Raw genomic sequence first — 57,671 nt, forward strand, 5'->3', positions numbered from 1 at the left:
CGGATCTCGCGGGTCATGGCGCGGAAATCATCATCCCAGCTGCCCCAGTCCCGCAGCATCGCCTGTTTCACCGCAAAGGAGGTGGTCAGCGGCCCCGGCGTCAGCAAGTAGGGCTCCCCCAGCCGGGGCGGTTCAAGCGGCTCCGTCGCAACACTCATCTGCAATCTCCAAAAAGGATACCGCAGCCATCATTGCCCCCCGCAATTCCATATGTACAATTGTAAAAAACAATCCTTTCATAGGCAAAGCCTATGATCTTTGCAGGACAACCAAATGCGCAACGCCTGTCCGGCGCGGCGGGTGGAACGCCGCCGGGCGCGTAACGGAAAACGCCGCGCCGCCGGCCGCGGCAGACCTGCGGTCCGCTCTTGGTTCTGCCCTGTACTGGCGGCACCAGGATTTTATTTACCATAATGCCGATTATGCATTGCGAGACGCATTCATCGCTGCGTGCGCAAGCAACCGCGTCCCAGACGGGATCCGCTCCGATCAATAATTGACAAAATTAGTAAATTATCATACCCGCCGCGCTCGAAGGAGTTGCGGATGTTTTTTGACCTCGACAAATTGCGCGCTTTTGGCCCCCGGACCTGCCTTAGGGCGGCAGACGGAACAAAGCTGTCCTACGCCGGACTGGCCGATGCCGCAGCGCAGTTTGCTGCCCTGTTGCCGCAGGACCGGCAGCTGATTGCAGTTGAGGCCGCCGCAGATCCCGAGGCCATCACCGCCTATCTCGGCGTCCTAGCTGCAGGCCACGCCGTGATGCCGCTGCCCGCCGGGGAGGAGGCGACCGCCGCAAGGCTCGAGGAACGCTTCCGCCCCGCCGCCAGTTTCCGCCGCATTGCCGGCGTCTGGCAGCTCTTGGCCCATGCGCATGAGCCCGCAGCAATCCACACGGAGCTTGCACTGCTGCTGCAAACCTCCGGCAGCACCGGCCATGGCCGCGGTGTGCGGCTGTCGGGCACCGCCGTGGACGCCAATGCCCGCGCCATCGCGGACTACCTGGAGATCCGGCCCGAAGACCGCGCCGCGCTGATCCTGCCGCTGCATTACTCATATGGCCTGTCGGTGCTGCACTCGCATCTGGCCGCCGGCGCCAGTCTCTGGCTTGCGCCCGGCTCGGTGCTGGATGCCGGTTTCGCCGCCGCGCTGGAGGCTTCCGGCGCCACCAGCCTGGCCGGGGTGCCGCATCACTTCCGCCTGCTGGAGAGCGCGGGCCTGTCTCACGCGCTGCCGGAAAGCCTCAAGACCCTCACCGTCGCAGGCGGTGCCATGGAACCCGGGCAGGTCAGCGCCTGGACCAGCCGGATGCAGGCCCGCGCCGGGCGCTTCTTTGTCATGTACGGCCAGACCGAGGCCACTGCCCGGATCAGCTACTTGCCGCCGGAGCTGGCTTTGGCGAACCCAGGGTCGGCGGGCCGCGCCATTCCCGGCGGTCGCCTGCTGCTGCGCGATGCCGGCGGCAAGGAAATCACCACGCCCGAGGGTGAAGGCGAGCTGGTCTACCAGGGTCCGAACGTGATGATGGGCTATGCTGAAACCAGCGCCGATCTGGCCAAGGGCCCGGAGCTCAGCGAACTGGCGACCGGCGACCTGGCCCGGCGCGACGCAAACGGGCTCTATCACATCACCGGGCGGCTGTCGCGCATGTCCAAGATCGCGGGCCTGCGCATTGGCCACGACGCCATCGAACGCGCCTTGGCCGCCCAGGGGTATGAGGCCGCGGTCTGGGGCGATGACACCCGCATCTCAATTGCCGTTTGCGGGCCGGAGGATGGCATTGCCGCGCTGGCCGCCAAGCTGACTGGCGTCAGTCAGCAGCATTTCACTGTGCTGCCGCGCCAGTCCCTGCCGCGCCGCGCCAATGGCAAGATCGACTATCCGGCGCTCAAGGCGCAAACCGCGAAACCCGCGCCCGCCAAGGGCGTCTTGGCCGCCTTCCAGGCCGCCTTTGCGCCGCAGACCGTGGGCCGCAACGACAGCTTTGCCTCGCTCGGCGGCGACTCGCTGCGCCATGTGGAGCTGTCGCTGGCACTGGACGAGGCCCTGGGCGGCGCCCCCGCGGGCTGGGAAGAGATGCCGGTCAAGGACCTGGAGCAGGCCGCCCCGGCGCCCGCCGCCAGCCTGCCCTTTGACCTGGCCGCCCGGGTGGTTGCCATCCTGGCGGTGGTGGTCGCGCATCAGACCTTCTGGCCGGTCTTCGGCGGTGCCGCGGCGATGGTGATCCTGATGGGGATGAGCGTCGCAGGCTTCCGCTGGGACGCTCTGAAATCCGGGGACATGCGCAGTTTCTTCAAGCCCGTTGCTGCGGTGCTGATCCCCTATTACCTGATCCTGGCCGGCTATGCCGTGGCATGGGAGCAAGTGCCCTGGGTTTCACTCTTCCTGGCGGGCAACTTTGCCCTGACCGTTCCCGAAACCCATCTGATGCTGCCTTATCTCTACTGGTTCATCGAAGCCTATCTGCAGATAACCCTGCTGGTGGCGCTGCCGTTTGCCCTGCCGCCGGTGCGGCGCTGGCTGGTGCAGCAGGGCGCCTACCGCGCGGGCCTGTGCTTCCTGGCGTTTGCCGTTGCCATCCGCCTGGTGGCACCGGAAGTCTGGCAGATCGGCGGGCGGGGGCAGTTCACCGTGCCTTGGGTGTTCTACCTGTTTGCCCTCGGCTGGTGCATCACTGCCGCGGGTACGCTGGGGCAGCGGCTGCTGGTGCTGGCGGCGGCCTGCGTGATCATGCCCGCCGCCGCCTATCTCGGCGGCAACTGGTACGGCGGCTGGATCAAATACATGTGGCTCTTGGCGCTGATTGCCGGGCTGCTGTTTGCCACGCGCCTGCCGGTGCCGCGATTTGCCGCCCGCCCGGTGATGCGGCTGGCGCAGGCGGCCTTCCCGATCTACCTGCTGCACCGGTTTGTGCCGGAGCTGCTGATGCCGATGATCGGACTGGAGGGCCGCAGCCCGCTGAACGATGCGCTGGCGATCTTCGGCGGCATCGCCCTGGGCCTTGCTGCGGCCGCCCTGCAGCGCCAGCTGGTGCAGGCCTGGTCCAGCGCCCGCTCGCGCCGGCAAATGGCGATGACGCATGCTTAAGCATTAACAAGAAAAAGCGGAGGGCAGTGACCGTCCGCGGGCGGAAGCGAAGCGCCCGCCCAGGGGGGCGGACGGGCGCTGCCCGGCGTTCCGCCGGGCGGTACATACCTACCAGCCTTAAGCCAATGCCGCCACCGCCCGGCCAATCCGGGTCAGCGCCTCGCGCAGCTCCGCCTCAGACGTGGCATAGGAAATCCGGAAGTACGGCGAGATGCCAAAGGCGCGGCCCGGCACCACCGCCACATGGTGCTGGTCCAGCAGATAGGCGCAGAAATCCGCATCCGTCTCCAGCACCCTGCCTTCCGGCGTGCGCTTGCCCAGCACCCCTGCGCAGTTGGCAAAGGTATAGAACGCCCCCTCCGGCACCGGGCACGTGATCCCCTCCATGCCATTGAGCGCCTCCACCACCAGATCGCGCCGCGCCTGAAAACTGGCCCGGCGCTCTGCCAGCACCTCCTGCGGACCATTCAGCGCCGCCGCCGCGGCTGCCTGCGAAATCGACGAGGGATGCGAGGTCGATTGCGACTGCACCACTTTCATCGCGTCGATCAGCGCCTTCGGCCCGCCCGCATAACCCAGCCGCCAGCCGGTCATCGCATAGGCCTTGGAGACGCCATTGACCGTCAGCACCCGCTCCTTCAGCCGCGGCTCCACCTGCGCCGGGGTGGCAAACTCGAACCCGCCATAGGTGATGTGCTCATACATATCGTCCGCCATCAGCCAGACATCCGGGTGCCGCAGCAGCACTTCCAGCAGCGGTTGGTAATCCGCGGCGCTGTAGCCGGCGCCTGCCGGGTTCGAGGGCGAATTCAGCAGCAGCCAGCGGGTGCGCGGAGTGATCGCTTTCTCCAGCTTCTCCGCGGTCAGCCGGAAGCCGGTGCCGTCCCCGCAGGGCACCAGCACCGGCTCGCCGCCGGCAATGCGGATGATATCGGAATAGGAGGTCCAGTAGGGCGTGGGCACGATCACCTCATCGCCGGGGTTGAGGCTGGCCATGAAGGCATCGAACAGGATTTCCTTGGCGCCGGTGCCCGCGATGATCTCGTCCAGCGCATAGTCCAGCCCGTTGTCGCGCTTGAACTTGGCCTGCACCGCCTGCCGCAGCGCCAGCGTGCCGCCAAGCGGAGTGTACTTGGTCTCCCCCGCCCGCATCGCTGCCGCGGCGGCCTCCTTGATGTGCTCCGGCGTGTCGAAATCCGGCTCGCCTGCGCCCAGGATGATCACCGGCGCCCCCTGGCGCTTCATCTCCGCCGCCTTGGCGCCGATGGTGAGGATTTCGGAGACCTCAAGCGGGTCAAGACGGCGGGCGCGGCGGAATTCGGCCATGGCGGTGGCTCCCTGCTGGTTTGCTTCGCCAGCCAGCATGGAGCGAAAGCCATTCTCCGGAAAACCAGCCCTTTGCGACCCAACCTATTCCGGTTTGGCATCTATCGCCGAGGGCGGCGCCCGTCCGCGGGCGGAAGCGAAGTGCCCGCCGCCGTTTTGCCGGAGGCAAACCTTCGGTTTGACGGGGCGGACGGGCGCTGCCCGGCCTGTCGGCCGGGCGAAACACTTCAATCCGGCCTGGTCCGCAATTGCTTGCGCATCCAGCTTTCCAGCTTCTGCACCGCCTCCGGCACCGGCCCGTGCGGGCGCACCAGGTAATAGCGCTTGCGCGACTCCAGCGCGGGACCCGGGATCCGCAAGAGATCCCCCGCCGCAATCTCCCGCGCCACCATGTCATAGGGTACAATCGCCGCGCCCAGCCCCGCCGCTGCCGCCGCGATCACCATCGAGTGCTGGTCGAAATAGCGCCCGTCCTGCCGCGGCATGCCGGCCAGCCCGGCGCGTTCGAACCACTCCGCCCAGGCCCCCGCCCGGCTCTCCAGATGCAACAGCGGCGTCTGCGCCAGATTGGCGGCCAGCTCCAGCTGATGGGCGGCATAGAACCCCGGCGCGCAGACCGGCACCATCTCCTCCCCGAACAGCGGCGCCATATGGGTGCCGGGCCAGTTATCCAACCCGTAGTGCACCGCCAGGTCGAAATTCTCGCGGGCAAAATCAAACGGCTCCAGCCGGGTGGAGAAGCTCAGCTCCACCTCCGGGTGGCGGGTAAAGAAATCCGGCAGCCGCGGGATCAGCCAGAGGTTGGCAAAGGCCGGCAGCACCGCGATCCGCAGGGCCGAGCGCCCGGCCCCGGCGGCGGCGGCCTTTTGCAAGGTCGCCCGCAGTCCCGCCAGGTCCAGCTCCAGATCCGCCGCCAGCCCCTGCCCCGCGGGCGTCAGAACCACACCACGCCCAGCCCGCTGGAACAGGTCGAAGCCAAGGTCCGCCTCCAGCTCCTTCACCTTCTTGCTGACCGCGCTTTGGGTCAGCCCCAGCTCCTCGCCCGCGGCGGTAAAACTCTGGTGCCGCGCAGCGCTTTCGAAACAGCGCAGATGTGTCAGGCTTGGCAGGCGCATCTCAATCCTCCTCCAGCTGCGACAGCAGCCATTCGCGGAACTTGATCAGCGGATATTCCTCCGCGTGGTCCGCGGGCCACACCAGGAAATATTCGCCCAGGCTCACCGCAGCCCCCTCCATCGCCAGCGCCAGCCGGCCTTGGGCAATCTCATTCTCGGCCAGGAAATCCGGCAGCAAGGCCACCCCCAGCCCATGCACCGCCCCCTGCGTCATCGCTGATGACTGGTCAAACAGCATCCCCCGAAGCTTGGCCGCCGGCACATCATGCAGGTGAAACCACTGCTCCCAGCAGTCGGGATGGGTCTCCAGATGCAGCAGCGGATAGTCCAGCAGCGCCGCCGGGCTGGAAACCGGCCCGTCCATCAGCCCCGGCGCGCAGACCGGCAGCACATGTTTCGGCATCAAAGGCAGATACTCCACCCCCGGCCAGTCCCGCGTGCCGTAGTGGATCGCCGCCTGCGCGGTGCCCGCGTCAAAGCTGAACGGCAGATTGTGGGTGTGCAGGTTCACCGTGATACCAGGATGGGAGGCAGCGAATTCCTTCAGCCGCGGCGCCAGCCAATGCAGGCCAAAGGACGGCAGGATCGACAGGGTGAAGCTGCCCCCGTCCGGATTGGCCCTGAGTTTGACAGAGGCCTGCGCCAGCCGGGTCAGGATCATCCTCGCCTCCTTGGCAAAGCCCGTCCCCGCCGGCGTCAGCTGCATCCGCATCTGGTCGCGGGCAATCAGGTCCACCCCCATCTGCTCCTCCAGCTGCTTCAGCTGGCGGCTGATGGCGCTTTGCGTCAGCGACAGATCCTCCGCCGCGGCCGAGGCGCTCCCGAGCCGGTCCACCGCCTCCAGCGCCAGCAGCGACGGGATTGAGGGTAAAAAACGGCGCGGCGCAATCATATGATGATAACTCATGGGTGCAGGATTTACTTTCATTAGCAATCCGGCCCGCAAGGTGCAATTTCTATATCAGACCTACGCCCGGCGGGACTTTGCGGGAAACCAGCCTAAAGTTTTCCTCATGCCCTGCCCTCGCACCGAAAGGACGCTGATATGCCCCATTCCGACATCCTCGCCGCTGCCGGCCTGACCCAAGCCGAGCTGACCGGCGGCAGCCTGACTGTCACCACGCCGGTGGACGGCAGCGAAATTGCCCGGCTCAAGACCCACAGCACCGCCGAGGCCGAAGCGCAGATCGCCGCCGCCAAGTCCGCCTTCAAATCCTGGCGCCTGGTCCCGGCCCCGCGCCGCGGCGAGCTGGTGCGGCTATTGGGCGACGAGCTGCGCAAGGAAAAGGAAAACCTGGGCCGCCTCGTCACCCTGGAATGCGGCAAGATCTATCAGGAGGGGTTGGGCGAAGTGCAGGAGATGATCGACATCTGCGACTTTGCCGTGGGTCTCTCGCGCCAGCTTTATGGCCTCACCATCGCGTCTGAGCGCCCCGGCCACGCGATGCGCGAAACCTGGCACCCGATGGGCACCTGCGGCATCATCACCGCCTTCAACTTCCCCGTCGCGCCCTGGTGCTGGAACGCGGCGCTGGCGCTGGTCTGCGGCGACCCGGTGATCTGGAAACCGTCCGAGAAAACCCCGCTCACCGCGCTGGCGGTGCAGAAGATCTGCGAGCGCGCCATGGCGGCCTTTGGCGGGGACGCCCCCGAGGGCCTGATCCAGGTGCTGATCGGAGAGCGTGATCTGGGCGAGGTGCTGACCGCCTCCAAGGACGTTGCCATCATCTCCGCCACCGGCTCGGTGCCGATGGGCAAGGCGGTTGCGGCCGATATGTCCAAACGCCTGGGCCGCACCATTCTGGAGCTTGGCGGCAACAACGCGATGATCGTGGCCCCCTCCGCCGATCTGGAGATGGCCCTGCGCGCCATCGTGTTCTCCGCTGTCGGCACCGCCGGCCAGCGCTGCACCTCCCTGCGCCGCCTGATCGTGCACGAGGATATCTACGACCGGCTGATTCCGCGCCTGATCAAGGCTTATGAGGGCCTGCCCATCGGCGACCCGCTGGCCGAGGGCACCCTGGTCGGCCCGCTGATCGACCGCCACGCCATGGATTCGATGCTGCGGGCGCTGGAGCGCGCCCAGGGCGAAGGCGGCACCGTGCATGGCGGCGGCCGCGCCCTGACGGACAGCTTCGCCAACGCGGCCTATGTGCATCCCGCAATCGTCGAGATGCCCGCCCAGACGGAGATCATGCACACCGAAACCTTCGCGCCGATCCTCTATGTGGTGAAATACTCCGACCTGGATCAAGCCATTGAAATGCAGAACGAAGTGCCGCAAGGCCTGTCCTCCTGCATCTTCTCCACCGACGTGCGTGAAACCGAATATTTCCTCTCGGCAGCGGGCTCCGACTGCGGTATTGCCAACGTGAACATCGGCCCCTCCGGCGCTGAAATCGGCGGCGCGTTCGGGGGCGAGAAGGAGACGGGCGGCGGCCGCGAAAGCGGCTCTGACGCCTGGAAAGGGTACATGCGCCGGCAGACCAACACCGTGAACTACTCACGCGAGCTGCCGCTTGCTCAGGGGATCAAGTTTGACATCTGATCTGGCGTCCAGCCTCTGGCACCAAACCTGCCAGGAAAACCCCGCCTTCCCGGACCTCACCGGGGAGGCCGAGGCCGATCTGGTGGTGATCGGCGGCGGCTACACCGGCTGCGCGGCGGCTTTGAAGGCCGCGGAACTGGGCGCCTCGGTCCGCCTGATCGAGGCGGAGGTGATCGGCTGCGGCGGCTCCGGCCGCAACGTGGGGCTGGCAAATGCGGGCCTCTGGCTGCCGCCCGAAGACATCAACGCTGAGCTGGGGCCGGAGACCGGTAGCCGCCTCTCCTCCCTGCTGGCCGGCGCGCCCGGGATGGTGTTCTCGCTGATCGAAAAACACGCCATCCAATGCGAGCCGGAGCGCAGCGGCACCCTGCATTGCGCCCATGCGCCCGGCGGCCTGAAAGACCTGCAGCGCCGCCATGCCCAGCTCACCGCCATCGGCGCGCCGGTGGAGCTGCTGTCGCGCGAGGAAGCCATTCAGCGCACCGGTTCCGAAGCCGTGCACGGCGCCCTGTTCGATCCGCGCGCCGGGACCATCCAGCCGCTGGCCTACGTGCGCGGCCTCGCCCGTGCGGCCGCAAGCGCAGGCGCGCAGCTGCACAGCGGCACGCCGGCCACCGGCATCACCCGCAGCGGCGGCAGCTGGCAGGTCACTACCCCCAAGGGCAGCCTCCGCGCCAGGCATCTGATCATGGCCACCAACGCCTATGCCCGCGAAATCACCGGCTATGACGCGCCGCAAGTGATCCCGGTGCATTACTTCCAGGCCGCCACCGATCCGCTGCCCGCACCCCTGCTGGAGAAGATCCTGCCGGGCAAGGAAGGCTGCTGGGACACCGCGCTGGTGATGTCGTCCTGGCGGCTGGATCAGGCCGGGCGGCTGGTGATCGGCGGCATGGGCGCGCTCAACCATATCGGCAGCGCGCTGCACCGCAGCTGGCTGCCCCGTAAACTGGCCGCGCTATACCCCGAATTGCAGGACGCGAGGCTCCACAGCCACTGGCACGGCCGCATCGCCATGACCACCGAGCACCTGCCCAAGATTCTGGACCTGGACGGCGGTTTGGCCTGCTTCGGCTATTCCGGTCGCGGTATCGGCCCCGGCACCCTGTTCGGCACGGCCATGGCAGAGGCGTTGCTGAGCGGCGACCAATCCCGCCTGCCGGTGCCGCCGGTGCGCGATCACGCGATCCCCTTCGCGTCCTTGCGCAGCGCCTATTACGAGACCGGCGCCACGCTCACCCATCTGATCAGCGACAGATGAAAAAGGCGGGCCGCCCTGGCCCGCCCTGTTTCTTTAGCAGCCGGCAATCGCGGCACCGATCTCCTGCAGCAGCGCCGGGTAGAACTGCGGCCCCGGCTCCAGCTTGGCACCCAGCGGGTCCAGCACCGCGGTACCCGCACCGGTGCCGTCCAGCACCGTGGCAACCAGCCCCGGGTTGAATTGCGGTTCGGAGAACACGCAGGTCACCTTCAGATCCGCCACCACGTCACGCACCTCCGCAACCCGCGCCGGGCTGGGTTTGGCGGCGTCGCTGATCGAAATCGCACCTGCCGCGTTCAAGCCAAATCCGTGCTCGAAATACTGGTAGGCATCGTGGAACACGATGAACTGCTTGGCCCGGAACGGTTCCAGCTGGGCCGAGATGCTGGCCACAGCCTCTGCAATCTCCTGCTTGCCGGCTTCGGCATTGGCCTTGTAGGCGGCAGCATTGTCCGGGTCATGCTCTGCCAGTTCTTCGGCGATCACATCCAGCCAGGCCTGGGCATTGGCCGGCAGCAGCCAGGCATGCGGATCGGCGCCCTCGTGGCGGTGCCCATCCGCATCCGCGTGGTCCTCATGATCCGCGTGACCCTCATGACCTTCGGCGTGCTCTTCATGACCGTGGTCTGCGTGATCATCATGGCCGGCATGCGCATCCGCTTCGGCATGCTCCTCGTGACCATGGTCATCGTGGCCCTCATGCTCCTCATGCGCATGCGCCTCGAACCGTGCACCTTCGCGGAACGGCAGCACTGTTGTGCCCCCGGCTGCCAGCAGCTCAATCCGGTGCGCGCTGCCGGCCAGTTCCTCCAGCGGCCCCTCCAGCCAAGGGGTCAGCGGCGCGCCCAGCCAGAACACCACATCCGCCTGATCCAGCGCCTGCGCCTCAGAGGGGCGCATCGCATAGCCATGCGGCGAGGCCCCCGGCGGCACCACCAGGGCCGGCTCGCCCAGGCCCTGCATCACCCGCGCCACCAGCCCATGCACCGGCGCGATATCCGCCGCCACACGCGGCACCTCCGCGACGGCCGTCCCTGCGCCCGCCAGCAAAGCCGCCGCCGCTGCTCCACTCTTCCACATGCCAGCTCTCCGCATTTTTCGCCCCATGTAATCTTATAACATCACGCGGCTTGATAAACGTCATAACATAACATATCAAGAGGCAAATCCGCCGCCGCGCAGAAGGACCCCCGCATATGGATTCCATCGGTTTTGAGCCGCATGACCACAGCAGCTGCATTCACGACGGCATTGCGGCAGTGGACGCCCATTGCCGGGCGGAGGGGCTGCAATTCACCCCCGTGCGCCGCCGGGTGCTGGAGATCCTGCTGCAGGAACACCGCGCATTGGGGGCCTATGAAATCCTCGACCGCCTGCGCGAAGAAGGCCTCGGCTCGCAGCCGCCCGTTGCCTACAGGGCCTTGGATTTCCTGGTGAAAAACGGCTTCGCCCACAAGATCGAGCGGCTCAATGCCTTCATCGCCTGTTCCCACCCGGGCGAGACCCACGCGCCGGTCTTCCTGATCTGCCGCGCCTGCGATGCGGTGGCCGAGGCACAGCGCGAACCCACCCAGGGCCAGTTGGGCCAGGCCGCGCGCGAGGCCGGCTTTATGATCGAACGCGCGGTGATCGAGGCTGAGGGCCTGTGCCCCAAGTGCCAGAAAGCCGCCGCCGCATGAGTCTGATTGCCCTCGAAAACCTGTCGGTTCAGCACGGCGGCAATACGGTCCTGTCCGGCGTCAGCCTGGCGATCGAACCGGGTGAGATCGTCACCGTGGTCGGCCCCAACGGGTCCGGCAAGTCCACCCTCCTGCGCAGCGTCATCGGCGCCCAGAAGCCGTCGCGCGGCACCATCCGGCGCGCGACCGGGCTGCGCATCGGCTATGTGCCGCAAAAGCTGCATATTGACCCAACCCTGCCGCTGACCGTGCGCCGCTTCCTCAGCCTGCCGGAACGGGTGTCCGATGCCCGCGCCGCAGAGGCGCTGGAACAGGCCGGCGCCGGTGATCTGGCGGCGCGGCAGATGTCCGGCCTGTCCGGCGGCCAGTTCCAGCGGGTGCTGCTGGCGCGCGCGCTGCTCAGCAATCCGCAGCTGCTGATCCTGGATGAGGCCACCCAAGGCCTGGACCAGCCCGGCTCCGCCGCCTTTTACCAGCGGATCGAGAAGGTCCGCCAGGACCTCGGCTGCGCAGTGCTGATGGTCAGCCACGAGCTGCATGTGGTGATGGCGGCCTCGGACCGGGTGATTTGCCTCAACGGCCACGTCTGCTGCGAAGGCGCGCCGGAGCATGTCGCCACCGCGCCGGAATACCGCGCTTTGTTCGGCACAGGCACCCAGGGCGCCCTGGCGCTTTACCGGCATGAGCATAATCACAGCCACGATCACGACTGCGCCCACAACCATCATCACGAGGCGGCGGAATGACCCTGCTTGACGACTTCCTGATCCGCGCCGCGCTGGCGGGCATCGGCGTGGCGCTGGCCGCCGCGCCCTTGGGCTGTTTCGTGGTCTGGCGCCGGATGGCCTATTTCGGAGACGCCACCGCCCATGCCTCGATCCTTGGCGTGGCGCTGGCGCTCAGCTTTGATGTCTCGGTGTTTGCCGGGGTGCTGGCCACGGCGCTGGCGATGGCCACCACCGTCTCGGCGCTGGCCGGGCGCGGCTATGCGATGGACACGCTGCTGGGGGTGCTGGCGCATTCCTCGCTCGCCTTCGGCCTGGTCGCCGTCTCCTTTTTGCAAGGGGTGCGGATTGACCTGATGGCCTATCTGTTCGGCGATATCCTGGCGGTGGGCCGCGCCGATCTGGCAGTGATCTGGGGCGGCGCGGTGCTGGTGCTGGCACTCCTGTGGTGGCGCTGGTCGGCACTGCTGACCGCGACGCTGAACCCGGACCTGGCCCATGCCGCCGGCATCGATCCGCGGCGCGAGCAGATGGTGCTGACCATCGCGCTGGCGCTGGTGGTTGCGGTGGCCATCAAGGTGGTGGGGGTGCTGCTGATTGCGGCGATGCTGCTGATCCCGGCCGCCGCCGCCCGTCCCTTTGCCGCCACGCCGGAGCGGATGGCCGCCATTGCCGCCCTGCTGGGCATGCTGGCTGCCACCGGCGGGTTGCAGCTGGCCTTTGCGCTGGACACACCCGCCGGACCCAGCATTGTCTGCCTGGCCGCAGCGCTGTTTGCCGCCTCCAGCCTGACAGGGCTGCTGCTGCAGCACCGCCGCGGCTGACGCCCGCAACTGCTGCCTGCCTGTCGCGCGCCCTGATCCGGCCGGCCTGCCGGCCAGGACGCGGCGGGATCAGCTGCCGGTCTGCTGCAGATCCGGGCTGCCCGCCCATTTGCTGATCGCCTCGGTCAGCGCCTTCTTGTTAATCGGCTTACTCAGGAAGTCGTCCATCCCTGCCTGCAGGCATTTTTCCCGGTGGGTCTGCAGCGCATTGGCCGTCAGCGCCACGATCGGGCATTTGCCGCTGCCGGTCTCCGCCTCGATCCGGCGCATTTCGGCGGTGGCCTCGATCCCGTCCATTTCCGGCATCATCATGTCCATCAGCACAATGTCTGGCCGTTCGGCCCGGAAGCGGGCCACCGCCTCCACGCCATTGCCGGCAATGCTGATCACCAGCGGCGCGTCCTTCAGCATCTTGGTCACCACCATCTGGTTGGTGCGGTTGTCCTCCGCCAGCAGCACCTTCAGCCGCCGCCCCTGCGGATGCAGCTCCGCTGCCGGCCCCGCTGCTTCCGCCGGTCTTTGCTGCGGCCTGCTCAGCAGCCGGCTCATCACCTGGCGCAGCTGCACCGCCCGCACCGGCTTGAGCGCAAATTCGCAGGCGCCGATGGCCTCGCAGTCGCTGCGGCTCAGCGCGTTTTCGACCGAGGACAGGATGACCAGCGGCACGGTTTCAAAGCCCGGCATGGCCCTGATCCTGGCCGCCAGCTCCTGCCCGTCCATGGCAGGCATCTGGTAGTCCAGCAGGATGACATCAAACCGCCGCCCGTCCAGTTGCGCATCCGACAGGATTTCCAGCCCCTCATGCGCCGAGGCCGCCTGCGTGCAGGCCACGCCCCAGGTGCTCAGCCGCTCCGACAGGATCACCCGGTTCAGCTCCAGGTCATCGACCAGCAGCACGCTGAGCCCGGCAAAGCTGCGCCCGCCGCTGCCCTGCGCCGGCGCGGTCCTGGCACGGGCCTGCAGCGGGATCCGGATGGTGAACACAGATCCTTGGCCCGGGGTCGACTGCACCTCCACCGAACCGCCCATCAGCGCCAGCAGCCGCGCCGAGATCGCCAGCCCCAGGCCGGTGCCTTCGAAATTGCGGCTGGCCGCATTGTCGGCCTGCTCAAAGGCGCGGAAGATCCGGCTGATCCGGTCCCGCTCGATGCCGATCCCGGTATCGGTGACCTGCAGTTTTACCAGATGGCTGCCGTCCGGCTGCTGGCGGCCGGTCACTTCGATATAGACATAGCCTTCGCGGGTGAACTTGACGGCATTGCCCGCAACGTTGGTGATCACCTGGCGGATCCGCCCGGCATCACCTTCGAACAGTTCCGGCAGGCCGGGGTCATAGCGCATGGTGACCTCCACCCCCTTCTCTGCCGCCTTGGGCGACAGCAGGGTCACCACATCCTCGACCGCCGTCTGCAGGTTGAACGGCGCGCGGCGGATCTCCAGCTTGCCGGCCTCGATCTTGGAGAAATTGAGGATGTCGTTGATGATCGTCAGAAGCGCCGAGCCGGACTTGCCGATGGTCTCCGCGTACATCCGCTGGTCGTCGTCCAGCTCGGTTTCCTGCAGCAGCTCCGCCATGCCGATCACCCCGTTCATCGGGGTGCGGATCTCGTGGCTCATGTTGGCGAGGAATTCCGACTTGGCACGGTTGGCGATATCCGCGGCCTCGCGCGCCTGCTCCATCGCAAACTCGCGCTCGTCGCGCTCGGCAAAGGTTTCCTCCAGAACCCCGACCGAGAAATCCAGCGCCCGGAATTCCCGCGAGGCATACCAGGGCAGCGGCCGCAGCGGGCTGCGCAGCCCGGCAATCGCATCCGACATCCGCTTGTGGATCAACTGCAAGGGGCGCAGCGCCAGCACATGCACCAGCAGCAGCACCAGCAAAGACAGCGCCAGCACCGGCACCACCGTCCAGATGATGATCTGCCGCACCTTGGCCGCCACCAGCGCTTCGCCGTCGCGGGTCGACCATTTCACCAGCATGGTGCCAAAGGAGGCCCCCTCCAGCTCGATCGGCCGCTCATAGATCACCTGGCTGTCCTCCAGCGGCGCACCAGGGGCCTGGGCCGCGGCCAGCAGCTTGCCCGCCGGGCTGCGGATCTGGATCGACACGATCTGCGGATTGCGGGCGACCGCCTCGTAGAGGCCGGTTTCCAGCACCGGCACATCCTCCACAATGATCGCTTCCAGCATCAGCCCGCTCAGCAGCGATACCGTCAGGTCCGCCTGCTCGGCAAGGTGCTGCTCCAGCCGCTGCACCTCCTGGTGCTGTGCCAGATTGCCAACCGCAAAGCCAACCGCCGAAGCGGCCAGCAGCAGCGACAGCACGATCTGAAAGAGGATGCTTGTACGTTTCATAGCTTCAATGCAGCGCCTTTAGAATGCCAGGCTGCGCTCCATCGCCCGGCGGATGATGTCATAATCCTGATCGGTCCCCAGCAGGAACCCGTTCTTTGAAATCCGGCGCACAATCTCTTCGTTTTCCGAAGCCAGCATCACATTGCGCATCGCCTCCAGCACGTCTTCCGGCATCTCCGGCGACGCCAGCCAGGGCTTGGTCACATTGTCAAACGAGGCCAGCACCCGGATCGGCACCCCCTTGGCGACCAGCTTTTTATAAGTGCTCTCCTTCAGGGCGCCGGCGGAATACCTGCCTGCACCCACCGCCTCGCCGACCAGGTCATGGCGGCCGAGATAGGAGAATTCATGCAGGTCGGTGCTGCTGATGCCGGCCTCCAGCAGGTATTCCTGCGCCAGGTAGCGGCCGATGGTCGACAGTTCGTCGCCGAAGGCAAAGCTGAGGCCGGCCAGATCCTCCACCGACTGCACGCTGCTGTCCTTGTGCACCACGATCACGCCCTTGAACCGCTTGCCGCCGTTCTTGGATTCCATCGCGATGATCCGGATCTCCGGGTTTTCCTTCATCACATGCACATAGGACGCCGGGCCGAAACGGGCAAAATCCACCTCGCCGCTGGCCAGCTGGCGGATCCCCTCGCCGTATTCCTTGGCGATCTTCATGCGGATCGACACCGGCTCGCCCAGCTCTTCGCTCATCCGTCCGGACAGGAAGGACAGGAACGGCTGGTACTTTTTGACCGTTGAAGTAGGTTTATCCGCCGCATAGGTGCCGAAGACCAGCTCAATCCCGGCCAGGACCGGCCCCGGAAACCAAGCCGCAAGGCCTGCTGAAAGGACGGCCGCCGGTGCCGCCGTCCGCAGGCGTGTCAGGAAAAGCTTAATGATACCAATAGTCCACTCAAACACGTTCACGATTCTAGCCTCCTGACTGACATCGGCTGGCACAGCGGGCGGGCCTTTCCCCCTCGTTACATGCCACATGGTTAAGAATACAATGTTAACGCACCTGCAATTCTCTAAAAAATTTTGCGGTTCTTTTATTCTTCGTCCACTATATTAACGGTTCAGTAAGATTTTCCTAATCTTTTAGGCAAATTCGCCACAATTCAGAATGCCCGCACGAACTGGCTCAACAGGAAACGCCGTGAAGAATACCAGCTTGCCGCCCGAAACCTCCGGGGCCCACCGCCGCTCAGCGCAAATTACTGTGCTAACGACACTTTTCTCAGCACTCCCGGCCGCTGCCCTGGCCATCCCCTCGCCGGAGCTGGTGATTGGCTCGGTGTCTTCGCTGTCGCAGGTGCTGGCGGTTGGAATTGCCATGATTTCCGGTCTCGGCGCTGTCATTGCAGCAAAGCTTGGTTTTACCCCCAAACCGGGCAGCTCCCCGCGGCGATACCCGGTCAAGCTGATTTCGGTGCTGGTTCTGGCGGCCATGGCGCTGGCGGCTGGCAACTACTGGCAGTATTCCTCGCATGCGCAGGCCGAGCTGGCAAGGCTGCAGGCCACATTGACCCGGCCGGCGCAGTTTGACGGCACCACCATCAAGGATGCCACCCTCAAGGAGACCAGCTTCTCCAAGCAGGAGAACCATCCGCTGGCGATGAGCACGGCGGACGCGGCGGCGGCGCTGGAGGATGGCTCCACCATCTTCTACGACATCCGCGAAACCGGCGAGAACGCCATGGGCACCCTGCCCGGCGCCACCCATATCCGCTTCCCGGACTTCCTGGAGACCCGCCCGGTGCAGCCGGGGCAGAAGGTCGTGCTGTTCTGCCACAATGGTAACCGCAGCTCGGAAACCTGCGCCAAGCTGGCGGCGATGGGCATCGACTGCAGCTTCATCGCCGGCGGCATCGAGAAATGGATCGTCGAGGGGCGCGAGTTTTCCGACAAGGATGTGAAGACCCTCTCCGACCTGCGTGCGATCCCGGAATACCCGGGCAGGGACGTGCTGCTCAGCACCGACGACTTCAAGACCCTGCTGACCACCGAGGACCTGCAGATCGTCGACACCCGCTACCCCGGCGATTTCGAAGCGGGCCACTTGCCCGGCGCCATCAACATCCCGATCCGCAAGATGACCACCGCCGACCTGATGGACCGCATCGCGGAGCTGGACCCGAACAAACCCACCATCGCCGCCTGCTATGACCGCCGCAGCTGCTTCATGAGCCAGGTGCTGGGTCTGGAGCTGTCGCAGCAGGGCATCGATTTCCTGGGCCGCTACACCCTGCCGTGGGAGTATTTCGTCGCGCCCAAGCCGAAACCGCATGTGCAGGAGTGGCTGGCAGACCAGCAGACCGGCCTGTGGGACCAGGCGATCTCGGCCCTGGCAGCCGCCTTGCTGTGGGTGCATGAGCGCAGCCATATCCTGCTGGGCCTGCTGGCGCTGTCCATCGCGACCCGCCTCCTGGTGCTGCCGGTGGCGCTGAAATCAGAACGCGACCAGATCATCACCAATGAAACCGCGGATGAGATGAAGGCGCTGAAAGAAAAACTGGCCCATGACCCGGTGCGCAAGGCACGCGCGGTGCAAGCGTTCTACGCCGACAAGGGCCTGACCCCGATGAAGAACCTCACCGCGCTATTGTTCCTGCCGGTGATGATGCTGGGCGTCTCCGCGGCTCAAGAAGCCAGCGCCTCGCTGCAAACCCCGTTCCTGTGGATGGCTGACCTCGGCGCCGCTGACCCGCTGTTCATCCTGCCGGTGCTGTTCTGCGCGCTCGCTGCCGTCTACCTGCTGTGGGCCGTGGCCAAGACCCCGCGCCAGAAAACGCTGTGGATGGTGCTCGGCATGCCTGCGCTCTTTGCGATGGTGTTCACCCTGACAGCCGCCGCAAACGCCTATCTCTGCTTCAGCCTGACGCTGCTACTGGTGCAGCGCGCCTACGTCACCGGCATGCACCGCAAGCTGGGCGAAGCACTGTCCCTGCGCGCCCACAAGCGCCGCCTCGCCAAACTGCCGCGCGGCGTGATCCCGATGGGCTACACCGAGGAGCTGGAGCACGCCGGAAACAAGGCGCTGCGCCTGTCGATCCTGCGCAACGCAGGCCTGCCGGTGCCCGGCGGCGTGATCGTGCGCTCCGATGCGATCCACGATTACCGCGAAATGTCCGAGGCCAGGAAAGACGCCTTTGCAGCACAGGTCTTTGCCCTTGCAGGCGGCAAACCGGTTGCCGTGCGCTCCTCCGCCAGCAACGAGGACGGCCACGACCAGAGCTTTGCCGGCGTCTTTGAATCGGTGCTGGACGTGACCGCAGAGACCATGCGCGCCGCGCTGGACGAGGTGGTGGAAAGCTTCTCCTCAGAACGCGCCGCCAGCTACTCCAGCGAGGGCGACAGCACCGACCAAGGCAATATCGTGGTGCAGGAGATGGTGCAGGCGGAATACGCAGGCGTCCTGTTCACCCAGGACCCGATGGCGCCCGGCATGGCGATGATCGAATGGGTCGAAGGCTGCGGCGAGGATCTGGTGTCCGGCCGCGTCACCCCGACGTCCTTGCGCTTTGGCCGCTACACCGGCCTGCCCGCGGCGCAAGACCAGGACCAGACCCTGGACATGGCGCCGCTGCTGGCCCTCGGGCGTCAGATCGAGCAGACCTTCGGCTGCCCGCAGGACGTCGAATGGGCCTATGCAAACGGCCAGTTCCAGATCGTGCAAAGCCGCGACATCACCACGCTGTCCTTGGGCACCGAGCGGGAACAGACCCGCCTGGCAGAATGGCGCGACCTGCTGGACCGCTACGCGGACGCAGACCCGGATCAGGCCATTCTGGAACAGGACGAAATGTCCGAGGTCCTGCCCCGCCCCACCCCGCTCTCCTTCTCGCTGATGAGCGAGCTGTGGGCACCGGGCGGCAGCGTTGACCTGGCCTGCCGCGAATTGGGCGTGCCCTACGGCCTGCCCGAGGGGCGCGACGGCCATCTGGTCAACCTGTTCGGCAAGACCTACGTCGATGTGGCGCTGAAACAGGGCATGACCCTGAAACTCACCGCCGCCAAGGCCAAGCAGCTGCGGAAGCAGGCGCATCCGATGATCACCCGCTTCCGCGGCCAGGTGATGCCGGAGCTGCGCAACAAGCTGGCGATCTGGAAGGCGGTGGATTACGCCGCCCTGCCCCAGGACAAGCTCCTGGAGGCGATCTCCACCCTCAAGGACATGTTCATCCGCGAGGTCTATCTGGAGGCCGAGAAGATCAACATCCTGGCGGGCTTCACCATGGGCGAGGCTGGCGCTGCTGCGGCCGGCGACCCGGCGCTGCGCGCCCACCTGATGCACGCGGAACTGCCCAACGCGCCTTCCGGCCTGCTGGCCTCCTGCACCGGCAAGGACGCCCAGGCCCGCGCCATGCAGCTGATGGGCCACCGCTCGATCTTCGACTACGAGCTCAGCTCGCCCCGCTATGCCGAGGCACCGGCACTGCTGAACTCCCTGCTCGACAGTTCGGTGGAGCCGATCGGCCAGGTGCCGGTCCCGGCCAACCTGCCGGATGAGCTGGACGATACCATCGGCATCGCCATCGCCTATCAGGACCTCAAGGAACAGGCCAAGCACGAGGCGCTGCGCGTCGTCGCCGAACTGCGCCGCGCCCTCATGGCACTTGGCCAGACCAGCGGGCTGGAGGATCTGGTGTTCAGCCTGACCTTCGAGGAGGTCCTCTCCGGCGACTGGTCCGCACCAGCCCGGCTGCGCGATCTGGCCGAGGCGCGCGCCGCCAAGGAAGCCCTGCGCAAGAAATCCGCGCCCACCGATGTCAGCCTCACCCTGCGCGACTGCGAGCTCTTGTCGCTCGGCGCCCAGGCCCAGACGGGCGACGGCACCATGGGCGGCACCTGCGTCGCGGGCAGCGGCAGCGCCACCGCCCGGGTGTTCTGGATGGAGGACGACAGCTGCATCGACCCCGCCGCCTTCGCAGACTTCCAGGACGGCGACATCCTGGTCTGCCGCATGGTCAACCCAGCCTGGCTGCCGTGGGTCCAGCGCTCCGGCGCGGTGCTGTCCGAGGTCGGCGGCTGGCTCAGCCACATGGCCATCGTCGCCCGCGAAAAGGACGTGCTGATGCTGGTCGCCTGCAAGGGCCTCGACAGCCTGAGCCACGGCGAGCGGATCACGGTCAGCGAAGACGGCAGCATCCTGCCGCTGGAGGAGAAAGGCCTCAAGGTGGTGTCCGCCTGATCACGGCAAGTAAACTGAATGCAGAACACCCGCCGCCCGGTGCAGCGGGTGTTTTTGTGCTGAACATCAGGGCCGCGCCCGACCCTGGGTGGGTGCGAATGCGCCCTCCCGGGGGGAGGGTCGGGCGCGGGCCGGGCCTTTAGCCCGTGCCAAAGGGTTTAACTCCAGCTCTTGTGCTCATGGCAAAGATTGCCATATCCTGTTGCGGCGAAAGGAGCCCGCCCATGGCCACCATGAACGTATCCCTGCCGGACCAGATGAAGGACTGGGTCGAGGAACAGGCCCGCACCGGCACCTATGCCAATTCCAGCGACTATGTCCGCGACCTGATCCGCCGCGACCAGGCCCGTGCCACCGCCATTGCCGAGCTGCAGACCGCCATCGACGCAGGCCTGGCCAGCGGCCCGGCAGAGGCGCTGACGGCGCAGGACTTCAAGGCCGCCATGCGCCGCAATGGCTGAGGCACGCTGGCGGATCCGCCCCGCCGCCCGCGCCGATCTCGCCGCCATCTGGCGGTATGGCCTGGAAACCTGGGGCGAGGCGCAGGCGGACGCCTATGCCGACAGCCTGTTTGCCCTGTTCGGCCTGCTGGCGGACTTCCCGGAACTGGCCCGAGAACGCCCGGAATTCACCCCGCCCGTCCGCATCCACCCGTCGAGCGCGCATCTGGTGATCTACCGGCTGGAGCAGGGCCGCCCCGGCATCATCCGCATCCTGCACGCCCGCCAGGACCTGATGGCCTTCCTGTCCGAGTAGGGTGGGCAATCTGCCCGCCATTCCCGGGCCGCGTCAAAACACCCGTTCCACCCTTGCCATTTTCCGCACATCTGCTCTGATGCGGCACATGGACCCGCATCTCGACCCCCGGAAAACCGCCCGGCTGATCCAGCACCTCAAGGACCAGATGGACACCCTGCCGCCCAAGCTGAAAGCGGCGGCGAAATACGTGATCGACAACCCCGGCGACTTCGGCCTCGATACCGTGCGCACCTCGGCCGAGAGGACCGGCATCAGCGCCAACGGCTTTGTCCGCCTTGCCCAGCACCTAGGCTATGACACGTTCGAGGCCTTCCGCGCCCCCTTCCGCGCCGCCCTCACCACCACGCATGAGGCCGACCTCGGCCAGGACTGGCTGGAGCGCATGGGCACCGAAGGCCCCGCCGGCGCGCTGCAAGCCGCTGCCGCCCGCAACCAGCTCAACATCACTTCCCGCTCGCTGCGGCTGATGACGGCCGAACGGACGCAGGCCATCGTGGACACGCTGCTGTCCGCGCGCCGCAGCTATGTCACCGCCACCCGCTCCTCTTACGCGCTGGCCTATTACTTCCACTACGTCGGCCGGATGGCGCTGCCGGGGCTGGAGCTGGTGCCCCGCCACATGGGCGCCGCGCTGGACGATCTTCTGGACATCGGCCCCGGGGACTGCCTGATCGCCGTCACCTTCGCCCCCTACTCCGCCGGCACCATCCAGGCGCTGCGGCTGGCGGGCGAACGCGGCGCATCGGTGATCCTGATTTCCGACAGCGAGGTCATTGCGCCCGGCATCCGCACCGATCACGTGCTGGCGGTGGCCGCCAACTCGCTGCACCCGTTCGGCGCCATCGGCGGCGCAATGGCGGTGCTGGAATGCCTGCTCACCCATCTGATCGACGCCGGCGGCGAGGACGCCCGGCGGCGGATCGAGGCCTATGACGCCCTGCGCCAGGACAGCGGCGCCTATTGGAGCGGCCCGAAACTGCCGCGGGTGGGGGGCTGACCCCCCTGCCCCGCGCCCTCAGACATCCCCGTCAATGAACGGGTTCTGCGCCTCATATTCATCCCGTGTGACCCGCTTGTGATCGCCCTCCAGCCGCACCGCCGCCATCGCCCGGTCGGCATAGATCTCCGACCGCAGCGGCCAGTCCAGCGCCGCGTCAAACAGCCCCGGCATCAGGTCATAGGCAGTGTTTTCCCCGTCCGTGTCCCGCATCCACAGATGCGACCCGCAGGTGCTGCAAAAGGCCCGCTCGGCAAAAGCGGTGGAGTGATAGCGGGTCACCGGCCCCTCAACCGTCACCGCCTCCGCAGCCGCCCCGAAACACAGGAACAGACCGCCGGTCCAGCGCTGGCACATGCGGCAATGGCAGGCGCCGGACCGCGGGTCATGCGCTCCCTCAACTTGGATCTTCACCGCGCCGCACAGGCAGCGGCCTTCCAGAACGTCACTCATCACAGACCTCCTTGCCAATACGCCAAGGCTACAGCAATTCAGGTCTCAAAGGGAGGTTTCGCCCGGGTTAGAGCCGCAAATCCGCCTCTTCCGGCGCCAGCACGTATTTCAGGTCATAGACCAGCGCGCCCTCTGACCCCAAGGCGCGGACCGCTTCTGCCCCCATCTCCCGGAACTCCGAATGCGCGACCGCCAGCACAACCCCGGCATAGGCCCCCTGCCCCGGCTCCGGCACCAGCGAAATCCCGTATTCCTCCTGCGCCTCTGCCGCATCGGCATGGGGATCGAACACATCCACCGCCGCGCCGTATTCCTCAAGGCTGCGCACCACGTCTATCACCCGCGTGTTGCGCAGGTCCGGGCAGTTCTCCTTGAACGTCAGCCCCATCACCAGCACCCGCGCGCCGGCCACCGGCAGGCCGCGCTTCAGCATTGCCTTGACCATCTCGCCGGCCACATAGGCACCCATGCCGTCATTCAGCCGCCGCCCGGCCAGCAGGATCTCCGGATGATAGCCCAGCTGCTCCGCCTTGTGGGTCAGGTAATAGGGGTCCACCCCGATGCAGTGCCCGCCCACCAGACCGGGGCGGAACGGCAGGAAATTCCACTTGGTGCCGGCGGCTTCCAGAACCGCCTGGGTGTCGATCCCCATCCTGTTGAAGATCTTGGCCAGCTCATTCACCAGCGCGATATTGATATCCCGCTGGCTGTTCTCGATCACCTTGGCCGCCTCCGCCACCCGGATGCTCGCGGCCTTGTGGGTGCCCGCCGAGACCACCTCGCGGTACAGCGCATCCACCCGCTCCGCCACCTCGGGCGTCGAGCCGGAGGTGACCTTGACGATATCCTTCAGCCTGCGCGCCTTGTCGCCGGGGTTGATCCGTTCCGGACTGTAGCCGGCAAAGAAGTCCCGGTTGAACGTCAGACCCGAGCGCGCCTCCAGAACCGGCACGCAGTCTTCCTCGGTGGCGCCGGGATAGACGGTGGATTCATAGATCACCAGATCGCCCGGCTTCAGCACCCCGCCGACGATGGCCGAGGCCGACAGCAAGGGGCTCAGGTCCGGCGTGTGATTGGCATCCACCGGGGTCGGCACGGTGACAATGTAAATCGAACACTCCGCAATCTCTGCCGGGTCCGAGGTGAACTTCAGGAACTCCGCCGCCGCCAGGTCCTGCGGCTCCAGCTCGCGGGTGCGGTCCTCGCCCCGGCGCAGCTCGGCGATGCGGCCCGGATCGATGTCAAACCCGATGACCTCCCGGTGCTGCCCGAACGCCGCCGCCAGCGGCAGCCCCACATAGCCAAGGCCAATGACACAGATCCTGTCCTGCACACCGCTCATTCCGGGCTGCTCCTTGTTTCCGCGGGGCTTTCCGGCCAGGCCCCCTGCCCGCCCACATAAGCCCCTGCCGCCCAGGGGTTCAACCGCAGCGGCGCAGTTTCGGCCTCACGCCTCCACAACAATGGCGGAGACTTCGCCATCCACATCGCGGCACGCCGCCAGCAGCCGCGGCATCAGATGAGACATGACGTAATTCGCATGGAACCGGCTTGGCGCCTTCAGCACCAGACGGCCGCCTGCCCTGCCGGACCGCTCCAGCCCCTGCACCCAGGACGCATAATTCGCCGGGTCCTCCGCATGCAGCACTGCCTTGGCCAGGCTCCACTCGCTGCCGTCCGAGACATCCGGTGCAGGCGGCGCCGCCCCGGGCCGCAAGGGCACCACATTGGGTGCAGGCTCGTCCGCGCCTTGCATCCGGTGCTCAAAGTCCGGCCCCACCGCCGCCCAGCGTTCCTGGGTATCCGCCAGCAGCCGCTCCAGGTCGATGCCGTATTCGGTAACCCGCCCGCGCGCGCCCTGGCGTTTCACCACCAGCCAGCCCATGCCGCGCAGCTTGGCCATCTCGCGCTTGACCGTGCGCTCGTCCACATCCCACAGCCGGGCGATTTCGCGCTGCCCGACGGCCAGCTCATCCCGCTGCCAGTTGTAGCGCGCGGTCATCAATGTCATGAAACGCAGCACCAGCTTCTGCGCCGTCTTGCCCTGGCCAAGCGCATAAGCCCCCATCGCCGTGAGGATATCGTATTTCAGCGCGGAGGCGTTGCGCCCCGCAGGCCGTTTGGCAAGCATTGCTGCCCCCGTTTCTCCCTCCCCTGCCTGTCCAGGCCGGGATATGCTGCCTCATATCTTCCCGGGCTGTTTTCCGGGAATTGCGCTGGCCGGTTTCGCTCCGAACTCAACGCTATTCGTTTGTTGTACCCGATTTGCGTCCGGAATTCCGATTCTGTCAAGCGCTGAGGGAAATTGAATTCAACCCCAATCCCTTTTTCGAAAGAAAAATTGGTATCTATGGTATGGGGGGACATGCAGGGTGTCCCCTATTCCGCCAGAAATGTCCCCCAATCTGCTGTGTCCGGGCCCGGGGTGTCCCCCTAAATCTGGCGTTCGGACACCGGAAAAACCCAATGAAACGAATCGCTTGGCGCTGGCCTGCCGAATCGCTCCCGTCCTTATTTCACAGGGCCTTCCGCAGATGTGTCCCCGCGGGGACAGGACGCTGATCCACACCATATTAGCTTTTGCGTTTTTTGCAAATTCGGCGTAAATGAATATTGAGGCTGAATTAGCGTCCGCAGGAAATGGACGCTGCCAAATAAGAACAACGTGCAGATCGAGGAGCAGTGATGTTTACGCACGAAGACCTGTCCAAAATGCAGGCCCAATCTCTCAAGATGCAAAGCTGGATTCGCCAGCAGACCTTCTCCCCCGAAATGGAAAAGACCCTGCGCCGGTTCTCCTCCTGGGAAGTGGCGGAGCTGATCTTCCGCGTCAACCAGTCGACCCTGCGGGGACGGCTGGCGGCTGACCCCTCGCTGCCGCAGGGCCATGTCGAGGAGGAAGGCCGCCAGCGCTGGTATTCGCTGGAGGAGATCAACGAGCTGCGCCGCCGCATCAAGATCAATCGCAAGTCCCTGCTGCCCAAGCGCCCCGCGGGGAAACGCGCCCTGCGGGTGGCAATCTCCAACTTCAAGGGCGGTGCCGGCAAATCCACCGTTGCCCTGCATTTCGCCCATGCCGCGGCGCTGGACGGCTACCGGGTGCTTTGCGTCGACTTCGACCCGCAGGCCACCCTCTCCCACTCCATGGGCCTCAGCGACGTCACCGAGGATTACACCGTCTGGGGCATCATGGCCCGCGACCTGGTGCGCGAGACCGAGCGGATGAACGCGTCCCTGCAGGGCGCCGAGTCCGGCACCGCCCTGCCCCAGCGCCAGCTGCCCGACGCGATCACCGGCATGGGGCTGCAGGACCTGCGGATCAGCGATTTCGTCAAGCCGACCAGCTGGCCGACCATCGACATCATCCCCTCCTGCGCCAACGCGGCGTTCGTGGAATTCGCCTCCGCCCAGTACCGGCACCTGAACCCGGAATGGTCGTTCTTCGCCGCGGTCTCCCGCTACCTCGACCAGCTTCCTTCCGAAGACTACGACCTGATGATCTTCGACTGCCCGCCCGCCATCGGCTACCAGTCGATGAACGCGGTGTTTGCTGCCGACATGCTTTATATCCCCTCCGGCCCCGGCTATTGGGAGTATGACTCCACCACCTCCTTCATCGGCCAGCTGTCCGAGGCGCTTGAGGATCTCTCCGCATTTAACGGCGTTGTCCCCGCGGGGACATTTGCACTGCCCAAGGTATTCCAGGACGTCCGCTTCCTCCTCACCCGTTACGAATCCGGTAACGATTTGCACCGTGCGATGCGTTCGGCATTCATGAAGGTGTTTGAGGGTAGAATGACCGAGCACCCGATCGAGATGACCCGCGCGGTCGAACAGTCGGGGCGGTTCCTGAGTTCCATCTACGAAATCGACTACCGGGATATGACACGCGAAACCTGGCGGCGCGCACGGGGGTCGTTTGACCAGGCCTATGACGAATTCAAGGCCTACGCGCTGGAAGCCTGGGAGAAACTGGAGGATGAGGCATGAGCAAGCGCAGAGTCTTCGACATCGACTTCACGCCCGACACCGGCAATGTCCCCGCGGGGACAGCACCGGAAAAGCCGGCCGGGAAACCGGCTGAGACCCGCCGCGGCCCGATGGCCACCGCGATTTCCGAGAACGCCGATGCATTGCGCAACCGGGCGGAGGTCGAGCAGAAAATCCGCGACGAAAACGACCGGCTGGCGCGGGAATTCGTGCGGCTGAAGAAGCTGGGCCTGGTGGTCGACCGGATCCCGCTCGGCAAGATCCGCATGGACAAGCTGATCCGCGACCGCAGCGACAAGCGCGACCCGGAGCTGGACGAGCTGAAGGAATCGATCAAGTCGGTGGGCCTGTCCAACCCGATCCGGGTGGAGGAACGCGGCGACGGCACCTATGAGCTGATCCAGGGCTACCGCCGGATGCGGGCCTATTTCTCGCTGCTCAGCGAAACCGGCGACGAGAGCTATGCGCATATCCCCGCGGGTTTGGTGGCCAAGGGCGACAGCCTGCAGGACCTCTACCGCCGGATGGTGGACGAGAACCTGGTGCGCCGTGACATCTCCTTTGCCGAGATGGCCCAGCTGGCGCTGCGCTATGCTGAGGACACCCAGACCGGGGCCGAGACCATCGAGGATGCGGTGAATGATCTCTATGCCTCCGCCGGGCGGCAAAAGCGGATCTATATCCGCCATTTCGCCCAGGTGCTGAGGGCGGTGGGCGACGCGCTGAAATTCCCGGAAGCGATCCCGCGGGCGCTGGGTCTGGACCTGAAGAAACGGCTGGAAGCGGATGCGATGAACGCCCAGGTGCTGCGCGATGCGCTGGCGCGGGTGCGGCCGGAAACCGAAGAGGCCGAGCTGGAGGTGCTGCGCAGCTTTGCCGAAGGCAAGCGCAAGAACGCGCCACGCTCCGCCGCCACGCCGCGTCCCGGTGTGGCCAAGACCACATTGCGCTGCACTGTCCCCGCGGGGACAGTCCGCTGCCAGGCGCGTGACGGCAAGATCGAGATGGCGATGGAACGCGACTTTTCGGAGATCGACCGGCACAAGCTGGAGGACGCCATCTCCGCCTTTTTTGCGGCCTTGGAAGACCAGGACTGACCTGCTGTCCCCGCGGGGACAGTCCGCTGCCAGGCGCGTGACGGCAAGATCGAGATGGCGATGGAACGCGACTTTTCGGAGATCGACCGGCACAAGCTGGAGGACGCCATCTCCGCCTTTTTTGCGGCCTTGGAAGACCAGGACTGACCTGCTGTCCCCGCGGGGACAGTTGCTAAAAACAGCGATGGCCCGGCAGAAATGCCGGGCTTTTTTATGTCTGATCCGCGTGTTTGAGCCTGTTTTGCGGCGCTGTCCCCGCGGGGACACCTCGGCGGCTTCCAGTGATGGCGGGCGTAATCTGCAAGCGAGAAGGCTGGGCGGCCCCGATGCGGCGAGTGATCTGCCGGCCGTGGCACGCCGCTGCTTGACCTGTCCCCGCGGGGACAGCGCGGCGAAACACATCGGGCAGATGCTGATTGCGGGTTCCCTGCAGCAAGCAATCTCCGCACCGTCGGATGGCTTTCGGGCCGCAGTGCCGGCACGCACCAGCCGCCGATTTCCCGTCTTGTCCCCGCGGGGACAGATGCGTGGTTGCCGCTGGCAAACCGCAATTTTGCGTTGGCAGCAGAGGTGTCCCCGCGGGGACAGAACCTGAAAACGGCTGCTCATTTAGCCCGCGGACAGCACTTGCAAGTGCATATCCCGGTCAAAAGCATCGGTGTCCCCGTGGGGGCAACCGGGTCAAACGCACGACGGCAGCGGGCAGAATTCCTGCCTGTCCCCGCGGGGACAGAACTCCGGCCATTGGCTCCGGAAGGGCGCAATCACCAGTGCAGCACTTGCCGCCAGTTCTGTAGGGTGGGCAATCTGCCCACCGCACAACGCCTGCAACCCGGCGTGTCCCCGCGGGGACAAGTGGACAGAACGGGCAGGGCAGGGGCGAAAATTTTGACTGTCCCCGCGGGGACAGGGAGCGGCCACCGGCTGCGATGGGCGGAACCGTGGCCTCCCGCTGCGCTTGGGCGGCGATTCCGCAGCGGAAAATTTGACTGCCAAGCAGCGCCCCGAAAGCCAATGTGTCCCCGCGGGGACAACCGCTTGAAACCGGCCGGGGATGTTCAAAACATCTGTCTGTCCCCGCGGGGACAGAATGCAAAAACACCTGCAAGAGTGGTGCGGTTTGAAGCAAAAGACCCGGCGCGGGGCCGGGTCCTGGTTCGATCTATAAAGCTGTCCCCGCGGGGACAGCAGGAGCTTATCCGGGGATCAGGAGGCGGTCAGTTCAGCACCTTGAACTCGATCCGCCTGTTCTTGGCCCGGTTTTGCGCGGTGTTGTTGGGCACCAGCGGCGTGGTCTCGCCATAGCCGACGGCCACCAGCCGCTCTGCCGGGATGCCCATCTGCTGCAGATAGCTGTTGACCGCCGCCGCGCGCTTCTCGCTCAATGCCATGTTCCAGGCCGCCTTGCCCTGGCTGTCGGTATGGCCGCCGACCTCGACAATCATGCCGGGGCAGCGGCGGATGATGTCCGACAGGCTCTCGAGGAAGCCGCGGGAGCTGGTGTCCAGCCGGGCGGTGGAGGGGGCGAAGTTGACGCTGCGGCTGCGCGACAGGATCTCGAACCGGCCGGTGCAGGCCTCGCGGCTGAAATCGCCGCTGGCCTCCAGCGCCGCAGAGGCGCCTGCGGTCACTGTCCCCGCCGGGACAGAAGCGGTGCCGGGGGCGGTGCGGTCAAACAGCAGATCCAGGCTCACCAGGCCCACGGGGGTGATGGTGACGCCCGCCGCTTCCTCCAGCTTCTCGCGGCCGGGGTTCAGCGCAAAATCCTCCAGCTTGAGAATGACCGGCTGCACGGTGGCCACGGCGACCCGGTCCTTGCCCAGCAGTGTTACCGCTACCGGCGCGGTCAGCCGGGCCTCGACCCCATGCAGCGACAGGGTGACCGGCAGCTCGATCTGCTTACGCTGCACTGCAGCGAGATCGGCGATCTGATCCGGATCGATGCGGGCGGTGATGGTGGCCTCGGGGTAGGTGAAGGTTTCAAAGAACAGGAACCGCATCCGCACGTTGCGCAGGTCGATGGAGGTGTCGACGGAATCCAGCGCGATATGGATTTTGGCGTCGCCCTGTTCGGAGATGCTGCCGGAGAAGGCGGCAAAGCGGCTCGATTCCGCAATGCTGCCTTTTTTAATCGATATAAAGCGGATGGCGGAGGATTCGGCATCCAGCTGCCAGCCGTGCTCAAACGGGCCGGAGGCCATGGCCGGGCGGAGGAGTAGCAGGAAAACTGTTAATATTGAAAGGGTTAATCGGAGCATGCGCGATCCATTCGGGTTGTCGGACGTGAATTCCCGGCCCGCGGGCAGGGATGGAAGATACCCCTCCAGTCTAACAGCAGGGTTGCTGCCGGGTGCAAGGGACGCGATAGTTTGGTAACGAAATACCCTTAATAATTGGGAAGCTGCTGCCGGTGACGGATGCCGGGGCAAGGAAGTGGAGCAGGTGCGTGCGAATTTTCGGGATGTGGATCCGGCTGGCTGTGCTGGCCGCCGCGGTGCTGGGCCTGGCCCGGGCCGCCTGGGCGGAGGAGCGGCTGGCGCTGGTGATCGGCAATTCGGCCTATGGGTCGGTGCAGCCGCTCGACAACCCGGGGCGGGACGCCCGGCTGATGGCCGAGACGCTGGAGCGGCTGGGCTTTGACGTCACCCTGGCGGTGGATGCGCGGCAGATCGAGATGAAACGCGCCATCGGCCGGTTCGGCCGCAAGCTGCGCGGGGCAGGGGAGGACGCCACGGGTCTGTTCTACTATGCCGGCCACGGGGTGCAGAGCTTTGGCAGCAACTACCTGCTGCCGGTCGATGTGGCGCTGGCGGATGCCGCGGATCTCGACCTGATGGCGGTGGAGGCGCAGTCGGTTCTGCGCCAGATGGCCTCTGCCCGCAACCGCACCAATATCGTGATCCTGGATGCCTGCCGCAACAACCCGTTTGAGGCGGTTGCCGATCTGAACGAAAGCGGCCTGGCGGAGATGAAGGCGCCGACCGGGACCTTCCTGGCCTATGCCACCGCGCCGGGCGATGTGGCGCTGGACGGGGAGGGGGAGAACAGCCCTTTCACCGAGGCGCTGGCGCGCGAAATCGTGGTGCCGGGGGCGCCGGTGGAGCAGGTGTTCAAACAGGTGCGCCGGGCGGTGCTGGAGCAGAGCGGCGGCAGCCAGACGCCCTGGGACACGTCTTCGCTGGTCAGTGACTTCACCTTTGCCGCGGCAGAGCCGGAGGCGGTGATGAGCGCCGCGGAGATCGAGGAGGCGCAGATCTGGCGCTCGGTCGAGGCATCGCGCGATGCGATGCAGATCATGCTGTTCCTGCGCGGCTATGGCGACGGCAAATATGCCGATGAGGCCCGCGCGCTGCTGGCCAGCCTGATGGAAGAGGAACTGCACGGCGGTACCGGTGCTGCGGTTGCGGCTGCTCCGGAGGAGCCTGCACCTGCAGCCGCCCCGGCGGCAGCACCGGATGCCGAGACGGCGATGTACCAGGCCGCACAGGGCGATGGCAGCAAGGCCGCCTATGAGGCCTATCTGATGGCTTACCCGGAGGGCCGGTTTGCGGAAATGGCAGCCGCTGAGATTGCGGCTCTGGCGGCCGGGACAGGCCAGGACCCGCAGGCAGGCGTGGAGACGCCCCCCGCGGCGGCTGAGCCCGCGCCGGAAGCCGTGAAGCTGGCGGAAAGCGGGCCGATCACCTATGCCAGTCCGCTGGACACCGATGCGGCGGCGATTTCCGGCCTGACTCTGGCCGAGGCAGTGACCCGGTCGCCCTCGTTTCCGCCGGTCGAAGGGCTGCCGGAGAGCTATTGGAAGGACCAGTCCTGCAGCGCCTGCCACCAATGGACGCGGGAGCGGCTGTGCACCCAAGGCAATACCTATCTGAGCCTCAACATGCAGCGCTCGCTGGGCAAGCAGCACCCCTTTGGCGGCGCGCTGAAACAGGCGCTGAAGAGCTGGGCCGCGGGCGGCTGCCAGTAGCGGTCAGCGCGCTTGCCGGAGTAGGGCAGGGGAATGCGCCCGCGCAAGCAGGCGCAGCGCAGTGCTGCACACGGCGGTTTTCCCGGTGAGTGGCAGCTATTGGCCTTGGGGCGCGGGGGGCCGCTTGCGGGCTGTTTGCGCCGGAGCATTTCAGAGGGCGGATTGGCGGGGCTGAATGGCCTGAGGCAGGGAGGTTACTGCTGTCCGGGTGTTTGTGCCTATACTGATGGCATACGTACTTTGACTGGTAGGCCTCCCATGAGTTTTCTTTGTAAAAAGTCTCGCCGTTTCAGCGCTGTTTTCGGATCCTTGTGCCTGTCCTGCGCCCTAGCCCTTCCCGTGCAGGCGGCACGGGACAGGTTCGATCCGTCGGAGCCTTGCGAAACCGTCCTGGTTTACGAGGATGTGGTCGACAAGGTTCTCGTAGGGGCCTGGGTCTCAGGCTACTTGGCCAAGGCCGAGGGGCGGCTCAGGGTCATGGGGCCGGATGAATTGGGGAATATTCTCAAGGTGCTGCAGAATTTGTGCAGCAGCAATCCGGGCGCGCGGTTCAGTGCCCTGGCTGAGCAGATCGCGCAAAAGGCGGCGGCAACTCCGCGGTCACAGGCATCAGTGGCGGGGCGGCAGCTGCTCCGGCGCTTTTTCGAAGCCGGAGCCGATCATGCGGCGCTGACCGCCAGCCTGAAACCGGCTCCCGGCGATGTGCGCGCGGTTTATTCCGAGCCGCTGGCGAGCCGGCTGATTGCCTCATACGAACAGCTGTTCCAGCCCGGGGCGGCGATCCGGCCGAAACCGGAGCATGAGGACCTGATCACCATTTTCACCACCACGGGTGAACTGCGGTCCGGAGCATCTGTGCTGGGCGAGTTTCCCGGCGGCTACAAAAAGGTATTGCCGCATTTCATTGCTGATGTGCCTATCGGGCGGTTCAAGTTCGTCAAGCCAGGGGAGTCCCGGGGCTTGGCTTTCGACGGCCTGATTTTCGTCAACGGGCGCTGGGTGCTAATGCCGAAACCCTGGCGCGGGCTGGAGTGAGCTGACCCAGCACACAACGGTGCTCCGGCTTGCTGGGGCGAGGGTCACGGCGCGTGGGTGGTGATCAGGAAGTAGACCCATTCACCTTTGAAATCAGGGTGTTCGGCGCGGGCCTCGGCCACTTGGGTGCGCAGGAAATCGAGGTAGGGCTCTGCGGGCTCGCTGAGCGGGCGGGTGCCGTCATACAGCGGGTGCGAGGCGGCGAAGGCGACGGCGATTTCCTGGCCGTAGGGCGGGCCGACGGAGATTTGCAGGCCCGGGTCTCCGGCCTCCTTGGCGCCGACGCGCAAGGCGCTTTTGGGGGCGGCCTCCGTCAGCGGCACCAGTTCGTTCGGGCTGAGGTGCAGGACCGCGCCGCCGGCGTCGAAATAGTCGACATAGACGTAAGCCGGGTAGTCCGGCGCGGTGAGGTCGAAGAACAGCCGATCGCCGCCGGAATAGTCGAGCACCCGGGCGTGGGCGTCTGCCCCGACCAGCAGCGGGTTGGTGATCTGGTCGGTGCTTTGCGGCAGGCCGACGCTGGAGATCCCGGCCAGCGCGCCGCATTGCGGGCGGGGCAGCAGGCGCATCTGGTCGGAGACGGTGATATCGGCGCCCATCTGCGCTTGCAGCGCCGCCAGGACCGGGCTGCGCAACCCGTCTTCGGGCAGGTGGCCGCGGACCTCCAGCGTGGCGGTTTCGGGGACAAAGGCGACCTGCAGGCGGGAGCAGGGGACGGCGGCGAGGATGCCGGAAACGCCGTCACGCAACGGATCGCCCTCGGCCACGGCATCGCCGGGTTGCATGAAGCTTTGGAACGCGGCGAGGGAGACCGGGTCGATGTCGCCGCTGCCGCCCTGGAACGCCAGCGCGGCCTTGATGCGGGGGGCGTCCGGGAGGACGGATGGCGTTTGGCGGGAGGGCGGAATGGTATTCGCCAGCGGTGCGGAAACAGGCTGCGCCTCGGCACTCGGCTGGCTGGCGGGAGCGGTCTGCGGCAGGGTTGCCGCGTTGGGCCGGGCTGTTGCGGCGGCGGTCAGCGGAGCGGCTGTGTTTGCCAGCGCGATGGCGGGTTCCTGCGCGGCGGCCAGCAGAACCGGGGCAGCGGTGGCGGCGGTGGCCGGTTGCACCGCGGCTGCTGCCGGGGCCGCCTGCTGCAAGGCGGCTTGGGCCGGGGCAGCCTGGGCTGACTGCGGCTCAGCCACTTGGGCCGACTGTGCCGCCGGGCGGACGCCGGGCAGGCGGGCGGCGGGCGCGGAGGCGCTGGCAAGTTTGTTAGAGGGGGCGTGGGCAGGAGCGGCCGCAGGGGCCCGGGCGGCAGCGGGGGCAAGGCTGGCTGCTGGCGGGGCGGCGGAGGCGAGGCGGTCTGCTGCGGGTGTCTTTGGCTGGGCCCTGGATAGCGGGATGCTGCCTGCGGCGAGGCCTTGGCTTTGTGCCTGGGACTCAGGGGCTTGCTCGCCTTCCGGTGTCTGCGGAACGGCCTCGGACCGCGGGATGCGGTGGGCTTGCAGGTTGAGGTTGCTTTGCGGGGTGGGCTGCTGCGGCAGCGGATCGGGGGTGAGCGAGATCAGCAGCGCGGCGGCGCCGCCGGCGTGGACCAGGGCGGAGGCTGCGAGCCCCAGCGCCCATATGGCCGGGGCGCGCATCACCCGTCCGTTTCCGGGGTGACCACCAGCACCACGTCCCGGAATCCCAGCGCCTCGCCCGCGGCGACCAGCGGCAGCACGTTGCGCAGCTCAGCCGCGCGGTGGGCGTTGATGCGCAGGCGCAGCTCCGGGTCTTCTGCCAGCAGGGCTGAGAGGGCAGGGGAGAGGGTCTCGCGGGTGAATTCCTCGCCGTCCAGTGCCAGGGCGCCCTGGGCGGAGATGGCCAGGGTGATGCCGCCCGAGGGCATGTCGCGGCCGGTGACGGCGGTGGCGGGGCGGACATCGAAGGGGGCGGTCGCGTCCATCCGGCCAATCAGCATGAAGAACACCAGCAGGAAAAACACCACGTCGATCAGGGCGATGATGGTTTCCGTGTGCGGATTGCGGGCCGGGCGGTTGAGCCTCATTGGGACGCCTCCAGCCGCAGGACGCGCAGGCGGGTGACGCCGGCCAGCGCGGCGCTGTCCATCACGGTGATCAGCGCCTGGGTCTGGGCGGCGCCGGAAGGGAGGATCACCACCTGGGTGAGCGGTTCCTCGGCGACGGCAGAGGCGAGGGTGGCGCGGAGGGTGTCCTGATCCAGTCCGGTGCCGCGCAGCACGGGCACGCCGTCGGCGCCGAGGCGGATCATCAGGGTGCCTGCCGGGCCTTGGGGGCTGGCGGCAGTGGCCTCAGACGGTTTCACCGCCGGGATCATGTCGAGGTTCAGATAGGTGGAGGTCACCATGAAGAACACCAGCAGGATCAGCATCACGTCGATCATCGGCACCAGCGAGATCAGGGCGCGGGGCCGGGAGGGGCGGTTGATCGTCATGGCAGATCCCCTCCGTGTCAGCGCGACCCGTCTATCAGCAGCAGGCGGCCGGCGGCGTTTTCGATGGCCTGGGCGGCGGCGTCGATGCGGGACGCAAACAGGCCGGCGGCGACGGCGGCGGGGATGGCGACCATGAGGCCCGCGGCGGTGGTCAGCAGCGCTTGCCAGATGCCGCCCGCCAGAACCGAGGCATTGGCGGCGCCTTGCGCCAGCTCCAGCTCCTGAAAGGACTGGATCATGCCCAGGACGGTGCCGAGCAAGCCAAGGAGCGGGGCGACCATGGCGATCAGCTCCAGCAGGCGGATGAAGGAATTCATGCGGCTGACTTCCTCATTGCCGCGGCGCTGCAGTTCGTCCTGCAGCAGCGGGCCGCGCAGACCCTCCTGCAGGGACTGCATGGCATAGGCCATCACCCGGCCGGCGGGGGATTTGTCCGTCTCGATGCTTTGCTGAGCACGTTTGCGGTCGCCTTCCTTCCACAGGCCCAGGGCCTGCTCGCGGGCCTCGCCGCCGGAGCGCACCGGCCAGAGCTGGATCAGCTTGACCGCGATCACGGTGATCGACAGCAGCGACATCAGCGCCAGAAGCGCAATCACCGGGCCGCCGGTGCCGAGCATTTCCCAGGTGCCGCTCATGGCTTATTTCACCAGCGGCGCGGCGGCGCGGGAGCCGAGCTCGAGGATCGGGAAACAGTCCATCTGCTCCTCGTTCTGGGGCTGGCAGGAGGTGATGTCGTGCAGCAGGATCTCGGAGATGTTGCCGCAGGCGATTTCCGGGATTTCAAAGAGTTTCAGGGTGGTGCGCTGCACCGGCAGCGGGGCGGCGTCGATCGACAGCAGCCGGTCGATCACCCCCTGGCCGTCGAGGATGGCGAGCGACATTTCAAAGCCTTCGAAGCTTTTGCCGGTCTGGTTGCGGAACAGGAAGAAGGCGCGGCAGCCGCCGCCCTCGATTTCTTCGGTCTTGTTCAGCTCGACCCGCAACGGGCCTGTTTCAGCCGCGGCGGCGAGCGGCAGGCAGACCAGGGCGAGGGCAGTCAGCAGGCGGTTCAAGGGCATCACTGTCTCCGGGTTCCGGTTATCGTTGGCCAGCCCGCGGCACGCGGATTGGTTCCTTGGGTCGGACCAATTCGGTCAGACCAGTGCGGTCAGCGCCTTTTCGATGCGGTCCATGGCATCGCGGGCGGAGTCGAGGTCGCGGCGTTTCAGGTGGCGCGCGGCGACATGCAGGGCGCGGCCCAGCCGGTCGCGGACCTTGCCGGGCGCGCGGGCGACATTGGCCTGCAGCGACTGGGCGCGCTTGACCTGGGCGCCGAGCGAGCGCTGGTCCATCTCGCGCTGGCCGCGCTTCATCGCCTTGCCCTCGTCCTCGCGGTCCTTGCCGATGCGGGCGATGGCGCGTTCGATCACCACGATCATCGTCTCCGCCTCCTGCAGGCGGCCCTTGTTGATCAGGCTGACGGATTTTGCCAATGCGCGCTTGAGCTTCAGCTCCAGCGGCCCGGGCGCCAGGCCGATGCGCGGCTGGATGCGCTTGAGGCGGCGTTTCAGCGGCGCGACCGCTTTGGGGTCGATGCCGGAAGCGGAGATGTCGGAGGCGTCTTCCTCTGTCACCTGGCCTTCGGGGGCTTCGGGTTTGAGGCTGTCCAGGAGGTTGCCGCCGTCGTCGTAGAACAGCACGTTTACCTTGGCCGGGTTGCGCTTGAGGAATTTCTTGAGTTCGGTGACCATGCGCTGCGGCGCGCTTTCGCAGATCATCTCCATATCGCCGGAGCGCACGACATAGGTGCCCCAGGCCATGGGCGGGCCGCCGCCTTCCTTTTTCATCGGGGTTTTCAGGGTTTCCGGTTTCTTGCCCGGCTGGATCATCAGGAGCGGGTCCTTGCTCTGGTCCAGGCAGAAGGCGAAGCTCATCCGCTTCTTGGCGCCTTCGCGGACCATCGCTTTGACTTCCTTGCCGGAAATGCGCTCAATACTCATTATTCACCCGCCGCAAAAAGCTATGAAAACATTTGACTTTAGGATGCCGATAAGGCTCACTTGGGGTCAAGTTTTAGTTTGAGATTAGGGCATCCTTAACCGCCAGTTCTGAAAAGGGTGGGGGGATGTTTGACGTTACGTTAATAGTGTCCGCAAAACCGGAAGAACAAGCGGGGGGGCAATTAGATGGATCCGGCAGTATTACTGCAGTCCAAAGGGGACGATGCGCCCAGCGGCGAGAACCTCGAATACGATCCAGCCTTCACCGAGATGGAGCTGGCTGCGCAGCCCGGGGAAGAATCCGTTGTGGGCAACGAAACCATCGAGGCCACGGATCCGGATTACCGCGAAGTTCAGAAGAAGGCGCTGGAAGTGCTGGAGCGCAGCCACGACCTGCGCGCGGCGGTGTTCCTGGGCGATGCGCTGCTGCATTCCGAGGGGCTGACCGGGTTTGCCGATGTCACCACCTATATCCGCGGCTGCCTGGAGGAGTTCTGGGAGACCTGCCATCCGGAGCTGGACGAGGATGACGGCGACCCGACGATGCGGATCAACGCGGTGCAGGACCTGTGCGGCCAGCCGGACGGCATGGCGGGGGCGTCGCCGCTCTACCGCTCGCTGCGGCGGGCGCCTCTGACCGAAAGCCGCGGCTTCGGCCGGTTCTCCCTGCGCGAGATCGAGGTTGCCGAAGGGGTGATGACCGCGCCGGCGGACATGGAGCACATTCCGGACACCGCCACCATCGGCGCCGCCTTCCAGGACAGCGATGAGGAGATCATCGCCGAGCGGCTGGCGGCCATCGAGACGGCGGAGGAGAACGTCCGGGCGATCTCGGCGGTGTTCGATGAGCAGACGCCGGGGCAGGGGCCGGACCTGAGCGCGCTGATCAAGCTGCTGCAGCAGGTCGCCAAGCGCATCCGCGACTATGGCAACGTGAGTGCCGGCGGCGGGGCCGCCGAAGAGGACGCTGCCGATGACGGCGCGGCGGAAGAGGCCGGAGCGGCCGCCGCCCCGGTTGCAGCAGGCGGACGGGCAGCGCCGGGGGCGATCAATTCGCCCGCGGATGTGTCCAACGCGCTGGACCGGATCATCGGCTATTACCGGCGGGCAGAACCGTCGAGCCCGCTGCCGATCCTGCTGGAGCGGGCCAAACGGCTGGTGGGGGCCGACTTCCTCACCATCATGAACGACATGGCGCCGCAGGGGGTGGACAACGTCAACCTCATTGGCGGCATCGAAGACGACGACGACTGACGGACACGGGCGTTTCTGCGGCGGACCCCCGCTGCAGCGCCCGTGACAGCAAGACGAGTAAGGAGACCTAGATGGCCGGAAGTTCACAGAAATTCATTGCACGCAACCGGGCCCCTCGGGTCCAGATCGAATATGACGTGGAGCTGTATGGCGCCGAGAAGAAGGTGCAGCTGCCGTTTGTGATGGGCGTGATGAGCGACCTGGTGGGCAAATCCGAAGTGGAGCAGCCCGCCGTCGCCGACCGCAAGTTCCTGGAAATCGACGTGGACAACTTCGATGACCGGATGAAGTCGATGGCGCCGCGTGCCGCCTTTACCGTGCCCAACACGCTGACCGGCGAGGGCAACCTGGCGGTCGACATCACCTTCGAGAGCATGGACGATTTCAAGCCCGCCGCGATCGCCGCCAAGGTGGAGCCGCTGCGCGAGCTGCTGGAAGCCCGCACCCAGCTGTCGAACCTGATGACCTACATGGACGGCAAGACCGGCGCCGAGGACCTGATCTCCAAGATCATACAGGATCCGAGCCTGCTGAAAACCCTGGCCGCGCAGCCGAAGCCCGGCGGCGACGCCGACAGCGAAGAATAATAGGGGAGGACAAAGATGGCTGAAGAAGAACTCCAGGCGGAAGCCGCTGCCGGTGAAGCCGCCTTTGGCTCTGCCGAATTCGCCAACCTGCTGCAGAAGGAATTCCGCCCCAAGTCGGACCAGGCCAAGACCGCTGTCGAAAGCGCGGTCAAGACCCTGGCCGAACAGGCGCTGGCAAACTCTGCGCTGATTTCCGATGACGCGCTGCGCTCGATCGAGAGCATCGTGGCGGAGATCGACAAGAAGCTGACCGAGCAGGTGAACCTGATCCTGCACAACGAGGAATTCCAGCAGCTGGAAAGCGCCTGGCGCGGCCTGCACTATCTGGTCAACAACACCGAGACCGATGAGCAGCTGAAGATCCGGGTGATGCCGATCACCAAGAAGGAAATGTCGAAGACCCTGAAGAAATTCAAGGGGACGGCCTGGGATCAGTCGCCGCTGTTCAAGAAGATCTACACCGAAGAATTCAGCCAGCTGGGCGGCGAGCCCTATGGCTCTTTGGTGGTGGACTACCATTTCGACCATTCGCCGCCGGACATCGAGCTGCTGGGCGAGCTGTCCAAGATCGCCGCGGCCGCGCATGCGCCGCTGATCGCCGGCGCCAAGCCGACGCTGTTCCAGATGGACAGCTGGGCGGAACTGTCGAACCCGCGTGATCTGACTAAGATCTTCCAGACCCCGGAATATGCCGCCTGGCGGTCGCTGCGTGACAGCGAAGACGCCAAATATGTCGGCCTGGCGATGCCGCGCTTCCTGGGCCGCTTGCCCTATGGCTCCAAGACCGACCCGGTGGAGGAGTTTGCCTTTGAGGAAGACACCGCAGGCGCGACCAGCGACAAGTACGGCTGGGTCAATGCGGCCTATGGCATGGCGGTGAACATCACCCGTTCGTTCAAGATGTACGGCTGGTGCTCGCGCATCCGCGGGGTGGAAAGCGGCGGCACGCTGGAGAACCTGCCCTCGCACACCTTCCCGACCACCGATGGCGGCGTCGATCAGAAATGCCCGACCGAGATTGCCATCGACGACCGGCGCGAGGCGGAGCTGGCGAAGAACGGCATGATGCCGCTGATCCACCGCAAGAACACCGATGTTGCGACCTTCATGGGGGCGCAGTCGCTGCACAAGCCGGCCGAATATGACGATCCGGACGCCACCGCCAACGCCAACCTGGGCGCGCGGCTGCCGTATCTGTTCGCCACATGCCGGTTCGCGCACTATCTGAAGTGCATGGTGCGGGACAAGGTCGGCTCGTTCAAAAGCCGCCAGGACATGGAATCCTGGCTGCAGGACTGGATCAACAACTATGTTGACTTCAACGCGGATATCTCCTCGGAGAACGAGAAGGCGCGCAAGCCTCTGGCCGCAGCCGAAGTGGTTGTGGAAGAGGTCGAGGGCAACCCGGGGTATTACACCTCGAAATTCTTCCTGCGCCCGCATTACCAGCTCGAGGGGCTTTCCGTCTCGCTGCGGCTGGTATCGAAACTGCCCTCGGAAAAAGGAGGCTGATTTTCCACTCCCCAGCCTCAAACACTCATAGTGCAGTAGAGTTCTTAATTTTTGAAAGGATAGCAAAATGGCTGCAAATATGTTCGTACAGATCTCGGACATCACCGGTGATGCAACCGAGGAGAACCACAAGAAGTGGATCGTCGTCCAGTCTGCCAGCTGGAACGTTGAGCGCGCTGTCGAGATGACCGACCTGGGCTCGACCCAGCGGATGCACGCAAACTCGAACTTCGGCAAGATCGAGCTGACCTCGCAGATGGGCAAGGCCTCGAACGACCTGGCGCTGTCGGTGGCAAACGGCACCGTGCGTCCGGAAATCATCATGCACTGGTGCCGCTCGGGCGACAGCGCCAGCCAGGGCCTGCTGGTCTACTCGATCTGGAAAATGAAGGACGTGGTTGTCGACAGCTACTCGATCTCGGCAAGCGAGGACGGTATTCCGGAAGAAACCTGGTCGCTGGCCTATGCCTCGATCGAGCACGAGTACAAGTCGACCGATCAGAAGACCGGTAAACTCACCACTGAAGGCACCTTCAAGTGGAACGTGCAGACCGGCAAGGTCGAGTAAGACTTTTGGCTGGCCCCGGGCGTATTTGCGCCCGGGGTCCGTTTTTTCTGAAGCATTTGCAGCATCCAGTCCTAGTTGCGGAGTAGAGCCCCATGACACCCGAAGAGCATCTGAAGGCCGGTGATCCCAGGGCGGCGCTGGAGGCGCTGCAGCAGAAAATCAGGGCGGACGCGAGCAACGCCAAGCTGCGGGTCTTCCTGTTTCAGCTGCTCTGTGTGCTGGGCGACTGGACCCGGGCGATTGCCCAGCTGAAGGCGGCGGCGGGGCTGGATGAAGGCGCCACGGTGATGGCGCAGGCCTACCGCGAGGCGATCATCTGCGAGGTCTACCGCGAGAAGGTCTTTGCCGGTGAGAAATCGCCGCTGATCCTGGGCGAGCCGGAGGAATGGCTGGCGCATCTGATCGAGGCGCAGAAACTGCTGGCGCAGGGCAATCCCAAGGAAGCTGCGGAACTGCGCGCCAAGGCTTTTGAGGCGGCGCCGGCCAGCCCGGGCGAGATCAACGGCAAGCGGTTCGAATGGATTGCCGATGCCGACATGCGGCTGGGGCCGGTGCTGGAGACCATCGTCAACGGCAAATACTACTGGCTGCCGTTTACGCAGATCGTCTCGTTCGAGGCGGAGGAGCCGAGCGACCTGCGCGATGCGGTCTGGACCGCCGGCACGCTGACGCTGGCGGGCGGCGGCGCGGTGGCGGCGATGATCCCGACCCGTTACCCGGGGTCTGAGAAGGCCGACGGGCTGTCGATGCTGGCGCGCGCCACCGTGTGGGAGGATGCCGGCGAGGAAACCTATACCGGTCTGGGACAGCGGCTGCTGACGATCGGGGAAGAGGACATTGCCATCATGGATGTGCGCACACTCCGGATGGATGGGCATGACGTAGAAAATGGCTGACAAGACACTGGCCGAGCGCCTGCAGCCCTCGCTGCTGGACCGGCTGACCGACAATGCACCTGGCGATCTGAAGGAAACCCGCGAGAGCCGGGTGATCGATCTTGTGCGGCTGCGGGAAATCATTCAGCGCGATCTGTCTTGGCTGCTGAACACCCAGAATGTGGAAAGCCATTTCGATGCGGAGAAATACCCGTCGGTGTCGGCCTCGGTGCTGAACTACGGGCTGGTGGAAGTGGCGGGCGAAGCCTCGACCACCGAGAAGGCGGAGGCGATCCGCCGGTCGATCAAGCAGGCGATAGCTACCTATGAGCCGCGGATCATCGACGGTTCGGTCGATGTGCGGCTGCAGGAGGGGACGGATGCCACCGAGATGACCGTCGGCCTGGAAATCCGCGCCGACATGTGGGCGCAGCCGATGCCGCTGGAGCTGTACCTGCGCAGCAAGGTCGACCTGACCACCGGCGAAGTGGAAATGGAAAGGGCGCTGTGAGATGGATACACGGCTGCTGACCCATTACGAGAACGAGCTGAACTATCTGCGCGACATGGGCGCGGAGTTCGCCGCCGCCTATCCCAAGATCGCCGCGCGGCTGGGGATGGAAGGGGTTGAGGTTCTTGACCCTTACGTGGAGCGGCTGCTGGAGGGCGCCGCCTTTCTGACCGCGCGGGTGCAGCTGGAGCTGGAGCTGCAGTATCCGAACTTCACCTCGAACCTGCTGGAGATCATCTATCCGCATTACCTGGCGCCGACGCCGTCGATGATGATTGCGGCGTTTGAGCCGGATGCGGCGAACTCGGCGGTGAAAAGCGGCTATGTGCTGCCGCGCGGCTCTACCTTGAGGTCGCGGCTGACCGAGGGGGAGCAGACGCCCTGCGAGTTCCGCACCGCCGCCGATCTGACGATGTGGCCGATCGAGATCACCGAGGCGCAGTATATCGACGGGCGCGGCGAGCTGGTCGCGGCGGGTGTGGCCACCGGCTATGACGCGCGGGCGGGCATCCGGCTGCGCATCAAGCGGATCGACGGCGACCCGATCAGAAAATTGCAGATGGACAGGCTGTCGCTGTACCTGTCCGGCAGCGCGGGCAACAGCTGGCCGCTGCTGGAACTCTTGTGCACCCAGGTGCAGGGCATCGTGGCGCGTTCCACCGACCGGCGGGCGGACTGGCAGCTGCCGCTGCGCGGCGCCAGGGTAGTGCAAAAGGGCTTTGGCCAGGATGAGGCGCTGTTGCCGCTGCCGCGCCGGGTCTATGACGGCTACCGGCTGCTGCAGGAATATTTCGCGATGCCGGAGCGGTTCCGCTTTGTCGAGCTGCAGGGGCTGCGGGCGGGGCTGGAGAAATCCGCGGGCAATGAGGTGGACCTTTACATCCTGCTGCGCGAGGGGATGTCCGAGGTTGCCCCGATCGTGGTGCCGGAGGTGTTCCAGCTGAACGCGGTGCCTGCGGTGAACCTGTTCGAGAAACGCTGCGACCGGGTGCGGATCGCGCCGATTGATACCGAGCATCACGTGATCCCGAACCGCACCGCCGGGCTGGATTTCGAGGTCTACGCGCTGCAAAGCGTGGTCGGGATCAGCGGCGAGGGCGAGGATGACGTGGTGTTCCGCCCGTTCTATTCCGCCAATGACTTTACCGCCGCGGGCGAAAGCCACCCGGCCTATTACACCGTCAAGCGGCGGATGCGGCAGCGGTCGGAGAAGGAGCGTCTGCGCGGGGTGCGCAGCTCTTATCTGGGGTCGGAGGTGTTCCTGACGCTGGTCGACCGGTCGCAGGTGCCGTACTCCTCTGGTCTGGAGCAGCTGGCGGTGACCGCGCTGTGCACCAACCGCGACCTGCCGATGCTGCTGGCCACCGGTAATGACGATGTCTTCCACCTGCCCGAGGGCGGGCCGGTCAAGAAGGTGACGCTGCCGGTGTCGCCGACCCGCCCGCATCCGACGCTGGCGCAGGGGGATACCGCCTGGCGGCTGATCTCGCACCTCAGCCTCAACTACGTGTCGATTGCCGAAACCGGCAAGGGCCAGTCGGCGGAGGCGCTGCGCGAGCTGGTCGGGCTGTATGCCCCTTTGGGCGACCGGGTGACCGAGAAGCAGCTGGAAGGCATCCTGTCGGTGGGCGCGCGGCCCATCGTGCGGCGGATGAGCGATGAGATCCTGTCCACCGCGGTGCGCGGGCTGGAGATCACCCTGGGCTTTGACGAGAGTTTTTTTGAAGGCAGCAACATCTACGCGCTGGGGGCCGTGCTGGAGCGGTTCTTCCGCGGTTATGCCAGCATCAACTCATTCACGGAGACCGTCCTGAAAACTGAAAAACGCGGGGAAATTGCCAGATGGCGACCGGAAAAGGGCCTTGGCCGGATGATCTGAGCCTCTATGGCCGGCTGGCCATGGAGCCTGAGAAACACCACGTTTTTCAGGCCCTGAGGGTATTGGAGGCGCATTTCGATGAGGCCCCCCGGCTTGGCGAAAGCCGCCGCCCGCGCGAGGACAGGCTGCGGCTGGGGCAGGAGGCGGAGCTGGCCTTTCCGCCCTCGACCATTGCTGCATTCAAACCGGCGGAAGGGGACAAGCCCGCGGTGCTGACCAACCGGTTCTTCGGCCTGTTCGGGCCGCAAGGGCCGCTGCCGCTGCACCTGACCGAATACGCCCGCGACCGCAAACGCAATCACCGCGACCCGACGATGGTGGCCTTTGCCGATATGCTGACGCACCGGCTGATGAGCCTGTTGTACCGGGCCTGGACGCAAGGCTCGCCCGCCGTCAGCTTTGACCGTGCCGATGATCCGATGGCGCGCAAGGTGGCGTCGCTGATCGGCTATAATGGCTTCAAGTTTGGTGACCGGGACGACATGCCCGACCTGGCCAAGCTGCATTTTGCCGGCCACCTGGCCCGCGGCGCGAAGAACCCGGAAGGGCTGGTGTCGATCCTGGCGGCGTTTTTCGAGGTGCCGGTTTCCCTGGAGGAATACATCGGCAGCTGGCTGGAGCTGGAGCCGGATGACCGCTGGGGGCTGGGCTATGGCGGGCTGGGGCAAAGCACCAGCATCGGCGAGAAGGTGTGGAGCCGCACCGCCAAGTTCCGCATCCGCATCGGGCCGCTGACGCTGAAGGATTACGAGCGGCTGCTGCCGGGCGGTGATGCGCTGAAGCGGCTGCGCGCCATCGTGCGGTCGTATGCCGGCGATGTTCTGGACTGGGACGTGAACCTGGTGCTGGCGGGCGATGAGGTGCCGCGGGCATCCCTGGGCGGCACCACCCGGCTGGGGCACACCAGCTGGATCCGCTCGCGCCCGGATCCGGATGCGGACCAGCCGGACGTGAATGATTTATACCTGTACCCGGGATTTGGCGCCGGGGCTGAAGAGCGAGTAGAGGGAGGGATTTGAGATGACCGAGATCAGCCGCGTGGCGCTGTTTGGCAAGCTGAACAAGCTGGGATACCAGGCCGTTGAAAGTGCAACCGTGTTCTGCAAGATGCGCGGAAACCCCTATGTCGAGCTGGTGCATTGGATGCATCAGCTCTTGGCGCAGCAGGACAGCGACCTGCACCGGATCATCCAGCATTACGACCTGGATGCGGGCAAGATTGCCACCGAGCTTACCCGCGCCCTGGACATGCTGCCGCGCGGCGCCTCGACGATCTCGGACCTTTCCGATCACCTGATGGATGCGATGGAACGCGGCTGGGTCTGGGGCTCGCTGCTCTACTCCTCGGGCCATGTGCGCAGCGGCCATCTGCTGCTGGGGATGCTGAAGACGCCGGCGCTGCGCAATATCCTGTCGACCATGTCGCCGGAGCTGGCCAGGATCGGCGCGGATGATCTGGCCGACAACTTCAATGAGGCGACCGATGGCTCGCCCGAGGAACGGCTGGGGGCGCAGGACGGCTCCAACGTGACCGGCGGCGGGGCCGAGCCGGGCGAGGCTTCTTCGGCGATGGCGCCGGGCGCGATGGGCAAGGGCGAGGCGCTGGAGCAGTTCTGCACCGACCTGACCGAACAGGCCCGCAACGGCGAGATCGACCCCATCGTGGGCCGGGACGAGGAAATCCGCCAGATCGTCGACATCCTGATGCGGCGGCGGCAGAACAACCCGATCCTGACCGGCGAGGCCGGGGTGGGCAAGACCGCGGTGGTCGAGGGCTTTGCCCTGCGGATCGCGCGCGGCGACGTGCCGCCCAGCCTGCATGATGTGCGGCTGCTGGCGCTGGATGTGGGGCTGCTGCAGGCCGGTGCCTCGATGAAGGGCGAGTTTGAAAACCGCCTGCGCCAGGTGATTGACGAGGTGCAGGCGAGCCCGGTGCCGATTGTGATGTTCGTGGATGAAACCCACACGCTGGTGGGGGCAGGGGGCGCGGCCGGCACCGGCGACGCGGCCAACCTGCTGAAACCGGCGCTGGCGCGCGGCACCCTGCGCACCATCGGCGCGACCACCTGGGCCGAATACAAGAAGTACATCGAGAAAGACCCCGCGCTGACCCGGCGCTTCCAGGTGGTCAAGATCGATGAGCCGGATATCCCCAAGGCGGTCCTGATGATGCGCGGCATCGCCTCGATGCTGGAACAGCACCACCGGGTGCAGGTGCTGGATGAGGGGATCGAGGCCGCCGTCAGCCTTTCGGCCCGCTATATCCCGGCGCGGCAGCTGCCCGACAAGTCGGTGAGCCTGCTGGATACGGCTTGCGCGCGGGTGGCGGTGAGCCAGCATGCGGTGCCGGCCGAGGTTGATGACAGCCAGCGCCGGATCGAGGCACTGACCACCGAGCTGGAGATCATCGGCAGGGATGAGACCGCAGGGTATGAGGTCGCCGACCGGCGCGAGGCGGTGGAGGCGGCCAAGTCCGCTGAGGAGGAACGGCTGGCCGGGCTGACCGAGCGCTGGGACAAGGAAAAGGCGGTGGTCGAAGGCATTCTGGACCTGCGCGCCAAGCTCCGGGAGGGGGCCGCGCCCGTGGATGATGCCGGGGATGCCGGCGACGACGCTGCGGAGGGCGCCGCCGATAGCCCGCTGACGGAGGATGAGCGCGCCGAACTGATGCAGCAGCTGAAGGACAAGAACGCGGAGCTGGAAGCGCTGCAAGGCGACTCGGCGCTGATCCTGCCGATTGTCGACCACCAGGCGGTGGCCTCGGTGGTGGGCGACTGGACCGGCATTCCGGTGGGCCGCATGGTCAAGGATGAGATCGAGACCATCCTGAACCTGGAAGAGCGGCTGGCCCAGCGGGTGATCGGCCAGGACCACGCGATGAAGATGATCGCCAAGCGGATCCAGACCAGCCGCGCAGGCCTCGACAACCCCAACAAGCCGATCGGTGTGTTCATGCTGGCAGGCACCTCTGGCGTGGGTAAGACCGAAACCGCGCTTGCGCTGGCCGAGGTGCTGTATGGCGGTGAGCAGAATGTCATCACCATCAACATGTCGGAATACCAGGAGGCCCATACCGTCAGCTCGCTGAAGGGGGCGCCGCCGGGCTATGTCGGCTATGGCGAGGGCGGGGTGCTGACCGAGGCGGTGCGGCGCAAGCCCTATTCGGTGGTGCTGCTGGACGAGGTCGAAAAGGCGCACCCGGATGTGCATGAGATCTTCTTTCAGGTCTTCGACAAGGGCGTCATGGAAGACGGCGAGGGGCGCGTGATCGACTTCAAGAACACGCTGATCCTGCTCACGTCGAATGTCGGCACCGAGACGATCATGGATCTGTGTTCGGACCCGGACCTTATGCCGGAGCCGGAGGGCATGGCGAAAGCCCTGCGCGATCCGCTGCTCAAGGTGTTCCCGCCGGCACTGCTGGGGCGTCTGGTGACGATCCCCTATTACCCGCTGTCGCCGGACATGATTGCCGAGATCACCAAGCTGCAGCTGGGCCGCATCCAGAAGCGGGTCGAGGAGGCGCACGGGGTGCCGTTCTCGTACAGCGGCGAAGTGGTCGACAAGATTGTCGAGCGCTGCCAGGAGCTGGAATCCGGCGGCCGGATGATCGACGCCATCGTCACCAATTCGATGCTGCCGGACATTTCCAACGAGTTCCTGCGCCGCCTGATGGAGGGCGAGGAAGTCAAGAAGGTCGAGATCGGCGTCACGGACGGGGAGTTTTCATACGCGTTTGATTGACACAGCGCCGGTGACCCGGCCTGCGCCGCAAGTTGATGAGTAAACAGGGAGAACCCGATGGCCAAGACAACCACTGTTAAGCACAAGTTTTATGTTGTCGATCTTGTGCGCTCCAAGCCCAAGCTGAACTACATCGAAATCCCGAAATACCGGGTCGATGTGGAGCTTGAGGTCACCACCAAGGGCACGATGAAAAAGCCGGATCCGGCGCCATCAACCAAGCTGAAGCGCCTGGAAGAAGCCGGCATGGCCGAGCTGGAGCGTTATGAGAAGGTGATCACCGAAGAGGCGGTGAAGCTGGACGCCAAGGTCGGCAAGCTGATGGAGACGCCGGGGGCGGCGGCGCAGAAAGAAGCGGAAAAGATGATCCAGGCGACCAACGCCTCGATCAAGAACGCGCTGGATTCGGCGGAAGGTGCCGCTCACAAAGCCATCGAGGCCAGGCTCAAGAAGGAAGCCCAGGGCGACAAGCTGCTGAAGGAGGCGCGGGTCAAGACCACCCTCAAGGTGGGGCTGGGCACGATCAAGATCGCCGGCTCGGTGGCCAAGCTGGTGGCGACCTCCGGGGCGGATGTGACCTCCTACAAAACGATTGTGGTCGAGGTTGTGAAGCTGGGGATGGAGATCAACCAGCAGCTCAAGAACGAGGCCAAGCTGCGCAAGGATCTGTATACCGGGATCCAAGCCTATATCACTTTGCGCGGCACCGTTCTGATGCAGGCGGCGGAGCGGCAGGGGATTACCGACACCAAAGGCATTTCGGTGAAAAAGCCGATTGAAGCGATCAAGAAGCTGACCGCCAAGGCGCTGGCGATGGGCGACGAGGTGACCAAGGGCAAGGACGCCAAGTCGATCGCCAAGAACTTGCTGGATGCCACGGTCAAGGGGATCTCGGCCAAGGTGAATGACGCTGAGAAGGCGCGCAAAGCCTATCGCGAGCACACCACCAAGACCCGCAACAAGACCGACAGCCTCGGCGTGTCGGCGGATAAGCTGATGAAGAAGGTGCGCGCCTCGAAGACCCTGAAGGAAGGGGTGAAGCTGGGGGCGGAATGCATGACGCTGAAACGCGCCGCAAGCGAGCTGGCGGCCAAGCTGAAGGACCGCGAACAGTATCTTGAGGAAATGCAGGCCCTGATGGAGGGCAACGGCATGAAGGTCGACGATCAGACCACGATCCAGAAGCTCAAGGCGCTGGACAAGAAGACGATCGCTTCCGAGGCCTCCACGCTGATGGGGGCGATCAAGACCGTGAAGAGCCTGGTGGACAACGTCAGCAAGGCGGTGGCCTGATCCAGGCCGGCAGACTATTGGCCCGGTTCAAAGCCGGCCGGGCCGCAGAAAGGGAGAAGACCAGTGGAAACCCAGGCCAGCAGCGGCATGACGCTTCGGGACCGCGCACGCGAATTCGTCGAGCGGCCCTGGGTGACCAATACCATTTTGGGCATCATCATTTTCAACGCCATCACTCTGGGCCTTGGCACCTCGGGCGCGGTGCGGGCGCATGCGGGCGGGCTGCTGGATGTGATCGACACCACTGTTCTGACCATCTTTGTGCTGGAACTGGCGCTCAAGCTGTTTGCCTACGGGCTGCGGTTCTTCTCTTCGGCGTGGAACATCTTCGACCTGGTAGTGGTTTCCTTCGGGCTGCTGCCGGACAGCCAGGGCCTGTCGGCCTTGCGCGGCCTGCGGGTGGTGCGCGCCCTGCGCCTGCTGTCGGTCATTCCGCAGATGCGCGCGGTGGTGCAGGCGCTGCTGGATGCCTTGCCGGGCATGGGCGCGGTGATCGTGATGATCTCCATCGTGTTCTATGTCTTCGGCGTGATGGCGACGATGATGTACGGGGCGGCCTTTGACGAATGGTTCGGCACCCTGGGGCGGTCGCTCTATTCGCTGTTCCAGATCATGACGCTGGAAAGCTGGTCGATGGGGATTGTGCGTCCGGTGATGGAGGAGTTCCCCTTTGCCTGGTCGTTCTTTGTGCCCTTCATCGTGATCACCGCGTTTTCGGTGCTGAACCTGTTCATCGGTCTTCTGGTCAATACCATGCAGTCAGCTGTGGAGGCGGAAGCCGAGGCAGAATTCGAGAAGCTGCGGGAACTGGTGAAATCGGAAACCGATGTGGTCGATGCGCATGTGATGGAGCTGCATGAGGAGATCAAGGCGCTCAGGGCGGAAATCGCGGAGCTGAAAGGGCAGGGCAATGGCTGACAGCTCGCAGAAGTTCATTGCCCGCAACCGGGCGCCGCGGGTTCAGATTGAATATGACGTGGAGCTGTATGGTGCCGAGAAGAAGGTGCAGCTGCCCTTTGTGATGGGGGTGATGAGCGACCTGGTGGGGAAATCCACGGTGGAGCAGCCCGCCGTTGCAGACCGCAAGTTCCTGGAAATCGACGTCGACAACTTCGACGAGCGGATGAAGGGGCTGGCACCGCGCGCCGCCTTCACCGTGCCCAACACGCTGACCGGCGAGGGCAACCTGGCGGTGGACCTCACGTTCGAGAGCATGGCGGATTTCTCGCCCGGCGCGATCGCCGCCAAGGTGGACGCCTTGCGGCCCCTGCTGGAGGCGCGCACCCAGCTGCAGAACCTGATGGCCTATATGGACGGCAAGACCGGCGCCGAGACGCTGATCGAGACGATCCTGAACGATCCGTCGCTGCTGCAGGCGGTGTCGGCGCCGGCGGCGGATACGGACAGCGCTGCTGCCTTGGACAGCCTGCGCAATCTGGAGCTGCCGGAGGAAGAGGCGGACACCAGCGGCGGCGTGCTTGCAGGCCTTGCCGCGCAGGCACCGGCGGATGCGGCGCCTGAGGATGCCTCGGGCGGGGTTCTGGACGCGCTGCGGGAGGTGGTGCCGGAAGCGCAGGCGGCAGAGGATGCTTCGGCCGGGGTTTTGGAGGGGTTGCGTTCTGCCGCTCCGGAGGAGGCTGAACCGCAGGACACCTCGGCGGATGTGCTGGCGGGGCTGAGCGCTGCGGCGCCTGAAGACGCGGGTGAGCCGGATGACTCGGCGGATGCCTTGGCGTCCCTGGCGGCGGCCGAAGTACCGGAAACGGTTGCAGAGGACCGCTCCGCTGCCGTGCTCGAAGGTCTGGCGCAGGCGGAGGTCCCGGAACCGGAAGAAGAAGATGCCTCCGGTGACGTGCTGGCGGGGCTTGCGGCTGAAGCGCCGGACGAGACTGAAGCGGAGGATACCTCTGGCAGCGTTCTGAACGGGCTGCGGGCGGCGGAGCCTGATGAAGCGGAGACCGGGGACGGTTCGGCGGATGTGCTGGCTGGTTTGAGTGCCGCCGCGCCGCAGGAGGAAGATCAGGGCGACGCGGCCGGAGAGGCGCTTGCGTCGCTGGCGGGGGCGGAGGTTCCGGACGCTGAGGAAGACGATCAGACCGGGTCTGTCCTGGAAGGTCTGGCGCAAGCGGATATTCCGGAGCAGGCGGAAGATACTTCCGGAGAGGTGCTTGCCGGGCTGGCAGCGCAGGAGGTGGAGGAAGACGCGCCGGAAGACACGGCCTCAGCCGCGCTGGAGAGCCTTTCGGAAGTTGAGGTGGCCGAGGCGGACGCGGAGGACCATTCCGGCGTTCTGGACGCTCTCGCGGATACCGGAGTGGAGGAGCCTGAGGACACCGCAGCGGAGGACGCGCTGGAAAGCCTGGCGGCTGTTGAGGTTGAAGAGCCGGCGGCGGAGGATCACACCGGCGTTCTTGGCGGGCTTGCAGAGCAGGCGCCCGAAGAGATTGCGGAAGAGGATGCTGCGGGCGCGGCTTTGGAGAGCCTGGCCGCGGCCGACGTGCCGGAGGCTGAAGATGCGGGAGAAGCGTCTTCGGTTCTGGATGAACTCGCCTCGATCGAGGTGCGGGAGGAGGGCGAGGACGAAGACGCCACCGGTGCCGCGCTGGAGAGCCTGGCCGCGGCGGAGGTTGAGGCACCCGAGGCTGAAGATCACTCGGACATTCTGGAAGGGCTGGCAGATCTGGAGCCTGAAGAGGCCGAAGCGGATGATGCTGCGGAGGCGGCTCTGGGCAGTCTTGAGCCTGTGGAGGCGGACGGGGACGAAGAAGAAGATGTTTCCGGCGTTCTGAGTGATCTCGCGGATATTGAGCTAGAGGCAGACGAGGAGGGCGAGGACGCCGCTGCAGCGCTGGAAAGCCTGGCGGATGCAGAGGTTTCGGCGGCTGAGGAAGACGACGGCCTGGACGATGTGCTTGGCGGTCTTCTGGACGATGCGCCTGCGGACGAAGGCGCCGGCAGCGAGGCGGAAGACGCGCTGGAGAGCCTTGCCTCTGTTGAGGTCGAGGAAGAGGACGAAGGCGGGTCCGAGGACGTGCTGGAAGGGCTGCTGGAAGGCGGTCTGAATGAGGCGGAGGACACGGACGAGGATCTGAGTGCGGTTCTGGATGGCCTTGAAGCACCGGAGGAGGCAGATGCCGGGGACAGTTCTGACGATGTTCTGGCCGGGCTTGCCGATGACCTGCCGGACGAGGCCGCGGAAGAGGACAGCGGCCTGGAGTCGATCCTCGGCGGGCTGGATGCGCCGGAGGAAGCGGAGGACAGCGATGATCTGAGTGCTGCGCTGGACACTCTGGACGCGCCTGCGGAGGAAGACGCGGACGACAGCGGGCTGGACGATTTGCTTGGCGATCTTGGCGGTGACAGCGTTGAAGACACGGCGGAGGAGGATGCCGGCGAGGTGCTGGATGCTCTGACCGCGGAAGAGGACAGCCCGGAAGACGCGGGCGGCGGCGAGCCGGACCTGGATCTGGACGCCTTGCTGGACAGCGGGGACGAGGCTGAGGCCATCGCCGGGGATGATGATCTCGACAGCTTGCTTGGGGACCTGGGCGAGGAGACGGAAGCCTCGGACGATGATGACCTGGAAGCGCTTTTGAGCGGCGCGGAGGAGGAAGCGGGCGCTGAGGACAGCGGTCTGGATGATTTGCTTGGCGATCTGGATGATGATGAAGCGGAAGCGGCTGAGGAGGACAGTTCCGGCGCGCTGCTGGCGGACGATGAGGACACTGAAGACGCCGGCGGGGATGATCTCGATGACTTGCTGGGCGATCTGGATGAACCCGGGGAAGCATCTGCAGAGGAGGCAGAAGACAGCAGCCTGGATGACCTGCTTGGCGGGTCGGAGGACGATGGCGCCGCCGCTGCCGGCGATGATGACCTGGACTCGCTGCTTGGGGATCTGGAAACGGAGGATAGCGGGGAGGCTGGCGTCGCCAGCCTGGACGATCTTCTTGGTGATCTGGGCAGCGGTGAGGAAGACGAAGGTGATCTCGACGATCTGCTGGCCGGTCTTGGGGAAGAGGCGGAGGCCGAGGAGGCGGCAGATGAGGAGAGCGCCGAGGATGACCTTGACGCGCTGCTGGGTGGTCTGGGGGATGCGGACTCCGATCTGGACAGTCTGATGGGCGATGACGGGGATATGGACCTCGACGATCTGCTGGGCGATCTTGGCGGCGATGATGAGGCGGCGGAGGATGCCGGCGGAGATGATCTGGATGCCCTCCTGGGGGATCTGGATGACGGCGGCAGCGAACCGGAGGCCGCGGCTGCGGTGGAAGCTTCTGAAGAACCGGAATTCGCTTATGGCACCATGAGCGCGGACCGGCCCGCAGCGCAGAAGCTGGAGCGCAAGCGGTTCCGGCTGGCGGTGCTGGGGGATTTTTCGGGCCGCGCGGCCAAGGGGCAGCTGGAGACCGGCGACGCGCTGGCGGCGCGCAAGGCGATCCTGCTGGACCCGGATACGGTTGAGGATGTGATCGAGCGCTTCGCCACGGAACTTGTCCTGCCGATTGGCAAGGAGGGCGCCGGGATTGCGGTGAAGCTGGAGGATCTGGACGGTCTGCATCCGGATGAACTCTATGAAAACGTTGAGCTGTTCTCGGAACTGGTAGGCCTGCGCAAGCAGCTGCAGAGCGGCGCGACGGCGGATCATGCGGCGGGGACGCTGAAGGCCTGGGCAGAGAAATACGGCACCCGGGCGCGGGCGCCCAAGCGCACCTCGGCGGGCAATGCGGTGCCTGCGGACAAGCGGCTGAGCGCCTTTCAGCAGCTGATCAAGGACACCGGCATTACACCGCGCCCGGCGACGCCGGTGGAGGAGCTGCTGGCGCGGGTTGTCGGCCCGCATATCCGGGCGCTGCCGGATCCGGACGTGGCGGCGATGCAGAAGGCGGTGGATGAGGCGCTGTCGGATGCGATGCGGCTGGTGCTGCATCATCCGGAGTTCCAGTCGGTGGAGGCGCAGTGGCGCTCGCTGGATCTGATGGCGCGTTCGATCGAGGCGGACGATACGCTGGATGTGATGCTCTATGACATCTCGGCGGAGGAGCTGGCGGCGGATCTGGCCGCGGAAGAGGATCTGTCGAAGACCGGCTTTGTGCGCCTCTTGACCGAGGAGCCGCTGGATGAGGAGAACGGCCGCGGCGGTTACTCGGCGCTGATCGGCATGTATCAGTTCGAGGAAACGCCGCCGCATGCGGAGCTGCTGGGCCGGATCGCGCGGGTGGCGGCGCATGTGGATGCGCCGTTCTTTGCGTCGATCTCACCGGAGTTTCTGAAAACGCCCAAGGCGGAGCGGCCCAAGCTGGTGGCGGAGGCCTGGAACACGCTGGAGGGCATGGCCGAGGCGGGGCATCTGGGGCTGGTAAGCCCGCGGTTCCTGCTGCGGCGCCCGTATGGTGAGAAAACCGATCCCTGTTATGAGTTTGATTTCGAGGAGTTTACCGAAACGGAAGGCCTGAAGGGTATGCTCTGGGCCAATCCGGTGGTGCTGGTGGCGATCCTTCTGGGGCGGTCCTTCAAGGAACACGGTCCGTCGCTGCAGCTGGGCAAGATCATGTCTTTGGGAGGGATGCCCTATCATTATGTGAACGACAAGTTCGGCGACCAGGTGGCGCTGCCCTGCACCGAGCGCAATATCGATCTGGACAAGATCGCGCTGGCGCAGGAACGGGGCTTTATGGCGGTGAGCGCGGTCAAGGGACGGGACGAGGTGCGGCTGACCTCCTTCAACTCCTTGAAGGGCATCGAGATTTTGGGGCCCTGGACCGGATTGCCGGCGCCTGAGCCCTCGCCGCCGGATCCGCGCGGGCTGCCGAAACCCAAACCGCCTGCGGGCGGCGGGGATGAAGATGATCTGGATTTGGGCGGTGATGACGGCGATGATCTCGGCCTGGACGATCTGGACCTCGGAGGAGATGACGGGGACGACCTTGACCTGGGTGAACTGGATTTCGACGCAGATGATGGAGACCTCGATGATCTGCTGGCGTCGTTTGGGGATGACGACGATGACGATGACGGCGACGAAGAAATGGATGCGGAGCTCGCCGCGCTTTTGGATGATTTGTGATGCGAATGTTTGAGAACACTGCCGGTGATTTCCGGCCCGGTTCCCTTCGCGGAAAGGAGGAACCATGGTTGTAAGCAAGGGCCATGAAAACGACCTCGCCTGGATGTCGGGGAGCTACAGCACCGAAGGCTTGATGCTGAGCCGCGCAATTGTGCGCGAGGGCTTGAGCAAGCTGACGGAGACCACCATCGAATTTGCCGCCACCAAGGCCCAGCCCAAGCTGGAGGATCTGGTCGGCAAGACGATGAACGTGCATGTGATGCGCAACCCGGACACGGAACAGCAGTTCTCCGGCCTGTGCATCTCGGTCGAATACCTGGGGTTCCGCAACGGCTATGAGATATATGTGGCGGAGGTGCGCCCCTGGTTCTGGCTGCTGACGCGGACCAGCGATTTGCGGGTGTTCCAGGAAAAGACCACGGTCGATATTATCAAGCAGCTGTTCAGCGAATACGGCTTCAGCGACTACACTGACAAGCTGAGCGAGAGCTATGAGCAGCGCGAGTACTGCCTGCAGTACCGTGAGAGCGATTATGACTTCCTGTGCCGGCTGATGGAGGAGGAGGGGATATATTTCTACTTCGACAGCACCACCAGCCCTAGCAGCCCCGAGAAACTGGTGCTGTGTGACGGCGTCAGCGGCCATTCTCCGGTCAAGGGCGGTGCGGATATCGAATTCCACGCCCGCGACGACCGCGACCGGCGGCGGGAGGAGCATATTTCGGAATGGGCCAAGGAGGAAATCCTGACCCGCGGCAAGGTCACCCTGAACGATTTCGACTTCCTGACCCCGTCGGCGGACCTCAAGGCCGCCTCGGCAATTGCCAAGGGCAAGCATTCCCACAAGGATTACGAGGTTTACGACTACCAGGGCCATTACCGCAAGAATTCCGGCCTGGGCACCAAGCGGACGCGGGTGCAGATGGAGGCGCAGGCGATCAAGCACAAGCGCTGGCGCGGCGCGTCCAGCGTGGCGACCCTGGGCACCGGCTATACCTTCACCATGAAGGAGCATCCGGTGGCGGAGAACAACCAGGAGTATCTGGTCACCGACGCCGAACACCACATCAAGCTGGCCTGGGATTACGGCGAGCGGGAAAGCCGCACCACAGAGATCGCGACCTCGGGCGAGATGCGCCATGACGTGAAGCCGCGCAATATGGACTACCCCAAGGAGATGGAGCACGACACCTATGCGGCCACCTTTGGGGCGATCCTGAAGTCCGATCAGTTCCGGGCGCCGCTGGTAACCCCCTGGCCGGAGGTGCAGGGGCTGCAGACCGCCACCGTGGTCGGCAAGAGCGGCGAGGAGATCTGGACCGATGAGCACGGCCGGATCAAGATCCAGTTCCACTGGGACCGCGAAGGCAAGAAGAACGAGACCTCGTCCTGCTTTGTGCGGGTGATGACGCCCTGGTCGGGCAAGAACTGGGGCATGGTGGCGATCCCGCGGATGGGCCAGGAGGTGGTGATCCAGTTCGAGGACGGCAACCCGGACCGGCCGATCTGCACCGGCATGCTTTACAATGCGGAAACAATGCCGCCCTATACCTACCCCGACGACCAGACCCAGCTGGGGATCAAGACCAACTCATCCAAGGGCGGCGGCGGCTATAACGAGCTGATGTTCGACGACAAGAAGGACAGCGAACTGATGCGGGTTCAGGCCGAAAAGGATCACCAGATGCTGGTCAAGGACCGCTCGACGGTGACGGTCGGCATGGATGCACCCGACCCCGAGGTCACTTCGGCGGATGAAAAAAGCTATGTGTTCACGGTCCAGCAGCACATGACGGAAACCGTGCATCAGGGCGACCGCACCGAGGTGGTGGAAACCGGGGACAAGTCTGAGAACATCCAGACCGGCAACATGACCCTGGATGTGGATACCGGCAACCTGACCGAAACCATTGCCCAGGGCAACCACACGGAGACCGTGTCGCTGGGCAACCTGACCGTCGATGTCACCGCGGGCAAGATCGCGATGAGCGCTGGCCAGGAGATCAAGCTGACCGTGGGTGCCTCTTCGGTCAAGATCGACAATTCCGGCGTGACCATCAAAGGGCCGATGATCAAGATCGAAGGCACCGGCATGGTCGAAGCCAAGGCACCGATGACCACCGTGAAAGGCGAGGCCATGCTGACCCTGAAGGGCGGCCTCACGATGATCAACTAGGTGGTGCAGATGTCGGCAAGATTTGAAAAGCTGGTCAAGATGCCCTCCGACCCGGTAGCCAAGCTGCTGTCGCGGGCAAATGTGATCCTGAAGACGCCGCTGGAGGCACCGCCGACGGCGCAGGCCGGGGTGGTGCTGGAGGAGCTGGACCGCAAGGGCGCGCTGGTTGATCTCCTGCGGGTGCTGGCGGTGCTGCTGCCGCCGCGGGAACGGGTATGGTGGGCCTGCCTGGCCGCGCGCGACTATATCGGGCCGCGGTCGGACAAGGACCCGGCCTCGCTGACGGCGTCGGAGGCCTGGGTGTTCGACCCCAGCGAGGAGAACCGCGACAAGGCGCGGATCACCCTGGATCATGCCTATGTGGATGATGACACGGTAAACTGC

The 57,671-nt window shown here is 65.5% G+C and carries 44 protein-coding genes and 2 pseudogenes (1 of these 46 running past the window's edge); 30 read left to right on the forward strand and 16 right to left on the reverse strand.

The features are described from left to right. Positions 1 to 546 precede the first annotated feature (546 nt). On the forward strand, positions 547 to 3,087 hold the full coding sequence (locus ACFMBG_RS20160) for an AMP-binding protein (RefSeq protein ID WP_421056469.1): 2,541 nt from the start codon (positions 547 to 549) through the stop codon (positions 3,085 to 3,087). A 117-nt stretch (positions 3,088 to 3,204) separates the two neighbouring features. Here ACFMBG_RS20160 and ACFMBG_RS20165 read toward each other — a convergent pair whose 3' ends face one another. From ACFMBG_RS20165 to ACFMBG_RS20175, 3 genes are all read right to left on the reverse strand, one after another. After that, entirely contained in the window at positions 3,205 to 4,413 is a 1,209-nt protein-coding gene (locus ACFMBG_RS20165; RefSeq protein WP_421056470.1) for a pyridoxal phosphate-dependent aminotransferase, read from the reverse strand. A 227-nt stretch (positions 4,414 to 4,640) separates the two neighbouring features. Continuing rightward, complete coding sequence (locus tag ACFMBG_RS20170; protein WP_421056471.1) at positions 4,641 to 5,528, reverse strand: LysR substrate-binding domain-containing protein; 888 nt, start codon at positions 5,526 to 5,528, stop codon at positions 4,641 to 4,643. Between the two features lies 1 nt (position 5,529). Further along, positions 5,530 to 6,435 (reverse strand): LysR substrate-binding domain-containing protein, encoded by a 906-nt coding sequence (locus ACFMBG_RS20175; protein ID WP_421056472.1) that lies wholly within the window; start codon positions 6,433 to 6,435, stop codon positions 5,530 to 5,532. Between the two features lie 138 nt (positions 6,436 to 6,573). Between ACFMBG_RS20175 and amaB the strand changes: the two genes are divergently transcribed. Continuing rightward, positions 6,574 to 8,076 carry an L-piperidine-6-carboxylate dehydrogenase gene (gene amaB / locus ACFMBG_RS20180; RefSeq protein WP_421056473.1) on the forward strand — a complete coding sequence of 501 codons (1,503 nt, stop codon included), beginning with the start codon at positions 6,574 to 6,576 and terminating at the stop codon, positions 8,074 to 8,076. Then, entirely contained in the window at positions 8,066 to 9,337 is a 1,272-nt protein-coding gene (locus ACFMBG_RS20185) for an NAD(P)/FAD-dependent oxidoreductase (RefSeq protein WP_421056474.1), read from the forward strand. Before amaB ends, ACFMBG_RS20185 begins: the two co-directional genes overlap by 11 nt. Positions 9,338 to 9,370: 33 nt before the next feature. Here ACFMBG_RS20185 and ACFMBG_RS20190 read toward each other — a convergent pair whose 3' ends face one another. Then, positions 9,371 to 10,417 carry a metal ABC transporter solute-binding protein, Zn/Mn family gene (locus ACFMBG_RS20190; protein WP_421056475.1) on the reverse strand — a complete coding sequence of 349 codons (1,047 nt, stop codon included), beginning with the start codon at positions 10,415 to 10,417 and terminating at the stop codon, positions 9,371 to 9,373. 116 nt (positions 10,418 to 10,533) lie between these two features. On the opposite strand from ACFMBG_RS20190, the gene ACFMBG_RS20195 reads away from it, so the two are divergent. The 3 genes from ACFMBG_RS20195 to ACFMBG_RS20205 are packed head-to-tail and all read left to right on the forward strand — an operon-like array spanning position 10,534 to position 12,565. Further along, entirely contained in the window at positions 10,534 to 11,016 is a 483-nt protein-coding gene (locus ACFMBG_RS20195) for a Fur family transcriptional regulator (protein WP_421056476.1), read from the forward strand. Beyond that, complete coding sequence (gene znuC, locus ACFMBG_RS20200) at positions 11,013 to 11,762, forward strand: zinc ABC transporter ATP-binding protein ZnuC (protein WP_421056477.1); 750 nt, start codon at positions 11,013 to 11,015, stop codon at positions 11,760 to 11,762. The genes ACFMBG_RS20195 and znuC overlap by 4 nt, the downstream gene beginning before the upstream one ends. After that, entirely contained in the window at positions 11,759 to 12,565 is an 807-nt protein-coding gene (locus ACFMBG_RS20205; RefSeq protein WP_421056478.1) for a metal ABC transporter permease, read from the forward strand. Before znuC ends, ACFMBG_RS20205 begins: the two co-directional genes overlap by 4 nt. Positions 12,566 to 12,634: 69 nt before the next feature. On the opposite strand, the gene ACFMBG_RS20210 is transcribed toward ACFMBG_RS20205, so the two are convergent. Both ACFMBG_RS20210 and ACFMBG_RS20215 read right to left on the reverse strand, forming a co-directional pair. After that, positions 12,635 to 14,920, reverse strand: coding sequence for a response regulator (locus tag ACFMBG_RS20210; protein WP_421056479.1), 2,286 nt, complete (start codon positions 14,918 to 14,920; stop codon positions 12,635 to 12,637). An 18-nt stretch (positions 14,921 to 14,938) separates the two neighbouring features. After that, positions 14,939 to 15,835, reverse strand: a complete 897-nt coding sequence (locus ACFMBG_RS20215) for a PhnD/SsuA/transferrin family substrate-binding protein (RefSeq protein ID WP_421056480.1) — start codon at positions 15,833 to 15,835, stop codon at positions 14,939 to 14,941. Positions 15,836 to 16,034: 199 nt separating this feature from the next. On the opposite strand from ACFMBG_RS20215, the gene ACFMBG_RS20220 reads away from it, so the two are divergent. The 4 genes from ACFMBG_RS20220 to ACFMBG_RS20235 all read left to right on the forward strand — a co-directional run bounded on the left by ACFMBG_RS20220 (position 16,035) and on the right by ACFMBG_RS20235 (position 21,858). Next, entirely contained in the window at positions 16,035 to 20,102 is a 4,068-nt protein-coding gene (locus ACFMBG_RS20220) for a PEP/pyruvate-binding domain-containing protein (RefSeq protein WP_421056481.1), read from the forward strand. 224 nt (positions 20,103 to 20,326) lie between these two features. Then, positions 20,327 to 20,563: a type II toxin-antitoxin system ParD family antitoxin gene (locus ACFMBG_RS20225; protein ID WP_421056482.1), complete on the forward strand. Its 237-nt coding sequence runs from the start codon at positions 20,327 to 20,329 to the stop codon at positions 20,561 to 20,563. After that, positions 20,556 to 20,858, forward strand: a complete 303-nt coding sequence (locus ACFMBG_RS20230; RefSeq protein ID WP_421056483.1) for a type II toxin-antitoxin system RelE/ParE family toxin — start codon at positions 20,556 to 20,558, stop codon at positions 20,856 to 20,858. Before ACFMBG_RS20225 ends, ACFMBG_RS20230 begins: the two co-directional genes overlap by 8 nt. Before the next feature lie 88 nt (positions 20,859 to 20,946). After that, the gene (locus ACFMBG_RS20235; RefSeq protein WP_421056484.1) at positions 20,947 to 21,858 is read left to right on the forward strand and encodes a MurR/RpiR family transcriptional regulator; all 912 of its coding nucleotides are present in this window, start codon (positions 20,947 to 20,949) and stop codon (positions 21,856 to 21,858) included. Positions 21,859 to 21,876: 18 nt separating this feature from the next. Here ACFMBG_RS20235 and ACFMBG_RS20240 read toward each other — a convergent pair whose 3' ends face one another. The 3 genes from ACFMBG_RS20240 to ACFMBG_RS20250 form a co-directional block, all read right to left on the reverse strand. Further along, complete coding sequence (locus ACFMBG_RS20240) at positions 21,877 to 22,311, reverse strand: GFA family protein (protein ID WP_421056485.1); 435 nt, start codon at positions 22,309 to 22,311, stop codon at positions 21,877 to 21,879. A 67-nt stretch (positions 22,312 to 22,378) separates the two neighbouring features. Then, positions 22,379 to 23,653, reverse strand: a complete 1,275-nt coding sequence (gene tviB, locus ACFMBG_RS20245; protein ID WP_421056486.1) for a Vi polysaccharide biosynthesis UDP-N-acetylglucosamine C-6 dehydrogenase TviB — start codon at positions 23,651 to 23,653, stop codon at positions 22,379 to 22,381. 105 nt (positions 23,654 to 23,758) lie between these two features. Next, complete coding sequence (locus tag ACFMBG_RS20250; RefSeq protein ID WP_421056487.1) at positions 23,759 to 24,442, reverse strand: DnaA N-terminal domain-containing protein; 684 nt, start codon at positions 24,440 to 24,442, stop codon at positions 23,759 to 23,761. Between the two features lie 554 nt (positions 24,443 to 24,996). On the opposite strand from ACFMBG_RS20250, the gene ACFMBG_RS20255 reads away from it, so the two are divergent. The 3 genes and pseudogenes from ACFMBG_RS20255 to ACFMBG_RS20265 all read left to right on the forward strand — a co-directional run. Continuing rightward, positions 24,997 to 26,301, forward strand: a complete 1,305-nt coding sequence (locus ACFMBG_RS20255) for an AAA family ATPase (protein ID WP_421056488.1) — start codon at positions 24,997 to 24,999, stop codon at positions 26,299 to 26,301. Further along, positions 26,298 to 27,398: a ParB/RepB/Spo0J family partition protein gene (locus tag ACFMBG_RS20260; protein ID WP_421056489.1), complete on the forward strand. Its 1,101-nt coding sequence runs from the start codon at positions 26,298 to 26,300 to the stop codon at positions 27,396 to 27,398. The genes ACFMBG_RS20255 and ACFMBG_RS20260 overlap by 4 nt, the downstream gene beginning before the upstream one ends. A gap of 6 nt (positions 27,399 to 27,404) precedes the next feature. Beyond that, positions 27,405 to 27,545, forward strand: a pseudogene (locus ACFMBG_RS20265) (replication protein); the annotation flags it as partial. A 1,070-nt stretch (positions 27,546 to 28,615) separates the two neighbouring features. Here ACFMBG_RS20265 and ACFMBG_RS20270 read toward each other — a convergent pair. After that, complete coding sequence (locus tag ACFMBG_RS20270) at positions 28,616 to 29,599, reverse strand: OmpA family protein (RefSeq protein WP_421056490.1); 984 nt, start codon at positions 29,597 to 29,599, stop codon at positions 28,616 to 28,618. Positions 29,600 to 29,844: 245 nt separating this feature from the next. On the opposite strand from ACFMBG_RS20270, the gene ACFMBG_RS20275 reads away from it, so the two are divergent. Then, positions 29,845 to 31,365 (forward strand): caspase family protein, encoded by a 1,521-nt coding sequence (locus ACFMBG_RS20275; protein WP_421056491.1) that lies wholly within the window; start codon positions 29,845 to 29,847, stop codon positions 31,363 to 31,365. A 33-nt stretch (positions 31,366 to 31,398) separates the two neighbouring features. Then, positions 31,399 to 32,400, forward strand: a complete 1,002-nt coding sequence (locus ACFMBG_RS20280) for a hypothetical protein (protein ID WP_421056492.1) — start codon at positions 31,399 to 31,401, stop codon at positions 32,398 to 32,400. Positions 32,401 to 32,444: 44 nt separating this feature from the next. Here the strand turns inward: ACFMBG_RS20280 and ACFMBG_RS20285 are convergent, their stop codons facing one another. The 6 genes from ACFMBG_RS20285 to ACFMBG_RS20310 all read right to left on the reverse strand — a co-directional run bounded on the left by ACFMBG_RS20285 (position 32,445) and on the right by ACFMBG_RS20310 (position 36,818). Beyond that, positions 32,445 to 34,025: a DUF4384 domain-containing protein gene (locus ACFMBG_RS20285; RefSeq protein WP_421056493.1), complete on the reverse strand. Its 1,581-nt coding sequence runs from the start codon at positions 34,023 to 34,025 to the stop codon at positions 32,445 to 32,447. Continuing rightward, positions 34,025 to 34,432 carry an ExbD/TolR family protein gene (locus ACFMBG_RS20290; RefSeq protein ID WP_421056494.1) on the reverse strand — a complete coding sequence of 136 codons (408 nt, stop codon included), beginning with the start codon at positions 34,430 to 34,432 and terminating at the stop codon, positions 34,025 to 34,027. Before ACFMBG_RS20290 ends, ACFMBG_RS20285 begins: the two co-directional genes overlap by 1 nt. Next, positions 34,429 to 34,839, reverse strand: a complete 411-nt coding sequence (locus ACFMBG_RS20295; protein WP_421056495.1) for an ExbD/TolR family protein — start codon at positions 34,837 to 34,839, stop codon at positions 34,429 to 34,431. The genes ACFMBG_RS20290 and ACFMBG_RS20295 overlap by 4 nt, the downstream gene beginning before the upstream one ends. Before the next feature lie 17 nt (positions 34,840 to 34,856). Beyond that, the gene (locus tag ACFMBG_RS20300; protein ID WP_421056496.1) at positions 34,857 to 35,474 is read right to left on the reverse strand and encodes a MotA/TolQ/ExbB proton channel family protein; all 618 of its coding nucleotides are present in this window, start codon (positions 35,472 to 35,474) and stop codon (positions 34,857 to 34,859) included. A gap of 3 nt (positions 35,475 to 35,477) precedes the next feature. Next, positions 35,478 to 35,897 carry a hypothetical protein gene (locus ACFMBG_RS20305; protein WP_421056497.1) on the reverse strand — a complete coding sequence of 140 codons (420 nt, stop codon included), beginning with the start codon at positions 35,895 to 35,897 and terminating at the stop codon, positions 35,478 to 35,480. Positions 35,898 to 35,972: 75 nt separating this feature from the next. Further along, positions 35,973 to 36,818, reverse strand: a complete 846-nt coding sequence (locus ACFMBG_RS20310) for a hypothetical protein (RefSeq protein ID WP_421056498.1) — start codon at positions 36,816 to 36,818, stop codon at positions 35,973 to 35,975. Positions 36,819 to 37,004: 186 nt separating this feature from the next. Here ACFMBG_RS20310 and tssA point away from each other — a divergent pair, with 186 nt between their 5' ends. From tssA to ACFMBG_RS20385, 15 genes and pseudogenes are all read left to right on the forward strand, one after another. Further along, entirely contained in the window at positions 37,005 to 38,072 is a 1,068-nt protein-coding gene (tssA, locus tag ACFMBG_RS20315; protein WP_421056499.1) for a type VI secretion system protein TssA, read from the forward strand. Between the two features lie 71 nt (positions 38,073 to 38,143). After that, on the forward strand, positions 38,144 to 38,659 hold the full coding sequence (gene tssB / locus ACFMBG_RS20320; RefSeq protein ID WP_027260175.1) for a type VI secretion system contractile sheath small subunit: 516 nt from the start codon (positions 38,144 to 38,146) through the stop codon (positions 38,657 to 38,659). Between the two features lie 15 nt (positions 38,660 to 38,674). Further along, the gene (gene tssC / locus ACFMBG_RS20325; protein ID WP_421056500.1) at positions 38,675 to 40,171 is read left to right on the forward strand and encodes a type VI secretion system contractile sheath large subunit; all 1,497 of its coding nucleotides are present in this window, start codon (positions 38,675 to 38,677) and stop codon (positions 40,169 to 40,171) included. 79 nt (positions 40,172 to 40,250) lie between these two features. Continuing rightward, complete coding sequence (locus tag ACFMBG_RS20330; RefSeq protein ID WP_421056501.1) at positions 40,251 to 40,739, forward strand: Hcp family type VI secretion system effector; 489 nt, start codon at positions 40,251 to 40,253, stop codon at positions 40,737 to 40,739. A 92-nt stretch (positions 40,740 to 40,831) separates the two neighbouring features. Beyond that, positions 40,832 to 41,635, forward strand: a complete 804-nt coding sequence (locus ACFMBG_RS20335) for a type VI secretion system accessory protein TagJ (protein ID WP_421056502.1) — start codon at positions 40,832 to 40,834, stop codon at positions 41,633 to 41,635. Continuing rightward, entirely contained in the window at positions 41,628 to 42,125 is a 498-nt protein-coding gene (gene tssE, locus ACFMBG_RS20340) for a type VI secretion system baseplate subunit TssE (RefSeq protein ID WP_421056503.1), read from the forward strand. Before ACFMBG_RS20335 ends, tssE begins: the two co-directional genes overlap by 8 nt. Position 42,126: 1 nt before the next feature. Beyond that, a complete protein-coding gene (gene tssF, locus ACFMBG_RS20345; RefSeq protein ID WP_421056504.1) occupies positions 42,127 to 44,004 on the forward strand; it encodes a type VI secretion system baseplate subunit TssF in 1,878 nt (625 codons plus the stop codon). Further along, entirely contained in the window at positions 43,968 to 45,023 is a 1,056-nt protein-coding gene (gene tssG, locus ACFMBG_RS20350; protein ID WP_421056505.1) for a type VI secretion system baseplate subunit TssG, read from the forward strand. Before tssF ends, tssG begins: the two co-directional genes overlap by 37 nt. A 1-nt stretch (position 45,024) precedes the next feature. Next, complete coding sequence (gene tssH / locus ACFMBG_RS20355; protein WP_421056506.1) at positions 45,025 to 47,748, forward strand: type VI secretion system ATPase TssH; 2,724 nt, start codon at positions 45,025 to 45,027, stop codon at positions 47,746 to 47,748. Positions 47,749 to 47,805: 57 nt separating this feature from the next. Further along, on the forward strand, positions 47,806 to 49,041 hold the full coding sequence (locus ACFMBG_RS20360) for a hypothetical protein (protein WP_421056507.1): 1,236 nt from the start codon (positions 47,806 to 47,808) through the stop codon (positions 49,039 to 49,041). Between the two features lie 87 nt (positions 49,042 to 49,128). Then, the gene (locus ACFMBG_RS20365) at positions 49,129 to 49,959 is read left to right on the forward strand and encodes an ion transporter (RefSeq protein WP_421056516.1); all 831 of its coding nucleotides are present in this window, start codon (positions 49,129 to 49,131) and stop codon (positions 49,957 to 49,959) included. Further along, a pseudogene (gene tssB, locus ACFMBG_RS20370) lies at positions 49,952 to 50,449 on the forward strand (type VI secretion system contractile sheath small subunit); the annotation flags it as partial. The gene ACFMBG_RS20365 and the pseudogene tssB (ACFMBG_RS20370), both read left to right, overlap by 8 nt. 1,089 nt (positions 50,450 to 51,538) lie before the next feature. Next, positions 51,539 to 55,111, forward strand: a complete 3,573-nt coding sequence (locus ACFMBG_RS20375) for a type VI secretion system contractile sheath domain-containing protein (RefSeq protein ID WP_421056517.1) — start codon at positions 51,539 to 51,541, stop codon at positions 55,109 to 55,111. A gap of 64 nt (positions 55,112 to 55,175) precedes the next feature. Further along, positions 55,176 to 57,287 (forward strand): type VI secretion system Vgr family protein, encoded by a 2,112-nt coding sequence (locus tag ACFMBG_RS20380; RefSeq protein WP_421056508.1) that lies wholly within the window; start codon positions 55,176 to 55,178, stop codon positions 57,285 to 57,287. 9 nt (positions 57,288 to 57,296) lie between these two features. Beyond that, positions 57,297 to 57,671, forward strand: partial view of a DUF6931 family protein gene (locus ACFMBG_RS20385; RefSeq protein WP_421056509.1) — the 5' portion only. The gene runs 234 nt beyond the window's last position; 375 of the gene's 609 nt are visible here — the first part of the coding sequence; the start codon lies at positions 57,297 to 57,299; its stop codon lies beyond the right edge, outside the window.

Origin of the sequence: Leisingera coralii (genome assembly GCF_049056525.1) — a bacterium.
Taxonomy (GTDB): Bacteria; Pseudomonadota; Alphaproteobacteria; order Rhodobacterales; family Rhodobacteraceae; genus Leisingera; species Leisingera coralii.

Excerpts from the sequence above, each read along its gene's own strand:
- ACFMBG_RS20360 (WP_421056507.1), top strand. The coding sequence starts at position 47,806 with ATGGCCAAGACAACCACTGTTAAGCACAAGTTTTATGTTGTCGATCTT.
- tssB (WP_027260175.1), top strand. The coding sequence starts at position 38,144 with ATGGCCGGAAGTTCACAGAAATTCATTGCACGCAACCGGGCCCCTCGG.
- tssG (WP_421056505.1), top strand. The coding sequence starts at position 43,968 with ATGGCGACCGGAAAAGGGCCTTGGCCGGATGATCTGAGCCTCTATGGC.
- tssC (WP_421056500.1), top strand. The coding sequence starts at position 38,675 with ATGGCTGAAGAAGAACTCCAGGCGGAAGCCGCTGCCGGTGAAGCCGCC.
- ACFMBG_RS20170 (WP_421056471.1), bottom strand. The coding sequence starts at position 5,528 with ATGCGCCTGCCAAGCCTGACACATCTGCGCTGTTTCGAAAGCGCTGCG.
- ACFMBG_RS20300 (WP_421056496.1), bottom strand. The coding sequence starts at position 35,474 with ATGAGCGGCACCTGGGAAATGCTCGGCACCGGCGGCCCGGTGATTGCG.
- ACFMBG_RS20270 (WP_421056490.1), bottom strand. The coding sequence starts at position 29,599 with ATGGCCTCCGGCCCGTTTGAGCACGGCTGGCAGCTGGATGCCGAATCC.
- ACFMBG_RS20195 (WP_421056476.1), top strand. The coding sequence starts at position 10,534 with ATGGATTCCATCGGTTTTGAGCCGCATGACCACAGCAGCTGCATTCAC.
- ACFMBG_RS20210 (WP_421056479.1), bottom strand. The coding sequence starts at position 14,920 with ATGAAACGTACAAGCATCCTCTTTCAGATCGTGCTGTCGCTGCTGCTG.
- ACFMBG_RS20305 (WP_421056497.1), bottom strand. The coding sequence starts at position 35,897 with ATGCCCTTGAACCGCCTGCTGACTGCCCTCGCCCTGGTCTGCCTGCCG.
- tssF (WP_421056504.1), top strand. The coding sequence starts at position 42,127 with ATGGATACACGGCTGCTGACCCATTACGAGAACGAGCTGAACTATCTG.
- ACFMBG_RS20165 (WP_421056470.1), bottom strand. The coding sequence starts at position 4,413 with ATGGCCGAATTCCGCCGCGCCCGCCGTCTTGACCCGCTTGAGGTCTCC.
- ACFMBG_RS20225 (WP_421056482.1), top strand. The coding sequence starts at position 20,327 with ATGGCCACCATGAACGTATCCCTGCCGGACCAGATGAAGGACTGGGTC.
- tssA (WP_421056499.1), top strand. The coding sequence starts at position 37,005 with ATGGATCCGGCAGTATTACTGCAGTCCAAAGGGGACGATGCGCCCAGC.
- ACFMBG_RS20295 (WP_421056495.1), bottom strand. The coding sequence starts at position 34,839 with ATGACGATCAACCGCCCCTCCCGGCCCCGCGCCCTGATCTCGCTGGTG.
- ACFMBG_RS20335 (WP_421056502.1), top strand. The coding sequence starts at position 40,832 with ATGACACCCGAAGAGCATCTGAAGGCCGGTGATCCCAGGGCGGCGCTG.
- ACFMBG_RS20250 (WP_421056487.1), bottom strand. The coding sequence starts at position 24,442 with ATGCTTGCCAAACGGCCTGCGGGGCGCAACGCCTCCGCGCTGAAATAC.
- ACFMBG_RS20235 (WP_421056484.1), top strand. The coding sequence starts at position 20,947 with ATGGACCCGCATCTCGACCCCCGGAAAACCGCCCGGCTGATCCAGCAC.
- ACFMBG_RS20205 (WP_421056478.1), top strand. The coding sequence starts at position 11,759 with ATGACCCTGCTTGACGACTTCCTGATCCGCGCCGCGCTGGCGGGCATC.
- ACFMBG_RS20310 (WP_421056498.1), bottom strand. The coding sequence starts at position 36,818 with ATGAGTATTGAGCGCATTTCCGGCAAGGAAGTCAAAGCGATGGTCCGC.
- ACFMBG_RS20240 (WP_421056485.1), bottom strand. The coding sequence starts at position 22,311 with ATGAGTGACGTTCTGGAAGGCCGCTGCCTGTGCGGCGCGGTGAAGATC.
- tviB (WP_421056486.1), bottom strand. The coding sequence starts at position 23,653 with ATGAGCGGTGTGCAGGACAGGATCTGTGTCATTGGCCTTGGCTATGTG.
- ACFMBG_RS20260 (WP_421056489.1), top strand. The coding sequence starts at position 26,298 with ATGAGCAAGCGCAGAGTCTTCGACATCGACTTCACGCCCGACACCGGC.
- ACFMBG_RS20160 (WP_421056469.1), top strand. The coding sequence starts at position 547 with ATGTTTTTTGACCTCGACAAATTGCGCGCTTTTGGCCCCCGGACCTGC.
- ACFMBG_RS20330 (WP_421056501.1), top strand. The coding sequence starts at position 40,251 with ATGTTCGTACAGATCTCGGACATCACCGGTGATGCAACCGAGGAGAAC.
- ACFMBG_RS20230 (WP_421056483.1), top strand. The coding sequence starts at position 20,556 with ATGGCTGAGGCACGCTGGCGGATCCGCCCCGCCGCCCGCGCCGATCTC.
- ACFMBG_RS20255 (WP_421056488.1), top strand. The coding sequence starts at position 24,997 with ATGTTTACGCACGAAGACCTGTCCAAAATGCAGGCCCAATCTCTCAAG.
- ACFMBG_RS20280 (WP_421056492.1), top strand. The coding sequence starts at position 31,399 with ATGCGCCCGCGCAAGCAGGCGCAGCGCAGTGCTGCACACGGCGGTTTT.
- ACFMBG_RS20290 (WP_421056494.1), bottom strand. The coding sequence starts at position 34,432 with ATGAGGCTCAACCGCCCGGCCCGCAATCCGCACACGGAAACCATCATC.
- ACFMBG_RS20285 (WP_421056493.1), bottom strand. The coding sequence starts at position 34,025 with ATGCGCGCCCCGGCCATATGGGCGCTGGGGCTCGCAGCCTCCGCCCTG.
- ACFMBG_RS20220 (WP_421056481.1), top strand. The coding sequence starts at position 16,035 with ATGCCCGCACGAACTGGCTCAACAGGAAACGCCGTGAAGAATACCAGC.
- ACFMBG_RS20365 (WP_421056516.1), top strand. The coding sequence starts at position 49,129 with ATGACGCTTCGGGACCGCGCACGCGAATTCGTCGAGCGGCCCTGGGTG.
- znuC (WP_421056477.1), top strand. The coding sequence starts at position 11,013 with ATGAGTCTGATTGCCCTCGAAAACCTGTCGGTTCAGCACGGCGGCAAT.
- ACFMBG_RS20190 (WP_421056475.1), bottom strand. The coding sequence starts at position 10,417 with ATGTGGAAGAGTGGAGCAGCGGCGGCGGCTTTGCTGGCGGGCGCAGGG.
- tssE (WP_421056503.1), top strand. The coding sequence starts at position 41,628 with ATGGCTGACAAGACACTGGCCGAGCGCCTGCAGCCCTCGCTGCTGGAC.
- tssH (WP_421056506.1), top strand. The coding sequence starts at position 45,025 with ATGACCGAGATCAGCCGCGTGGCGCTGTTTGGCAAGCTGAACAAGCTG.
- amaB (WP_421056473.1), top strand. The coding sequence starts at position 6,574 with ATGCCCCATTCCGACATCCTCGCCGCTGCCGGCCTGACCCAAGCCGAG.
- ACFMBG_RS20380 (WP_421056508.1), top strand. The coding sequence starts at position 55,176 with ATGGTTGTAAGCAAGGGCCATGAAAACGACCTCGCCTGGATGTCGGGG.
- ACFMBG_RS20175 (WP_421056472.1), bottom strand. The coding sequence starts at position 6,435 with ATGAGTTATCATCATATGATTGCGCCGCGCCGTTTTTTACCCTCAATC.